This window comes from Curtobacterium sp. MCSS17_011 (assembly GCF_003224275.1).
GTDB lineage: Bacteria > Actinomycetota > Actinomycetes > Actinomycetales > Microbacteriaceae > Curtobacterium.
On record NZ_QKLE01000024.1, the window covers coordinates 1 to 50,420 of the forward strand.

Annotated in this window: 44 protein-coding genes and 1 pseudogene; 28 read left to right on the forward strand and 17 right to left on the reverse strand. The window is 71.3% G+C overall.

The genetic code is table 11. The features are described from left to right. The 4 genes and pseudogenes from DEJ17_RS13890 to DEJ17_RS13905 form a co-directional block, all read left to right on the forward strand. Positions 1-193 (forward strand): annotated as a pseudogene (locus tag DEJ17_RS13890) (pyridoxal-dependent decarboxylase); the annotation flags it as partial. Then, entirely contained in the window at positions 190-1,617 is a 1,428-nt protein-coding gene (locus DEJ17_RS13895) for a lysine N(6)-hydroxylase/L-ornithine N(5)-oxygenase family protein (protein ID WP_110894796.1), read from the forward strand. The pseudogene DEJ17_RS13890 and the gene DEJ17_RS13895, both read left to right, overlap by 4 nt. Beyond that, positions 1,614-3,977 (forward strand): GNAT family N-acetyltransferase, encoded by a 2,364-nt coding sequence (locus DEJ17_RS13900; RefSeq protein WP_110894797.1) that lies wholly within the window; start codon positions 1,614-1,616, stop codon positions 3,975-3,977. The genes DEJ17_RS13895 and DEJ17_RS13900 overlap by 4 nt, the downstream gene beginning before the upstream one ends. A 39-nt stretch (positions 3,978-4,016) precedes the next feature. After that, the gene (locus DEJ17_RS13905) at positions 4,017-4,535 is read left to right on the forward strand and encodes a hypothetical protein (RefSeq protein WP_110894798.1); all 519 of its coding nucleotides are present in this window, start codon (positions 4,017-4,019) and stop codon (positions 4,533-4,535) included. Between the two features lie 16 nt (positions 4,536-4,551). Here the strand turns inward: DEJ17_RS13905 and DEJ17_RS13910 are convergent, their stop codons facing one another. From DEJ17_RS13910 to DEJ17_RS13940, 7 genes are all read right to left on the reverse strand, one after another. Further along, complete coding sequence (locus tag DEJ17_RS13910; protein WP_110894799.1) at positions 4,552-5,190, reverse strand: pyridoxal 5'-phosphate synthase; 639 nt, start codon at positions 5,188-5,190, stop codon at positions 4,552-4,554. A gap of 68 nt (positions 5,191-5,258) precedes the next feature. Next, positions 5,259-5,669: a hypothetical protein gene (locus tag DEJ17_RS13915; protein WP_146239726.1), complete on the reverse strand. Its 411-nt coding sequence runs from the start codon at positions 5,667-5,669 to the stop codon at positions 5,259-5,261. Between the two features lie 123 nt (positions 5,670-5,792). After that, the gene (locus tag DEJ17_RS13920) at positions 5,793-6,377 is read right to left on the reverse strand and encodes a hypothetical protein (protein ID WP_110894801.1); all 585 of its coding nucleotides are present in this window, start codon (positions 6,375-6,377) and stop codon (positions 5,793-5,795) included. 2 nt (positions 6,378-6,379) lie between these two features. After that, complete coding sequence (locus DEJ17_RS13925) at positions 6,380-7,075, reverse strand: enhanced serine sensitivity protein SseB (protein ID WP_110894802.1); 696 nt, start codon at positions 7,073-7,075, stop codon at positions 6,380-6,382. A 13-nt stretch (positions 7,076-7,088) separates the two neighbouring features. Next, entirely contained in the window at positions 7,089-8,843 is a 1,755-nt protein-coding gene (locus DEJ17_RS13930; protein WP_375342578.1) for a putative T7SS-secreted protein, read from the reverse strand. Between the two features lie 2 nt (positions 8,844-8,845). Then, complete coding sequence (locus DEJ17_RS13935; RefSeq protein ID WP_146239728.1) at positions 8,846-9,175, reverse strand: DUF6507 family protein; 330 nt, start codon at positions 9,173-9,175, stop codon at positions 8,846-8,848. Positions 9,176-9,282: 107 nt separating this feature from the next. Beyond that, positions 9,283-9,579 (reverse strand): WXG100 family type VII secretion target, encoded by a 297-nt coding sequence (locus tag DEJ17_RS13940; protein ID WP_071404660.1) that lies wholly within the window; start codon positions 9,577-9,579, stop codon positions 9,283-9,285. Positions 9,580-9,686: 107 nt separating this feature from the next. Here DEJ17_RS13940 and DEJ17_RS13945 point away from each other — a divergent pair, with 107 nt between their 5' ends. Beyond that, positions 9,687-14,102, forward strand: a complete 4,416-nt coding sequence (locus DEJ17_RS13945) for an FtsK/SpoIIIE domain-containing protein (protein ID WP_110894805.1) — start codon at positions 9,687-9,689, stop codon at positions 14,100-14,102. 65 nt (positions 14,103-14,167) lie between these two features. Here the strand turns inward: DEJ17_RS13945 and DEJ17_RS13950 are convergent, their stop codons facing one another. The 6 genes from DEJ17_RS13950 to DEJ17_RS13975 all read right to left on the reverse strand — a co-directional run bounded on the left by DEJ17_RS13950 (position 14,168) and on the right by DEJ17_RS13975 (position 18,798). Further along, positions 14,168-14,779 (reverse strand): FHA domain-containing protein, encoded by a 612-nt coding sequence (locus tag DEJ17_RS13950; protein ID WP_110894806.1) that lies wholly within the window; start codon positions 14,777-14,779, stop codon positions 14,168-14,170. After that, positions 14,779-15,387 carry a hypothetical protein gene (locus tag DEJ17_RS13955; protein ID WP_071404663.1) on the reverse strand — a complete coding sequence of 203 codons (609 nt, stop codon included), beginning with the start codon at positions 15,385-15,387 and terminating at the stop codon, positions 14,779-14,781. The genes DEJ17_RS13950 and DEJ17_RS13955 overlap by 1 nt, the downstream gene beginning before the upstream one ends. Positions 15,388-15,392: 5 nt before the next feature. Beyond that, positions 15,393-16,163, reverse strand: coding sequence for an oxygenase MpaB family protein (locus DEJ17_RS13960; RefSeq protein ID WP_181421211.1), 771 nt, complete (start codon positions 16,161-16,163; stop codon positions 15,393-15,395). 65 nt (positions 16,164-16,228) lie between these two features. Continuing rightward, a complete protein-coding gene (locus tag DEJ17_RS13965) occupies positions 16,229-16,594 on the reverse strand; it encodes a hypothetical protein (protein WP_146239729.1) in 366 nt (121 codons plus the stop codon). 43 nt (positions 16,595-16,637) lie between these two features. After that, positions 16,638-16,937, reverse strand: a complete 300-nt coding sequence (locus DEJ17_RS13970) for a hypothetical protein (protein ID WP_110894809.1) — start codon at positions 16,935-16,937, stop codon at positions 16,638-16,640. A 229-nt stretch (positions 16,938-17,166) separates the two neighbouring features. Then, positions 17,167-18,798: a RecQ family ATP-dependent DNA helicase gene (locus DEJ17_RS13975; protein WP_110894810.1), complete on the reverse strand. Its 1,632-nt coding sequence runs from the start codon at positions 18,796-18,798 to the stop codon at positions 17,167-17,169. 241 nt (positions 18,799-19,039) lie between these two features. Between DEJ17_RS13975 and sucC the strand changes: the two genes are divergently transcribed. The 8 genes from sucC to DEJ17_RS14015 all read left to right on the forward strand — a co-directional run bounded on the left by sucC (position 19,040) and on the right by DEJ17_RS14015 (position 30,313). Continuing rightward, on the forward strand, positions 19,040-20,209 hold the full coding sequence (gene sucC / locus DEJ17_RS13980; RefSeq protein WP_110894811.1) for an ADP-forming succinate--CoA ligase subunit beta: 1,170 nt from the start codon (positions 19,040-19,042) through the stop codon (positions 20,207-20,209). Positions 20,210-20,220: 11 nt separating this feature from the next. Continuing rightward, complete coding sequence (gene sucD, locus DEJ17_RS13985) at positions 20,221-21,108, forward strand: succinate--CoA ligase subunit alpha (protein ID WP_110894812.1); 888 nt, start codon at positions 20,221-20,223, stop codon at positions 21,106-21,108. A gap of 138 nt (positions 21,109-21,246) precedes the next feature. Further along, positions 21,247-23,331, forward strand: a complete 2,085-nt coding sequence (locus DEJ17_RS13990) for a DUF6350 family protein (protein WP_110894813.1) — start codon at positions 21,247-21,249, stop codon at positions 23,329-23,331. Between the two features lie 41 nt (positions 23,332-23,372). Next, positions 23,373-23,966: a phosphoribosylglycinamide formyltransferase gene (purN, locus tag DEJ17_RS13995; protein ID WP_110894814.1), complete on the forward strand. Its 594-nt coding sequence runs from the start codon at positions 23,373-23,375 to the stop codon at positions 23,964-23,966. Beyond that, positions 23,963-25,597 carry a bifunctional phosphoribosylaminoimidazolecarboxamide formyltransferase/IMP cyclohydrolase gene (purH, locus tag DEJ17_RS14000; protein ID WP_110894815.1) on the forward strand — a complete coding sequence of 545 codons (1,635 nt, stop codon included), beginning with the start codon at positions 23,963-23,965 and terminating at the stop codon, positions 25,595-25,597. Before purN ends, purH begins: the two co-directional genes overlap by 4 nt. 522 nt (positions 25,598-26,119) lie before the next feature. Then, positions 26,120-27,928, forward strand: a complete 1,809-nt coding sequence (locus DEJ17_RS14005) for an ABC transporter ATP-binding protein (RefSeq protein ID WP_110894816.1) — start codon at positions 26,120-26,122, stop codon at positions 27,926-27,928. Between the two features lie 119 nt (positions 27,929-28,047). Beyond that, complete coding sequence (locus tag DEJ17_RS14010; RefSeq protein ID WP_110894834.1) at positions 28,048-29,847, forward strand: ABC transporter ATP-binding protein; 1,800 nt, start codon at positions 28,048-28,050, stop codon at positions 29,845-29,847. A 37-nt stretch (positions 29,848-29,884) separates the two neighbouring features. Beyond that, entirely contained in the window at positions 29,885-30,313 is a 429-nt protein-coding gene (locus DEJ17_RS14015; RefSeq protein WP_110894817.1) for a DUF805 domain-containing protein, read from the forward strand. Positions 30,314-30,361: 48 nt separating this feature from the next. On the opposite strand, the gene DEJ17_RS14020 is transcribed toward DEJ17_RS14015, so the two are convergent. Beyond that, the gene (locus tag DEJ17_RS14020) at positions 30,362-30,766 is read right to left on the reverse strand and encodes an MGMT family protein (protein ID WP_258366821.1); all 405 of its coding nucleotides are present in this window, start codon (positions 30,764-30,766) and stop codon (positions 30,362-30,364) included. Positions 30,767-30,780: 14 nt separating this feature from the next. Continuing rightward, positions 30,781-31,236 (reverse strand): GNAT family N-acetyltransferase, encoded by a 456-nt coding sequence (locus DEJ17_RS14025; protein ID WP_027466669.1) that lies wholly within the window; start codon positions 31,234-31,236, stop codon positions 30,781-30,783. 85 nt (positions 31,237-31,321) lie between these two features. Between DEJ17_RS14025 and DEJ17_RS14030 the strand changes: the two genes are divergently transcribed. After that, positions 31,322-32,608: an ROK family transcriptional regulator gene (locus DEJ17_RS14030; RefSeq protein ID WP_110894818.1), complete on the forward strand. Its 1,287-nt coding sequence runs from the start codon at positions 31,322-31,324 to the stop codon at positions 32,606-32,608. An 85-nt stretch (positions 32,609-32,693) separates the two neighbouring features. Then, the gene (locus DEJ17_RS14035) at positions 32,694-33,653 is read left to right on the forward strand and encodes a hypothetical protein (protein WP_110894819.1); all 960 of its coding nucleotides are present in this window, start codon (positions 32,694-32,696) and stop codon (positions 33,651-33,653) included. A gap of 155 nt (positions 33,654-33,808) precedes the next feature. Here DEJ17_RS14035 and DEJ17_RS14040 read toward each other — a convergent pair whose 3' ends face one another. Next, a complete protein-coding gene (locus tag DEJ17_RS14040; RefSeq protein ID WP_110894820.1) occupies positions 33,809-34,321 on the reverse strand; it encodes a hypothetical protein in 513 nt (170 codons plus the stop codon). A gap of 108 nt (positions 34,322-34,429) precedes the next feature. Here DEJ17_RS14040 and DEJ17_RS14045 point away from each other — a divergent pair, with 108 nt between their 5' ends. The 9 genes from DEJ17_RS14045 to DEJ17_RS14085 all read left to right on the forward strand — a co-directional run bounded on the left by DEJ17_RS14045 (position 34,430) and on the right by DEJ17_RS14085 (position 45,419). Continuing rightward, positions 34,430-34,984 (forward strand): DUF805 domain-containing protein, encoded by a 555-nt coding sequence (locus DEJ17_RS14045; RefSeq protein WP_110894821.1) that lies wholly within the window; start codon positions 34,430-34,432, stop codon positions 34,982-34,984. A 9-nt stretch (positions 34,985-34,993) separates the two neighbouring features. Further along, positions 34,994-35,836 (forward strand): PhzF family phenazine biosynthesis protein, encoded by an 843-nt coding sequence (locus tag DEJ17_RS14050; RefSeq protein ID WP_110894822.1) that lies wholly within the window; start codon positions 34,994-34,996, stop codon positions 35,834-35,836. Positions 35,837-36,049: 213 nt separating this feature from the next. After that, on the forward strand, positions 36,050-37,408 hold the full coding sequence (locus tag DEJ17_RS14055) for an extracellular solute-binding protein (RefSeq protein WP_110894823.1): 1,359 nt from the start codon (positions 36,050-36,052) through the stop codon (positions 37,406-37,408). A gap of 107 nt (positions 37,409-37,515) precedes the next feature. Then, positions 37,516-38,466, forward strand: coding sequence for a carbohydrate ABC transporter permease (locus DEJ17_RS14060; RefSeq protein ID WP_110894824.1), 951 nt, complete (start codon positions 37,516-37,518; stop codon positions 38,464-38,466). Between the two features lie 5 nt (positions 38,467-38,471). Further along, positions 38,472-39,365, forward strand: a complete 894-nt coding sequence (locus DEJ17_RS14065; protein ID WP_371830315.1) for a carbohydrate ABC transporter permease — start codon at positions 38,472-38,474, stop codon at positions 39,363-39,365. A 107-nt stretch (positions 39,366-39,472) separates the two neighbouring features. Further along, a complete protein-coding gene (locus DEJ17_RS14070) occupies positions 39,473-42,505 on the forward strand; it encodes a glycoside hydrolase family 38 C-terminal domain-containing protein (RefSeq protein ID WP_110894825.1) in 3,033 nt (1,010 codons plus the stop codon). A gap of 313 nt (positions 42,506-42,818) precedes the next feature. Next, positions 42,819-43,778: a hypothetical protein gene (locus tag DEJ17_RS14075; RefSeq protein ID WP_110894826.1), complete on the forward strand. Its 960-nt coding sequence runs from the start codon at positions 42,819-42,821 to the stop codon at positions 43,776-43,778. A 50-nt stretch (positions 43,779-43,828) separates the two neighbouring features. Further along, positions 43,829-44,566 carry a histidine phosphatase family protein gene (locus DEJ17_RS14080; protein ID WP_110894827.1) on the forward strand — a complete coding sequence of 246 codons (738 nt, stop codon included), beginning with the start codon at positions 43,829-43,831 and terminating at the stop codon, positions 44,564-44,566. Beyond that, positions 44,556-45,419, forward strand: coding sequence for an NAD(P)H-hydrate dehydratase (locus DEJ17_RS14085; RefSeq protein ID WP_110894828.1), 864 nt, complete (start codon positions 44,556-44,558; stop codon positions 45,417-45,419). The genes DEJ17_RS14080 and DEJ17_RS14085 overlap by 11 nt, the downstream gene beginning before the upstream one ends. Positions 45,420-45,556: 137 nt before the next feature. Here the strand turns inward: DEJ17_RS14085 and DEJ17_RS14090 are convergent, their stop codons facing one another. Continuing rightward, on the reverse strand, positions 45,557-45,994 hold the full coding sequence (locus DEJ17_RS14090) for a YdeI/OmpD-associated family protein (protein ID WP_110894829.1): 438 nt from the start codon (positions 45,992-45,994) through the stop codon (positions 45,557-45,559). Between the two features lie 184 nt (positions 45,995-46,178). Between DEJ17_RS14090 and DEJ17_RS14095 the strand changes: the two genes are divergently transcribed. The 4 genes from DEJ17_RS14095 to DEJ17_RS14110 are packed head-to-tail and all read left to right on the forward strand — an operon-like array spanning position 46,179 to position 50,252. After that, positions 46,179-47,324 (forward strand): ABC transporter substrate-binding protein, encoded by a 1,146-nt coding sequence (locus DEJ17_RS14095; protein ID WP_110894830.1) that lies wholly within the window; start codon positions 46,179-46,181, stop codon positions 47,322-47,324. 5 nt (positions 47,325-47,329) lie between these two features. After that, on the forward strand, positions 47,330-48,283 hold the full coding sequence (locus DEJ17_RS14100; RefSeq protein WP_258366822.1) for an ABC transporter permease subunit: 954 nt from the start codon (positions 47,330-47,332) through the stop codon (positions 48,281-48,283). Then, complete coding sequence (locus DEJ17_RS14105; protein ID WP_181421213.1) at positions 48,280-49,185, forward strand: ABC transporter permease; 906 nt, start codon at positions 48,280-48,282, stop codon at positions 49,183-49,185. The genes DEJ17_RS14100 and DEJ17_RS14105 overlap by 4 nt, the downstream gene beginning before the upstream one ends. Then, positions 49,182-50,252 carry an ABC transporter ATP-binding protein gene (locus tag DEJ17_RS14110; protein WP_110894833.1) on the forward strand — a complete coding sequence of 357 codons (1,071 nt, stop codon included), beginning with the start codon at positions 49,182-49,184 and terminating at the stop codon, positions 50,250-50,252. Before DEJ17_RS14105 ends, DEJ17_RS14110 begins: the two co-directional genes overlap by 4 nt. The last annotated feature ends 168 nt before the right edge of the window (positions 50,253-50,420 follow it).

The window sequence follows — 50,420 nt, forward strand, 5'->3', positions numbered from 1 at the left end:
CCGCTCGGCCCTGCTCGCCGAGGGCCGGGTGCTCATCGCCAAGACGGTCATCGACGGCCGGCCGTGCAACAAGCTCACGCTGCTCAACCCCGAGACCACCGCGGACCAGATGCGCGCGTCGCTGGAGCACGTCGTCGCGACGGCCGCGCGCGTCCGAGCAACGACCACCGCCCCGGAAGGAGCGACCCGATGACCGCCGACCGCACCGCCGACCGCACCGCCGCCGGCGCCACCGCCGACCCCGCCGTGCGCGACGTCGTCGGCATCGGCATCGGCCCGTTCAACCTCGGCCTCGCCTGCCTGACCGACCCGATCGCCGACGTCGACGCGGTGTTCCTCGACGCCGCCGACGGCTTCGCCTGGCACCACGGCATGATGCTCGACGACGCCACGATCCAGGTGCCGTTCCTCGCCGACCTGGTGACGATGGCTGACCCGACCTCGCCCTTCTCGTTCCTCGCGTGGCTCAAGGAGACCGGGCGCCTCTACCCGTTCTACATCCGCGAGGACTTCCACCCCCTGCGCAGCGAGTACGACGCCTACTGCCGCTGGGCCGCCGACCGGCTCGACACCCTGCGGTGGGGCCGCCGGGTGACCGCCGTCGAGCACGACCCGGTCGCCGACACGTTCACGGTGCACGCCGAGACCGATCAGGGTCCCGAGACGTACCGCGCACACCACGTCGTCGTGGGCATCGGCACCGAGCCGTCCGTCCCCGCCCCGCTGCGCGGGATCGGCGGACCGGCCGTCCACTCCGCCGAGTTCCTGCCGAACCGCGACGCCCTCCGCGACGCCGGATCGATCGCCGTCGTCGGCAGCGGGCAGTCCGCCGCCGAGGTCTACCGCGAACTGCTCGAGGACATCCGGCAGGACGGCTACCGCCTCGACTGGATCACACGCTCGCCCCGGTTCTTCCCGATGGAGGACACCAAGCTCACCCTCGAGATGACGAGCCCGGAGTACACGGACCACTTCCACGGGCTGCCCGAGACCGTCCGTGACCGCCTGGGGCGGGAACAGCGCGGCCTGTACAAGGGCATCAGCGCCGACCTGGTCGACGACCTGTACGACCAGCTCTACCGGATCAGTGCGCGCGGCCCCGTCCCGACGACGCTCCGGACCGAGACGAGCGTCGTCGACGCCGCCTGGCTCGCCGAACGCGGCACGTACCGGCTGACGCTCCGCCACGAGCAGCTCGACCAGACGTACGAGCACGAGGTCGAGCAGCTGGTGCTGGCCACCGGGTACACCCCGAGGGTCCCGCGGTTCCTCGACCCGGTCGAGCACCTCGTCGCCCGCGACTCCCGTGGTCGCCTGGCGGTCGCCCGCGACCACCACGTCGACACCCTGGGCGGACGCATCTGGGTGCAGAACGCCGAGGAGCACACGCACGGCCTGACCGCGCCCGACCTCGGCATGGGTGCGTGGCGGAACGCGTCGATCATCCGGTCCGTCACGGGTCGCCCCGTGTACGGCCTGGAGGCCCGGATCGCCTTCCAGGAGTTCGGCCTGCCCGCCTCGGGGCAGTCAAGAGCAGAGCCGTCCACCGCCCACCCCGGCGCCGCGGAGCGCGCGCCGGCCCGGCCCGCGACCGAGCGTGCGGAGGTCTCCGCATGAGCACGACCGTGACCACCACGGCGCCGGACGCGACCGCGCCTGTGGGAGCCGGGCCGGGCCTCCTGACCGTCGAACCCGTGGACCCGGAACGCGACGCCGCCGTCGTGCAGTCGTGGCTCGCCCACCCGGCGTCGTCGTGGTGGGAGATGGGTGACCTCGACGTGGACGGCGTCCGCACCTACCTGGCCGGCGTGCAGGCGGACCCCGCGCAGGCAGCGTGGCTCGGTCGGCGGAACGGCGAACCGTGCTTCCGGGCGGAGACCTACGACCCCTCCGCCGTCCTGCTCACCGACGTGTGGGCGGCCGAACCCGGCGACGTCGGCATGCACCTGCTCGTCGCGCCGGCACCCGCTGGCCCTCGTGTGCACGGCCTGACCAGCGCGGTGATGCGTACCGTCGTCGAGCACTGCCGGGACGCCCTCGGCGCGCGCCGGGTCGTCGTCGAACCGGACGTGCGGAACACCGCTGTGCAGGCGAAGAACGCCGAGGTCGGGTTCCGCGCGCTGCGACAGGTGGACGTCGACGGCAAGCGGGCCGTGCTGTCGGTGCTCGACACCGATCGCATCGGCGTCCCCGATGACGACGGGCCGGCCGCGCACCTGTGGCCCGCGCACCTGGAGCCCGCAGAACGGCACCTCGTCGCGAAGGCGATCGCGGAGTTCACCCACGAACGGCTGATCGCTCCCGTGCCGGACGGGGGCGGGTGGCGGCTCGACACGGGGGAGTCGACCTACCGGTTCCGGGCGCGGCAGCACCTGCTCGAGCACTGGTCGATGGACGAGGCCTCGCTGACGCGGACCTGGGCGGGGGTGTCGGCGCCGCTCAGCGCGCAGGAGCTCGTGCTCGAACTGCACGAGGTACTCGGGATCCCCGACGAGCTGCTCGGCACGTACCTGGAGGAGATCGCGTCGACGCTGGCGAGTGCCGCGGCCAAGCACCGGCGGGGTGGGCCGTCGGCGGCGCAGCTGGTGCGGGGGCGAGCGGGGGCTGCCGTCGAGGCTGCCGTCGCATCGTTCCAGGACGTCGAGTCCGCGATGACCGAGGGGCACCCGGCCTTCGTCGCCGCCAACGGGCGGATCGGGTTCGGGCTCGACGAGTACCGGGCGTTCGCGCCCGAGTCCGGCGGCCGGTTCCGGTACCGGTGGCTCGCCGCCCGACGCGAGCACACGCACCTGGCGCTCGCCGCCGACCGGACCGAGCATGCGCACTGGGAGTCGGAGCTGTCGGCGGCGGTCGTGGCCGGGTTCCGCGCCACCCTGGAGCGTCGCGGACTCGAGCCCGACGACTACGTGTGGCTGCCCGTGCACCCCTGGCAGTGGCAGCACCGGATCGCCGTGACCTTCGCACCTGACCTGGGCCGGCAGGACCTGGTCGACCTGGGCGAGGGGCCCGACGAGTACCAGCCGCAGCAGTCCATCCGCACCGCGTTCAACCGGACCGAGCCGTCACGCTCGTACGTGAAGACGGCGCTCGCCGTGCAGAACATGGGGTTCCTGCGGGGGATGTCGCCCGCCTACATGCGGAACACCCCGGCCGTGAACGACTGGGTCGAGTCGATCGTCGCCGCCGACCCCACGCTCGCCGCTGCCGGGTTCTCGGTGCTCCGGGAGCACGCCGCCATCGGCTACACGGGGGACGCTTACCACCGAGTCGACGTGTCGTCGCCGCAGCGCAAGATGCTCGCGGCCCTGTGGCGGGAGAGTCCCATCCCGCAGCTGGCCGAAGGCGAACGCCTGCTCACCATGGCGGCGCTGCTGCACCGGGACGCCTCGGGGAGCGCCGTGGTCTCAGCGCTGATCGAGGCCTCTGGTCTGCCCGCCGACGTCTGGGTCCGACGCTGGCTCGACGCATACCTGCTGCCGGTCGTGCACTGCCTGACCGTGCACGACCTGGTGTTCATGCCGCACGGCGAGAACCTGGTGCTCGTCGTGCGCGACGGCGTCGTGGTCCGTGCCGTGATGAAGGACATCGGTGAAGAGGCCGCGGTGCTCGGCCGGCACGATGACCGCCCGGTGCCCGCCGACATCGACCGGATCGTGCACCCGGTGTCCGACGACGAAGCCGCGCTCGCCGTGTTCACCGACGTGTTCGACGGGGTGCTGCGGTTCGTCGCCGCGATCCTCGACGACGACGGGGTGCTGCCGGAGGCCCGCTTCTGGCAGGTCGTGGGGGAGTGCATCGACGCCCACGCCGCCGCGCACCCGGGCCGCCGTCGTCCGCTGGACCTGCGGGTGCCGACGTTCGAGCACTCGTGCCTGAACCGCTTGCAGCTGCGGAACACCCTGTCGATGGTCGACCTGGCGGACCAGTCGGCGTCGCTCATCCGGGCGGGGGCGATGGCGAACCCGATCGGGCGGTAGGGGCGGGGGCCGTGAGCGAGACTGGTCCGATGGAGACCGGTGCTGGCGGCACGCTGCGTCCTCGCTCGAGCGTCGCAACGCGCCGAACGCGTCGCGGGCATCGGATGGGTGCTCGGCGTCCTGGGGTTCATCGTCGGGGTCTCCGGCATCGATCGCATCCCCACGGTCGATCCCGACGTTGGACCGTGGGTCGTGACCCTTGCGGTGATCGGCCTCGTGGTGATCGGGTACCTCGCCGCCTACTGGATCACCCGGAACCCACGGGCGGAACGGTCCGCCGCCGTCGACGCCGCAGCAGAGCGCATGCTCCTGGCGACACGCGCCGGAGGGTTCCCGGAGCTCGATCCGAAGAGCGTCCGGCGCGCGTTGCGCGAGGACGACAACGGGCCCGCGCCGTGGTTCGATCCCAAACTCGGGCCGCACTCGTGGCCGGTGTGGCGGATCGGTACCGTGGACCCAGCGGAGAGCCACTTCGTGATCGCGGAGCGATCGAACGATGCTCGAACGCTCACGGTCCGAGTCGAACCCGCTCAGCCGGCGTGGTGGTCCAGGGACTGAACGCCGACCGTCGGCCTCAGGGCTGGAGGCGTGTGGCCGTCCAGGCGCCCTCGGCGAGTGCGTACTGCAGTCGTCGGTGCATCCGGTCACGGCTACCGTGCCAGAACTCCACGATGTCGGGCTCGAGCCGCCAGGCAACCCATCGTGCAGGTCGCGGGACGTCGTCGCCGGAGTCGTCGAGCAGGTCGTTCGCGTCGTCGATCAGGTCCTGCAGGGTGCGGGGCTCGAGCACGGCGGACTGGTCGGCGATGGCCGTCGCGGCGCGTGACTTCGGGGAGCGGTCCGCGAACAGGGCGTCCGACTCGGCATCCGACAGCCGGACGACGTGACCCTCGAACCGGAGCTGCTGCATCGTCTCGCGCCAGTACGCCTGCAGCGCTGCGTGCGGGTTCTCGGCGAGCTGCCGGCCCTTCGGGCTGTCCTCCGACGTCCCGAAGACCAGTCCGTTGGTCTCAATCCGCTTCACGTCGACGGTGCGAGCAGACACGCGGCCGTCGGCACCGGCCGTGGCGAGGGTCATCGAGAGCGGCTCGGAGACCTCCCGGTCCTTCGCTGCGGACAGCCACTCGCGAGCGAGGTCGAGCGGAGACGCTGGCGGGCTGTCGAACTCGGGCAGGTGCAGGGAGTCGTCACCGGAGAGCGGGGCAGAGGACATGTACCCACCCAACCGTGCGCGGGGGCTCGGTGTTCAGGGAGTCACGGCCGGTCGTCGCCGGCACCCGGTCAGGCGTCGGGGAACTTCGCTTCGACGAACGCGCGTTGCGCCTGCACGGTGCCGAGGTGTTCGTCGGCCGGGGCGAACACGTCGACGAGGTCCTTGAACCGAGGCCGACGACCGCGGCGGAGTCGGTACGCCCGCCTGCCACCGCCCTGGTCTCGCGCCATCCCACTCGGCCACACGTCGACGCGGGCCCCCTGCACACCCAGGAGCCAGCCCTCGTCGTCGAGCGCTTCGCGCACCAGGCTCAGCGCCTCGAAGGCGTCGTACGCCGTGGCCGTGTGCTCTGCGCCCAGCAGCAACACGGTCACGGTGTAGCGCACATGATGATCGGGGTTCGTCAGGTCCATCTCGACGATCACGGTCGCCGGCGCGCTCGTGCCGTTCCTGTGAGCGGTTCGTTCGTAGGTCGTCATGTCACGCACCGAGCCGCAGCGAGGCCACGGCGCGCACACCGTCTTCCGTCCCGAGCACCCACAAACCGAGATCGACAACTTGTCTCCAGCCTGCGCGTCGTCGGCGCTCGAATGTGGAGGGCGTCAAGCGCTCACCTCGGCGGCCAGGAGATGACGGGCGGCATTGCGCCAGATTCGCGGAACTTCGTCGAGGTCCTCGACGACCGTTATCTCCGGGTGTGGCCTCCGCCCCAGCGCCGTGGTCGCCCGCACCCGCCACTCGGCAGGATCGCGGTCGATCACCAGGTTCAGCGTTGGACGGGAAGCAGACTCGAACAACCGCCAGGCAGACTGCGGTCGTGCCGTGTCGCGGACGATCTCGGCCCAGATCCCCTGGATCGCCGTGATCGGCAGTGCATGAACTGCGCGGGTCGGGATCGGCAGGAGCCCGTGATGACGAATGGGTTTGTCCACGACTGGGAGCCCCTCGAAGCGATCAGTTGCTGCGTCGACTTGGACGATGTACCGACCCCTGGTCTCATCGTCGATGAGCGATTGACGGCTCACCTGCCGAGTGGACGTGCCCCGCCCAGCGGGCCGATCGCCTGCGATCGAGTAGGCGAACTCCACCATGACGCCCCGGTCGTACGGTTCGGTGACGCGCTCGCCGCTTGAGTCCACTGCGAGGTGGAGCGTGTCGGGGACAGCTACCGCGGGGATACGTTCCAAGATCAGTGATCCGTGTAGAACGGGCTTGTATCGCTTTGCATCCACTCCGTGAAACTGTCGCGATCGTTCGTGAAGACGGCATCGACCGTGAAGGGGGTTCCGAGAGACCGGGCTGTTCGCCCGATGGCATCGACGACCGAGGTGCGGGTGTCGGGACTGTCGGGATCGACGTCGACACCGATGACGAGACCGGGGGCCTGGTCGTCGACAGCAGCCCATGCGCGACGCGCGGATCGCACCGGCCCAAGTCGTCGGAACTCAGCCGCGACCGCTTCCAGGAACGCCGTTGGCTCCTCTGCGGGGTGGCCGATCCGGATGCGCGTCCCCGCGGTGAGTCTCGTGGAACCGTGCGCTGCCTGTCGGAGCGTCTCCGCGTACACGGGCAGTCCCAGGTCGCCGCCGGGATTCACCGCGAAACCGACGTGTTCCGGAATCATCTCGAGGAGGCTCGACGCTGGTACCTCGGCAAGCTCACCGGTGGCCGACGCCGAGTCAGCCTGATCGGGTGATGTGAACACCGTGACGTAGGCGCGGTTGTCGATCGACGTGATGTACAGTGCGCGCCCACCGTCTGGCGCGACATTCGACGGCACGAACACGGCCGACGCGAGCAGCTGATCGAGGAACGAATCGATACCGGTCTCGTTGCGGCTCGCGGCGAGCAGTACCTGCTCCAGCTCGTTCGAGGGGAAGGTCACGGTGTTCCTTTGTTCAGTCGCGGACCACGGGCAGGGTCGCCGGACGGTTCAGCGCATCATTCCACGGCAGACCGAGCCGTTGTGCTGCCGCCGCCTGGTCGCCGAACGCGTTGCGTGGCAGGTAGACCTGCTCCTTGCCGCCCGGAGTCTGCTGGAACGCGTTCCCGTACAGGGTCTTGTCGGTGTCCGGGCTCCACGACATCGATGACTGGGGCGCCGCGGGGCCCTCGTAGACACGGGTCCCCACTGGCATGTCGGCCTGCAGGTACTGGTCGGCTTGCGGGAGCGGAGTGTTGACGCCGGGCGTCGTGGGGTCGGCGTGCCATTCGGGCCGCAGAGCGAACTCCTGCTGCGTCGCGAACGGTCCGCTCGGCTCCGTCTTCCCCCAGAACTCTCCGATCGGGTACTTGGAGTCGCCGTTCACACTTCGGTAGAGCGTGCTCTCACGATTGGTGACGAGCACCTCGTTGTACGTGCCCGACCGGAAGGTGTGTGCAGTGTCCGCGACTTCACCACTCAGTGGGCCACGTTCGACGGGGGTCCACCGGTGGATGATGATGTTCCCCTGATCGGTGAACTGCCCTCCGCGGAGCCGGTGAATGGTGGAGCGGGCTGCGATGTACGCGTCCTGAACCCGATCGGATCGTTTCGCTGCGAGAGCGACGCCGTCGATCTTCTGCCCGAAGCGGTACGCGGCACGGCTTGCTGCCGAAGTGGTCGCGCGGGCCGCGCCTCCGGCGAGTGAACGCACCACGCGGACGGCGCCGAGCGAACCGATCGCGTTCGTCGACTTCGCGATCGCGGTCGCGGCTCGCGTTCCCTTGAGCGCCGCGGCGACTGCCCCGCCTGCGGGGACGCAGTCGAGCAGGGAGAACGCGAGGTCCCACCCGTCGGCTTCGCCCTTGCTCATCTTGTACAACGTGTCCGCCAACACCACGAGCGCGATCGCCGCGATGACCAACGTCCACGGCCCCGGGATGATCATCGCGATGATCCCACCCACCGCGACGACGACCTTCGCCACCGACACGATGGTCTCCCACGCCTCGGACCCGAAGATCTTGTCCCACGTGGACTGCTTCCCGAGGCCCGCGTCCGCAGCTTCACCGATCTTCGTCGCGGTCCGCTGCTCCGCGTCCTGCCAGTCACCCTTCGCATCCGCCACGAGCCGCTTCGCCGCATCGATCCGCGACTGCGCCGCCGAGATGTCCCCCTGCGCCGACGACACGGAGCCCTGCGCGACGGAAGCGTTGTCGGACGCTGCCCGCAACTGCGCCGGCGAGGGAACATCCACCCCGTCCGGCACGTCGGAACCCGCCGGGTACTCGTCCGCGACCTTCGACAGGTCCTTCGACGCCGACTCGTAGTGCGACAACGTCGACTGCGCATCCGCCAACCGGTCCTGCGCCGCGGCGAGGTCCCCGGTGGCGTCCTTCGCATCCGCCAACGCACCATCAGCCCGGTACTGGGTGTCATCGACCGAGTCAGCCCACCCCGACAACGCCGTCGCCGCGAGCTCGTACGAATCGACGAGCTTGGTCAGGTCCGACGGTGTGTCCTCGATCGCGTCGACGAACACATCAGCGGCTTCACCCTCCCAGTCGGTCAGCCACCCGGAGCCCTTCACCGACTTCAGCCGGGTCGAGGCGTCATCGGCCGCGTCGGAGATGCGCTGGTACTCCCGCGCCATCATCCGCAACGTCGACGGATCACCCTTGACCGGATCATCACTCTGATCGACAACATCCCACCCCGACGGCCGCCCCATGACTACTGCGCCCTCGAGGCAGCGGGGCCGCCGCCGCCGTTCTCGTCGTTGACCTGCAGGGCCTGTGCCAGCTGCTCGTCGGTCTCGGTGTAGGTCTCGATGGACGAGCTCAGCATGTCCGCCAACGCCTTCGTCGACTCGCTGATCTTGTCCCGCTTGTCGCCCCAGCGGTCGTCGAAGTCGTGCAGAGCGTTCTGCACCGTCCCCGAACCGATCTCGTCGTCGGACGCGTCGACACGCTTGTGCGCCTGCTCGAGCGTGCTGTGCACGGTCGTCAGGTCGTTCTGGAGCTCCCCGAGCCCCATTAGGTCAACCAGCAGTTTGCCTGCCACGGAACAATCCCTCCCCGATCACGAACCGGCGCCGTCAGGACGGCGCCACAGGAACCGCGACGACCCCGTGCCCCACGCGATCGCGGGGCACGGGGTCGACGACGGTGTCAGCCCTTGAGGCCGGATGCCAGCGACTCGTCCGTCTCGGACAGGGTCTGCGAGGCCTTGGAGAGGAACGTGGAGAGGCCTTCGAGCCCCTGGACCGTCTGGGTCACGCCACGGTTGAACTCGTCGTAGGACTCGCCGAACGCGACCGACGACTTGTCGGTGACGTAGCCGTCCGAGATGAGCTGCTGGATCTTGCGCTGCAGCGCCGACAGACGGTCTTCGATGTCTGCCTGGCCCGCCTTGAGGTCGGAGGCTGCTGCCTCGAGGTCTGCGTACGAGACGTTGATGTTCGCCACGGTGTGACTCCCTTTCCCCGGAGTTTCGTTTGTCCCCCCAACGGGGCGTGTTGCAGGGGACACTACCATCGTCCTGCGACACGAAGTCAACGCTACGGGGGAATGCCATGACCTTCACGTTCACGATGGTCGACCGCGAGAGCGGCCAGACCGCGAACGTCTACGTGGACGGCGACGACTCCCGGGCGGTGCGCGAGCTGGTGGCCGAGGCCGAGCGCCTCATCGCCACGGACGTCGTCGCCTCCGGCCGGACCCCGGTGTACTTCGTCGGGGAGCAGCCGCTCGACCTCTCGGCATCGGTCGCCGCGTCGGGCGTCCGCGAGGGCGTGGTGGTGCGCCGGAGCCTCGAGCAGGTGCCGCCGCCGCCGCTCCGTCCCCTGACCGACGCCGAGGTCCGGATCGTCTCCGGGCTGCACGCGGGGACGATCGTGCGGGTGAGCACCGGCACGGTGACGATCGGCACGGCACCGTCCGCGCACGTGCGGGTGCCGGTGAGCACCACGGACGAGGTCGAGGCAGAGGCGTCGGGGTCCGACACGGTGCCGGAGATCGCCCTGCTCGTCACGGTGACCGCCGACGGCGCGAAGGTGCGCCCGGCGAACGGCTTCTCCGGCGCGCTGCTGGACGGCGAGCCGGTCACCGAGGAGACCGACTGGCCCGAGACGGCACAGCTCGCGGTCGGCGGGGTCCTGCTCGGCTTCGGCCGTGCCGCGAACCGCGGTGCCCACCTGTCCCTGGCGGACGACGGCATGTCGCTCGAGTACAACCGGCCGCCGCGCATCCTGCCGCCGGACGAGCACACCCGCTACCAGCTGCCCCCGCCGCCGACCGAGCCGCCGGCCCGTGCACTGCCCATCCTGATGGCGCTGGCGCCGATGGGCATGGCGGTCATGTTCGTGTCGACCACCGGGCGCTGGATCTACCTGCTCATCGCCCTGCTGTCGCCGATCCTGATGATCATCACGGGCCTCCAGGGCCGCCGGCAGGGCAAGAAGACGTACCGGCAACGCGTCGTGGAGTACGAGGACACCAAGGCGCGGATCGAGGCGGACGCGACCGAGAGCCTCCAGTCCGAACGTGCACGCTGGATCGCGAGCGCGCCGGACCCCGCCGCCGTCTACGAGACGGCGGTCACGCCGCTGCCGCGCCTGTGGGAGCGACGCCGGACGGATCCGGACCACCTGCTGGTCCGCGTCGGCACGGCGACGCAGCGCTCCGAGGTCACCATCGAGGACCCGGAGCAGCTGTCCCACAAGCGGACCGTGGCGTGGGACGCGACGGACGTGCCGGTGCGCATCCGCCTGGCCGAGCGCGGCGTGATCGGCATCGCCGGTCCGGACGACGACGCCCGACGACTCGCGAACTGGGTGGTCGCGCAGCTCGCGACGCTGCAGAGCCCGAAGGACGTCACCTTCACGCTGCTCACCGACACCACACGCACGTCGCTGTGGGAGTGGATGTCCTGGCTGCCGCACGTCCGCCGTGACGGTGCGGACCAGCCGATGACCAGCATCGCCTCGAACGCCGCGTCGACCGCGCGGGCGATCGCCGAGCTCGCGGCGATCATCGACGCCCGCAAGGAAGCCGGGATCGGCAAGAAGACCCCGCCGGCCGACGAGATCGTCGTCGTGATGGACGGCGCGCGCCGGCTCCGCGCGATGCCCTCGCTCGTGCAGGTGCTCAAGGAGGGGCCGTCGGTCGGGGTGTTCAGCATCTGCCTCGACCTGGACGAGCGGCTCCTGCCCGAGGAGTGCGACGCCGTGGTGGTCGTCCGCGACGACCGGGTGCGGGTCACCCAGCAGCGCAGTGAGCGCATCGACGACGCACGCCCCGACCTGGTCGACCAGGACTGGCTCGAGTGGGTCGCCCGGTCACTGTCGCCGATCGTCGACGCCAGCCCGGACGTGCAGGACGGCGCCATCCCGTCGTCCGCCCGGCTGCTCGACGTGCTCCAGCTCGAACCGCCGACGTCCGAGGCCGTGCAGGCACGCTGGCTGCTCGGCGGCCGCAGCACCACCGCCGTGCTGGGGGCGTCGATCGACGGGCCGTTCGCGATCGACCTGCGGAACGACGGCCCGCACGGCCTGGTCGCCGGGACCACCGGTTCCGGCAAGTCGGAGCTGCTGCAGACGATCGTGGCGTCCCTCGCCGTGGCGAACCGGCCGGACGAGATGAACTTCGTGCTCGTCGACTACAAGGGCGGCGCGGCCTTCAAGGACTGCGTCGACCTGCCGCACACGGTCGGCATGGTCACCGACCTCGACACGCACCAGGTCGAGCGCGCGCTCGAGTCGCTCGGCGCCGAGCTGCGCACCCGCGAGCACGCCCTCGCCGAGGTCGGTGCGAAGGACCTGGAGGACTACCAAGACCTGCAGGCCAAGCGCGCGGCGAACGGGGACACGATCCCGAGCCTGCCGCGGCTGCTCATCGTCATCGACGAGTTCGCCTCGCTCGCCCGCGAGCTGCCCGACTTCGTCAAGGGCCTGGTGAACATCGCCCAGCGCGGTCGGTCGCTCGGCATCCACCTGATCCTCGCAACGCAGCGACCGGGCGGTGTCGTGTCGCCCGAGATCCGCGCGAACACGAACCTCCGGATCGCGCTGCGCGTCACCGACCAGTCGGAGAGCCAGGACGTCATCGGCGCGAACGACGCCGCGCGGATCGCGAAGTCGACCCCGGGGCGCGCCTACGTGCGGCTCGGCGCTGCCTCGCTGCTGCCGTTCCAGTCCGGTCGTGTGGGTGGGCGCCGGCCCGGCTCGGACGACCAGGAGGCCCGGCCCGCCCTGGTCCGCGAGCTCACGTTCGCCTCGTACAGCGATCCAGCCCCCCGCCCGGCCGCCGTCGAGGCCGCGGCCAGCGACGTGGAGGTCACCGACCTGAGCGTCCTCGTCGCGTCGATCGACGACGCCACCCGCGCCCTCGGCACCCCCGAGCAGCGGAAGCCCTGGTTGCCGCCGCTCGGCGAGGTCGTCGGGCTCGACGACGTCGAGGCGACCGGCACCGGCGACCTGGCACCCCTGGCGGTCGCCTGGGGCGTCGAGGACCACCCGGGTGACCAGCGGCAGCGCCCGGCGGTGTTCGACCTCGACGCGGACGGCCACCTGTTCGTGATCGGCTCGCCGCGCTCGGGTCGCAGCCAGACGCTGCGCACGCTGGCCGGCGCAATGGCCCTCCGGCTCGGCGTCGGCGACGTCCACATGTACGGGATCGACTGCGGCAACGGTGCCCTGCTGGCCCTCGGTGCGCTGCCGCACTGCGGTGCCGTGGTGCAGCGGCACGAACCCGACCGGGTCTCGCGGCTGCTCGGCATCCTGCTCCGCACGGTGCAGGAGCGCCAGGCCGCCTTCGCCGCCGGTGGGTACTCGTCGATCGCCGAACAGCGGACCGACGCGGACACCGTGCCGATGCCGCACATCGTCGTGTTCCTCGACCAGTGGGAGAGCTTCATGGCGACCCTGGCGGACGCCGAGAACGGTGCGCTGCACGACGCCGTCCAGACCCTGCTGCGCGAGGGCGTCGGCGTCGGCGTGCACCTGGTCGTCTCCGGCGACCGCACCCTGACGTCCGGCCGGATGTCGAGCCAGGTGGAGCGGAAGCTGCTGCTCGCCCTGGCCGACCGCGGCGACTACAACTACGAGGGCATCAACGGCAAGAAGCTGCCGGAGTCGATCCCACCGGGGCGCGGGTTCCGCAACGCCACGGCGACGGAGACCCAGGTCGCCGTGCTGCCCGGCGGCCTCGGGGGCCGCGACCAGGCCGCCGCGCTGCGGGGCATCGGTGACGAGGTCAGTGCTCACGTGCCGGCCGACGCCCCGAAGCCGTTCCGCATCGACGTGCTCCCGCGCTCCATCACCTTCACGGACGCCGTGCGGTACCTGCCGTCCGCCGAGGCGTCGGTCGGCCGGGTCGCACTCGGTGTCGGCGGCGACGAGCTCCGGCTGTTCACGCACGACTTCGTGCAGGACACCCCGGTCTTCATCGTCGGTGGCAGCCCGCGCTCCGGCAAGAGCACCGCGCTCGTCGCCATGGCCCGTCACGTGCTGTCGGCGGGTGGGTCGGTCGTCGCGGTGACGCCGCGGGAGTCCCCGCTCCGAGCACTCGTCGGAGCACCGCGCGTCACGGTCGTGACCGACGGTGGCATCGGCGCCGAGGGGCTGTCCGCCGCGATCGACACCGGATCGGACGGCTTCACGCTCGTGCTGGTCGACGACGCCGAGGCCCTGAAGGAGTCGCCGGCCGAACCGGTGTTCCGGGCGATCATGGACTCCGACCGGGGTCGTTCGGTCGGGCTCGTCCTGGCCGGTGACGTCGAGGGTGTGGCGAGCGGGTTCCGCGGCTGGCAGGTCGACGCGAAGAAGGCCCGTCGGGGCATGTTGCTCGCGCCGCTCAGCACCGTCGACGGCGACCTGATCGGCACGAAGCTGTCGAAGAGCCTGGTCACCCAGGACCGCGTCGCGGGCCGGGCGCTGCTGAACGACGCCGACCAGGCGCTCCGACTCGTGCAGGTACCGGCGGGCGACTAGCGCCGGCCGCGGGGGGTGCAGCCCGGAGCCTGTGCACCCCGGAGCCGGCCCGGTCCGGGGCCTGCTCAGCCCAGCGGCGTCTCGCTGACGAGCCCGACGGCGGGTTCGGCGCGGAGTGTGTGCCCGCCGAACACCACGGTGTCGCCGGGCTGCACGGTCGTGCGCTGCGACGGCACGAGCATCGCCGCGGGGAACCCCGGACGCTGCAGCTCGACGCCGTTCGCCGACGCGGTGTCGAGCACCCAGAGCGAGCCCTCGGCGCCGAACCCGAACTCCAGGTGGGTGCGGCTGAGCAGCCGCGCCGGGTCCTCCAGGGCGATCATGTGGGCGAAGCCGCCGTCCGGGTGGGCGCTCGCGGGGTCACGGCCGATCAGTCCGCCACCCGACACGGTCACCCGCTGGCCGCCGTCGAGGACGAGCACGGCAGCCGCCGCCTGGCGGGCCGGCGCGGCGTCACGACGGGCGGTGGTGCCGCCGGACGACCCGAGCGGCCGGCCGGGCATCTGCGCCACGGTCGCCCGGACCCGGTCGGCACTCGCGCGCGGCGCCGGGGGCGGGGTGACGACGGAACGGGCGAGCTCGCCGCGCTGCGCCATCTGTGCGAGGTCACGCTCGCCGACCCGTTCGACGACGGGCTCGACGACCTTGCGCTTCTTCCGGAACGGCCAGAGGCGCATCAGGACGCCTCGCTGCCGACCGCGGCGGAGTCGATGAGCTCGAAGGTGTCGGTCACGGTCTCGAACAGTTCGTACAGGGGCTCGGCCAGGTCGGTCGCGGGCGAGGAGACGCTGACCAGGGCGACCTGGTCGCCGGCGGGCACGAACGTCTGCATGAGCACGACGTCGAACGACCCGCGGCCGTCCGGTGCCTGCACCGTCGAGACGCCCCAGACGCGCGGCACCCGGCCGACGCGGGGGACCTCGTGCACGTCGACGTGCATGCCGTCGTCGTCGCCGCCGAGTGCGGCGACGTGGTCGGTGAGCGCGGCGAGCGGGTCGCCGCCGGCCTCCGGCGCGGGCAGGACCGTCACGGTGAGGGCACCGGAGACGATGCCGTCCTCGCTCGGCTCGGCGAACGCGGCGCAGTACCGCGCACCGCTGTCCCACGCCGAGCGGGCGAACCGGCGGAGCACCCGGACGATCTCGGTGCGGTGGTCCCACAGTTCCCGGTGGTCCTCGATGCGTTCCTGCACGAGGGCGCTGATCCGGTCGTCGCGGCGTTCCGGTTCGACCGGGAGCTCGAACCAGGAGCGCGGGACCGTGATGGCGAAGTGGTCGACCGACATGCCCGCTACCGTACCGTGGCGTGTCGCCCAGCGGTCCGCCGCATCGCCCGCAGCAACAGCGGACCCGGCAGTCGCAGCAGGGCCCCCGGCACGAGCGCCCGCACCCCGGCCACCACCCGGACGGTGCGCCGGAAGCGCCGTTCCTCCCGCGGCCCCCACGCGAAGCCGTACGCGGCCCGCAGCCGCTCCGGCAGCATCCCCACGGTCACGATGCGGACGAGGGGCATCGCCGCCCGCACCCACAGCGGCGCGAACCGTGGGTGCAGCAGGTCACGGACGACCCCGCGGGCGTCGTCGGTGACCTCGAGCCCCTCCAGCGTCCGCTGCCAGTACCGGTCGAACGCCGCCACCGAGGTCGGCCAATGCTCCGGGGGCACCCGCAGCGCGGTCGCGATCGGGGCGTAGGCGGCGAGGACCTGCTCGGCGCGGGCCGCGGAGACGTGTGTGCCGAACAGGTCGTGCGCCCGGCGGGCGGAGTCGAACAGGGTCGCGGCCACCCAGAGCTGCCGGTCGACGTCGTCGGCGCCGGCGACGGGCCGGTGCGCACGGTTGACGAAGCCCGCTGCGGTCGCCGAGTCGGTCTCGGTGCCGATGACGACGGCGTAGACGAACATCAGGGTGTGGGCGAGCCGCTGCTGGGGTCGCCGGGCGAAGTCGGAGTGCCGCCGGACACCGGCCGCGACGACCGGGTCGGCGATCTGCAGCAGGATGGCGCGGCCGCCCGCGGCCACGGGCGTGCTGTCGGCGAGGAACCGACGCAGGTGACGGTCGTGCACGCGACCAGCAGGCGGACGGGAGGCACGGTGCGGGTCGTGTGTCGCGCCTCCAGGCCGTGGGGTGGTCACGCTGCACCCCGTCGACGTCGCGCCCGCAGGACGGGTCGCAGGTCCACGGCGATCGCGGCCAGGAGCGCGACCGCGCCGACGACCAGGGCGACCAGTGCGTACGAGGCGTCGACGGGCGCGTCACCGGTCAGGGCGAGGAGCGTCGCGACGAGCCAGATCGCGGGGAGCGGCCAGAGGCGGGTCGGTGATCCGGTGACGACCGCACCGGCGACGCCGACGACGAGGAGCGGGACCCAGCGACCACCGGGCTCCGAGCGGGCGGCGAGGTGGGCCGAGGCGGCGACCAGGAGCATCGCCGCCACCGCCAGCAGCCGCGCCGCCGAGGGCATGCTGCGGACGCCGGAGCGGATTCGTCGGAACACGGCCCGATGGTACCGAGCCGTGTTCCGGGGGAGCCTGATCAGCTCAGAGCGGCTTCGTGCCGAGGTCGTTGCCGAGGTCGGCGCGGTCCTCGTCCTGCTCGTTCTCGTGCTCCCACAGGTCGGGCGAGCCCTCGCGCGGGGATCCGCCGGTCGGACCGTCGTCCGAGCCGTCACCGGGCTGCGGCTCCACCGTCTCTCCGGCGACCGCGTCGTTCGTCACCGTCTCGAGGGACTCCTCGGCCTCGTCCACCTCGTACGGGCCGACGTGCTCGCGGTCGATGTCGTCGTCGCGGCGCTGCTGCGCGTCGAAGCCGTCGACGGGGCTGATGCCGGGGTCGCTCATGGTGGTTCCTTTCCGTTGCGGGCTTCCTGCCTACCCGTCGGCGCTTGGCGGCTGTCCGGTTTCGCGTCGTGTTCACCCGGGCGTCACCTGCCGGTCACACCGTCACGGCAGCATCGCCGATGCTCGGGGGAGTGGAGCGCGGTCGCCGACGGGTGGTCGAGCGACCGCGCCTTCCCCGCCCGGGTCGTCCGGACCGGTGCGCTTCGTCCGCGCTCCGTCCCTGATTCGTTCAGACGCGTTCGAGCAGGTCGCGTTGCTCGACATCGGCGAGTGCGAGGGTGCGGTAGCCGGCGGACTCGAAGAACACCGTGATGCGGTCCTCTTCCGTGCTCATCACCACGCCCGTGCCCCACTCGGCGTGCTCGACGCGCGCATCCGGCGGCCACGCTTCGTCGTTCGCACCGTCGGCGACGTGGGCGGAGGCCTCGCGGGCCGTGCCGGACGAGCAGGTGTCGCAGTTGCCGCAGGGCTCGGGCAGTTCGTCGCCGAAGTAGCCGAGCAGGAACTGCCGGCGGCACCCGGTCGTCTCGGCGAGCTGTCGCATCATGGCGATGCGGGACTCCTCGACCCGTTCCCGTTCGGCAGCACGGTCTGCGGTGGCACGTGCCGCACGGTCGGCGTCCTGCGGGCCGTCCGGCACCCGGGAGACACCGTCGACGTCGTCGCGAAGGGCGCCGGCGTCGAGCAGGGCGTTCAGTGCTCGACCGGCGGTGCGGGCCGACAGGCCAGAGGCCTCCACCAGTGCGGAGCGGGCGATCGAGCCGGTCGCCGGGACGGCGTCGAACACGGCCCGGACCGAGGCGGGCCGCGGCGAGCCGGACGCGAAGAACGTGCGCAGGCCGAAGTCCTCGGCGCGGTAGTGCAGGGTGGCGCCGGCCGGTTCGGCATCCCGCCCGGCCCGTCCGATCTCCTGGTAGTAGGCGTCGATCGACTCCGGGACGTCGGCGTGCACGACGTACCGGACGTCGGGCTTGTCGATGCCCATGCCGAACGCGCTCGTGGCCACCACCACGTCGACGTCGCCGTCCAGGAACCCGGTGTGGACGGCCTCGCGCTCCGCCACCCGCATGCCGGCGTGGTACGGCTGCGCGCGACGACCGCGGGCGGCGAGGGCGTCGGCGTACTCCGTGGTCGCCGCTCGGGTTGCGACGTAGACGACCGTGGGCCCGTCGAGCTCGGCGACCTGGTCGACCACGGCCTGTCGCTTCTCGGCGTCCTCGGCGTGCCGGACCACCTCGAGCCGGATGCCGGGACGGTCGAACCCCGAGGCGAGCACGAACGGGTCGCGCATGCCGAGCCGCTCGACGATGTCGTCCCGCACCGGAGCGGAGCCCGTCGCGGTCAGGGCGAGCACCGGCGGGCGGCCCAGGCGCTCCGCGACCTCGCCGAGCGCCAGGTAGTCCGGTCGGAAGTCGTGGCCCCAGGACGAGATGCAGTGCGCCTCGTCGACGGCGACCAGCGCGACCCCGGCGTCGCGGAGGCGCTCGAGCACGTCGTCCTTCACCAGCTGTTCGGGGGCCAGGAACACGTACCCGACCTCGCCCGCGGCGACGGCGTCCCACGCGTCGGCGACGTCCCGGGCCTTCTTGGTCGCGTTCAGGGCGACGGCGCGGGGGGCGTCGGGATGGTGCTCGAGCCCGACGACCTGGTCCTCCTGCAGCGCCACGAGTGGGGAGACGACCACGACGAGGCCGTCCAGCCCGAGGCCGGCGACCTGGTAGATCGCGGACTTCCCCGATCCGGTGGGCATGACCGCCAGGGCGTCGCGGCGCTCGAGCACGGCGTCGATGACGGACTCCTGGTCGGGGCGGAGCTTCCAGCCGAAGACCTCGGCGGCGCGGGTACGGAGTTCGGGGTGCACCGATCCACATTGCCGAGCGCGAGCTCGGGTCGGACCCAGCGGTGCGCGCAGCGGCTCATGCGGTTCCGGTGCCCGGTCCCGATCGGCCGGTACTCGGCTGTGCTCGACGTGCACCGGCCGTCCACCGAGCGGCGCTAGGCTGCGTGGCGGCCGTTGTCTCGACACCGAGCGACCCTCGATGTGGAGTGCGCGACCGGGAAACCGATGCCGATCGCACGAACCGTGCGGGAAGAAGAACAGCGTGGATCTTTTCGAGTATCAGGCCAGGGACCTCTTCGAGTCCTACGGCGTCCCCGTGTTGCAGGGGATCATCGCCGACACCCCCGAGCAGGCGAAGGCGGCGGCCGAGAAGATCGGCGGCGTCGTGGTCGTCAAGGCGCAGGTGAAGGTCGGCGGTCGCGGCAAGGCCGGCGGCGTGAAGGTCGCGAAGACCCCGGACGAGGCGTTCGAGCACGCGCAGGCCATCCTCGGCCTCGACATCAAGGGCCACACCGTCCAGCGCGTCATGGTCGCCCAGGGTGCCGACATCGCCGAGGAGTTCTACTTCTCCGTGCTGCTCGACCGGGCCAACCGCTCCTACCTCTCGCTCACCAGCGTCGAGGGCGGCATGGAGATCGAGCAGCTCGCCGTCGAGAAGCCCGAGGCGCTCGCCCGGGTCGAGGTCGACCCGCTGACGGGCATCGACAAGGCCGCCGCGCTCGAGATCGCCGGGCAGGCGAACTTCCCGGAGGCGCTCCGCGACCAGGTCGCCGACGTCTTCGTGAAGCTCTACGACGTCTACAAGGGCGAGGACGCGACCCTCGTCGAGGTGAACCCCCTCGTCCGCACCGGCGACGGCCAGATCCTGGCACTCGACGGCAAGGTCTCGCTCGACGAGAACGCCGACTTCCGGCACGAGGGCCACAAGGACCTCGAGGACACCGCCAGCGAGGACCCGCTCGAGGCCAAGGCGAAGGCCCACGGGCTGAACTACGTCAAGCTCGACGGCCAGGTCGGCGTCATCGGCAACGGCGCGGGGCTCGTCATGTCGACGCTCGACGTCGTCGCCTACGCCGGTGAGCGCCACGGCGGCGTGAAGCCCGCCAACTTCCTCGACATCGGTGGCGGCGCCTCGGCCGAGGTGATGGCCAACGGCCTCGACGTCATCCTCGGCGACCCGCAGGTGAAGAGCGTGTTCGTGAACGTCTTCGGTGGCATCACCGCCTGCGACGCCGTCGCGAACGGCATCGTCGCCGCGCTCGGCATCCTCGGCGACGCGGCCACCAAGCCGCTCGTCGTGCGCCTCGACGGCAACAACGTGGAAGAGGGTCGCCGGATCCTGGCGGAGGCAGCGCACCCGCTCGTCACCGTCGCCGCGACCATGGACGATGCGGCCGAGAAGGCCGCCGAACTCGCCGCCGCAGCGGCCTGAAGGGACTGACCATGTCGATCTTCCTCAACAAGGACTCCAAGGTCATCGTCCAGGGCATCACCGGCGGCGAGGGCACGAAGCACACCGCACTCATGCTCAAGGCCGGCACGAACGTCGTCGGCGGTGTCAACGCCCGCAAGGCCGGCACAACCGTCACCCACGGCGATGTGTCGCTGCCGGTCTTCGGCTCGGTGCGCGAGGCCATCGACACCACCGGTGCCGACGTCTCGATCGTCTTCGTCCCGCCGGCGTTCGCGAAGGACGCCGTGATGGAGGCCATCGACGCCGAGATCCCGCTCGTCGTCGTCATCACCGAGGGCATCCCCGTGCAGGACTCGGCCGAGTTCTGGGCGCACGCCAAGGCGAAGGGCGGCACGACCCGGATCATCGGGCCGAACTGCCCCGGCATCATCACCCCGGGGGAGTCCCTCGTCGGCATCACCCCGGCGACGATCACCGGCAAGGGCCCGATCGGGCTCGTCTCGAAGTCCGGCACCCTGACCTACCAGATGATGTACGAGCTCCGTGACCTGGGCTTCTCGACCGCCATCGGCATCGGCGGCGACCCGGTCATCGGCACCACGCACATCGACGCGCTCGCCGCGTTCGAGGCCGACCCCAGCACCTCGGCCATCGTGATGATCGGCGAGATCGGTGGCGACGCGGAAGAGCGCGCCGCCGAGTTCATCAAGGCGCACGTCACCAAGCCGGTCGTCGGCTACGTCGCGGGCTTCACCGCTCCCGAGGGCAAGACGATGGGCCACGCCGGCGCGATCGTGTCCGGTTCGGCCGGCACCGCCGAGGCGAAGAAGCAGGCACTCGAGGCCGCCGGCGTCAAGGTCGGCAAGACGCCGTCCGAGACCGCCGCGCTGCTGCGCGAGGTCGTCGCCGCTCGCTAGCGTTCGTCTTCCGCAAAACACCGGTGTTCGCCCGTTGAACCGCGTCCTGCGCGTGTTCGTCCGGCGAACACCGGTGTTTTGCGTCAGTAGCCGCGCGGCTCAGGGGCGGTCGCGCGAGGGGCACGTATCCTCGCTGCGATGAACCGCCTGGGAACCGCTCTGCTCGCCGCGATCGAGGCGGTCGTGACGGTCGGCGTCGGCATCGGGATCGCCCTCGTGCCCCTGACGCTGCTCTGGGGGTTCGAGTACGGCCTGCAGGTCGACTGGGACGTGTTCTGGAAGGCCACCGGCAGCGTGTGGCTCGTCGGTCACGGCGTCGACGTCTCGTTCCTGCTCGGGTCCGCACTCGCGAAGAGCACAGGGGTCAGCGGCGCCGCCGACCCCATCCACGTGACCCTGGCGGCCCTCGGGTTCGCGGTCGTGACGGCCTGGCTCGGCGCTCGTGCCGGACGCCGGTTCGCCGAGACCGAGCACCGCACCACCGGCCTGCTGGTCGGGACCGCCGTCGTCGCGCTCCTCGGCCTGGCCGTCGCCTTGTCGTCGACCTCGGCTGCCACCCGCCCCACGCTCTGGCAGGCCGTGCTGCTGCCGGCGCTCTGGTTCGGGATCCCCGCACTCGCCGTCTCCGAGGTCTGCCGTCGTCGCCGTGACATGCCCGCCGACGCCGGCACCCAGCGCGTCATCGACCTGGTCGACCGCATCCCCGCCGTCTGGCGGACCGTCGCCGGGTTCGGCCTGCGCGCCGGGACCGCCGCGACCGCCGTGGTCGTCAGCGTGGCCGCGGTGCTGGTCGGCCTGCTCCTCTTCACGTCCTTCGCCGAGGTCATCACCCTGTACGAGCAGTCGCACGCCGGGGTCATCGGCGGCGTCGCGCTCACCGTCGGGCAGCTCGCGTTCCTGCCGGACTTCGTCGGGTGGGCGACCTCGTGGTTGATCGGCCCGGGGTTCGCCATCGGCACCGGGTCGGGCGTGTCCCCGATCGCCACGACCCTGGGCCCGATCCCCGGTCTGCCGGTCTTCGGCGCCCTGCCGACCTCTGGTCACACCTTCGGGCTCGTCTGGATCCTGGTGCCGGTCATCGCCGGGTTCGCGATCGGCGGCTCGATGCGTCCGCGCTTGGTGCGGGCCCTGGGCACCGCCGACTCCGCGTTGCACCGTGCGTTCGGCGGCGTCGCGGCAGGACTCGTGGCCGGGGTGCTCACGGGGCTCATCGCCTGGGTGTCGTCCGGTTCGTTCGGCCCCGGGCGCCTGGCCGACGTCGGCCCGGACGCCCTGGCGGTCGGTGGGTTCGCCGCACTCGAGGTCGGCCTGCCGGCGATCATCGCCCTCGCCGCGGGCAGTGACCTCGTCCGGCTGCCGGAGGGCGGCTGGACGCGGGAGCGCTGGACCGAGGCCGACGAAGCCGACGAGGACGACGACACGGCGCGCGCCGGGGTCGGCGTCAGCGAGGGGTCCCTGCTCGCCGCACTCGACCAGGCCGGGGCCGGGCGCACCACCGACGTGCACCGTTTCGTGGTCGAGGAGTCCCACGACGGGTCGACCGCTGCACGACCCCGCGCGACGACCGAGCAGGTGACCGGGCCGATCGGGCCGATCGGCAGCGAGGTCGTCGGGGACGAGCCAGCCGGTGCGACGGCGGCGCAGCCCGCTCGCGCACTCGCCTCCGCGCCGACGCCCCCGCCCGTCGCCCCGCGCGACCACGACACCGACCGCGACGTCGAGCTCCCCGACTGGGCGAAGACCGATGCGGTGGCCGCCGACCGCCTGGCCGCCGAGCCCGAACCGGAGCGCCGCAGCACCGGACGAGCGGCCCTGGGCGGCCTCCGCGACCGCCTGGCCGGCGCGGCCGAGGGCGTCCGGGGACGAGCCGGTGCACTCCGCGACCGCGTGACCGGCTCCGACGCCGAGCCGGAGCGGCCCGCCCAGCAGCGGCCAGGCTCCGAGCGGCCCGCAGCCCCCGCACCCGCGTCCACACCCGCACCCGCACCCACCCCGGTGCCGACCGACGCCCAGCCCGCGTTCCCGTGGAGCACCGAGGAGTTCGTCGCCGGTCGCGACGACGTGGACGAGACGTCCGAGGCGGACCGCGTGGACGTCGCGCCGGACACCCGGGCGCCTGCTGCGAGGCCGGCGGAGCAGTCCCGCCCGGCGAAGTGGGACGTCACCGACCAGATCCCCGAGGACGAGCTGCCCTGGTGGCGGCAGCCCAAGGACGACCGGTAACAGCGCCCGTCGAGTGCGTGCCTGCCGGTAGGGTTGGTGCCGTGCTCGAACTGGTCGTCCTGATCTCCGGTACCGGGTCGAACCTCCGAGCCCTGCTCGAAGCGACCTTCGACGCCGAGTACCCCGCCCGTGTCGTCGCCATCGGTGCCGACCGTGACGCCGAGGGCCTCGGTCTCGGCGAGGAGTTCTCGATCCCGACCTTCACGGTGCCCTTCACCCGCTACGACTCCCGCGCCGAGTGGGGCCAGGCCCTGGCGGAGCAGATCCGCCCGTGGTCGCCCGACCTGCTCGTGCTCTCCGGCCTGATGCGCCTGCTGCCCCCGGCCGTGGTGTCCGAGTTCGCCCCGGGGATCATCAACACCCACCCGGCCCACCTGCCCGAGTTCCCCGGCGCCCACGGCGTGCGGGACGCCCTGGCCGCCGGGGTCACCGAGACCGGCGCGAGCGTCATCGCGGTCGACGACGGCGTCGACACGGGGCCGATCCTCGCGCAGGAGCGCATCCCGGTGCTGCCGGGCGACACCGAGTCGACGCTGCACGACCGCATCAAGCCGGTCGAGCGCCGCCTGCTCATCCAGACCATCCTCGACATCGCCAACGGCACCACCGACCTGAAGGGCACCCCGAGCGCATGAGCGTGCACGCAGCCGACCCCAGCCTCTACCGCGACCGTGACGTGGTCCCGGTCCGCCGTGCCCTCGTCTCGGTGAGCGACAAGTCCGGCCTGCTCGAGCTCGCCGGCGCCCTGGCCGACTCCGGGGTCGAGATCGTGTCGACCGGCTCCACCGCGCAGGCCATCCGTGACGCGGGCTACGCCGTCACCGACGTCGCGAGCGTCACCGGGTTCCCCGAGTCGCTCGACGGCCGGGTGAAGACCCTGCACCCGTCGGTGCACGCCGGCCTGCTCGCCGACCTGCGGCTCGAGTCGCACGAGCAGCAGCTCGCCGACCTCGACATCGCGCCGTTCGAGCTCGTCGTCGTGAACCTCTACCCGTTCGTCGAGACCGTGGCGTCGGGTGCCGACACCGCGACCGTGGTCGAGAACGTCGACATCGGCGGCCCCGCGATGGTCCGCGCCTCGGCGAAGAACCACCCGAACGTGGCGATCGTCGTGTCCCCGGCGTCCTACCCCGAGGTCGTCGAGGCCGTGCGGGCCGGCGGCACCACGCTCGAGCTCCGGAAGCGCCTCGCCGCCCAGGCCTTCGCCCACACCGCCGCCTACGACACCGCGGTGGCGTCCTACTTCGCGAGCGACGTCGTCACCGCCGCAGCAGCCCCGACCACGAGCGGCGACATCCGGACCCCGGGTGCGTTCGACGAGCACCTGTCGTTCGAGGCCGAGCTGTCCGCGACCCTGCGCTACGGCGAGAACGCCCACCAGGCCGCGGCGCTCTACACGACGTCGGACGGCACCGGCATCGCACAGGCGACGCAGCTGCACGGCAAGGAGATGTCGTACAACAACTACGTCGACGCCGACGCAGCGGTCCGTGCGGCCTTCGACTTCGACGAGCCCGCCGTCGCGATCATCAAGCATGCCAACCCGTGCGGCATCGCGATCGCCCCGGCCGAGTCCGCCGACCCGATCGCCTCGGCCCACGCCGCCGCGCACGCCTGCGACCCGCTCTCGGCGTTCGGCGGGGTCATCGCCGCGAACCGCCCGGTCACCGTGGCCATGGCCGAGACCGTGAAGGACATCTTCACCGAGGTCGTCGTCGCCCCGGGCTTCGACCCGGAGGCCCTCGAGATCCTGTCGCGCAAGAAGAACATCCGCCTGCTCACGCTGCCGGCCGACTTCGCGCTGGCCGACCGCGAGGTCAAGCAGATCTCCGGCGGGTTCCTGGTGCAGGACGCCGACCGCTTCACGGGCTTCGACCAGGCCACGTGGACCCTCGTCGCCGGCGAACCCGCCGACGAGCAGACCCTCACCGACCTGGCCTTCGCGTGGAAGGCGAGCCGCTCGGTGAAGTCGAACGCCATCCTGCTGGCGAACCGGGGCGCGAGCGTCGGCGTCGGCATGGGTCAGGTGAACCGGGTCGACTCCTGCCACCTCGCGGTGAACCGGGCGGGTGACCGGGCGACCGGCAGCGTCGCGGCGTCCGATGCCTTCTTCCCGTTCGCCGACGGCCTGCAGGTCCTGCTCGACGCCGGTGTCCGTGCGGTGGCGCAGCCCGGCGGCAGCGTCCGCGACGACGAGGTCATCGCCGCGGCGAAGGCGGCCGGCGTCACGATGTACTTCACGAGCGAGCGCCATTTCTTCCACTGATCTGAACAATCGGTGGCGAACCATTGCGCGCCGAGAGTCACTGTGAATAGTCTGTAAGGCTCCGCGGCAGGCAGCCGACGATCCCTCGGGACCGGCGGCACCGCGGACACAACGGTGACGAAGACGACGACTGGAGTGACGATGGACAACATGACCGGAACCGTGGCGACGGCCGCCCGTGCAGGTCTCGTGTCCGTCGTGGGGACCACTCCCGCACGGCGATCCCTGATCGCACCGCGGCCCCGCGCTGCGGCCGCCGTCTAGTCGGGCCGTTCCCACGGCCCCGCGGCGCAGCACCACTCGCGTCCGCGAACCACCCGCCTGAACCCGGGGGACGACTGTCCCTCGGTGCCTCCGGCCCGCCCGACGTCACGCGAGTGACGGCGGAGGCGCGACCATGCGCCCGGCCGATGATCACCACGCAACGCCACACCGAGCCTCCAGGCCGAAGCCGCCCACGCACGCACGCAAGCGAGCAGTAGCGCGACCCGGGGACCCGGCAGACGCATGAGGACGCAACGCATGTCCAAGTCGCCCACCACGGCGCGCCCGTCCACCTTCCGCGCGATCGCGCGGATCTACCCCTACGTGAAGCCCTACCAGGGGCGCCTCATCGGCGGCATGGCCGCAGCGATGGGGGCCTCCCTGGTGGCGCTCGCAATCCCCTACGTGCTGCAGTGGCTCGTCGACGGTCCGCTGTCGTCGCGCGACTCGGCACAGATCTGGCCCGCCGGGCTCGGGGTGCTCGCCCTCGGTGTGCTCGAGGCGTTCTTCATCGCCTCGCGCCGCCGGCTGGTGATGCGCCCCTCGACCCGCATCGAGACCAGCATGCGCAACTCGCTCTACGCGAAGCTGCAGGACCTGCCGGTCGCGTTCCACGACCGCTGGGAGTCCGGGCAGCTGCTGTCCCGTTCCGTGTCGGACCTGTCCTTGATCCGGCGCTGGCTGGCCTTCGGCGTGGTCCTGCTCGTCGTGAACATCGTGACGATCGTCGTCGGCTTCGTCGTGCTGTTCACCTTCGGCTGGATCCTCGGGCTGATCTTCCTGATCGCGTCGATCCCGCTGTGGATCAACGGCCTGCTGTTCGAGCGCCGGTACTCCGCCGTCGCCCGCCGCAGCCAGGACCAGGTCGGTGACCTCGCCACGAGCGTCGAGCAGTCGGTGCACGGCATCCGCGTGCTCAAGGCGTTCGGTCGCGGCGGCGCGAAGCTCGAGGAGTTCAGCGAGCAGGCCGAGGCTCTGCGCGGCACCGAGATCAAGAAGGCGAAGGCCATCGCGGGCATCTGGCTGTGGCTGCTGCTCGTGCCGGACGTCGCGTTCGCGCTGTGCCTGCTCGCCGGCATCTGGTTGGCGTCGCAGGGGCAGCTCAGCGTCGGCCAGCTGTTCGCGTTCTTCGCGACGGCGACGGTGCTGCGGTTCCCGATCGAGTCGATCGGCTTCCTGCTCTCGATGACGTTCGACACCCGCACGGCGGTCGACCGCTTCTTCGAGGTCATGGACTCCGAGAACACCATCACGGACCCGGAGCACCCGAAGACGATCGCCCAGCCGCACGGTGCCCTGTCGTTCAACGGCGTGCACTTCCGGTACCAGGACTCCGCACCGCAGTACCCGGACCTGATCAACGGCGTCGAACTGCAGCTGCAGCCGGGCGAGACCATGGCGCTCGTCGGGCTCACCGGCTGCGGCAAGACGACGCTGCTCTCGCTCGTGCCGCGTCTGTACGACGTGACCGGCGGTTCGGTGACGATCGACGGGGTCGACATCCGCGACCTCACCCGCGAGGAACTGCGTCGGCACGTCGGCGTCGCCTTCGAGGACGCCACCCTGTTCTCGTCGACCGTGCGTGAGAACGTGCTGCTCGGTCGTCCGGACGTGCAGGGTGCCGAGGCCGAGGCGCTCATGCGCGAGGCGCTCGACATCGCGCAGGCGTCCTTCGTGGACGACCTGCCCGACGGCGTCGACACCCGGGTCGGTGAAGAGGGGCTGTCGCTGTCCGGCGGCCAGCGCCAGCGCCTGGCACTCGCCCGCGCGATCGCCGCGCGGCCGTCGGTGCTCGTGCTCGACGACCCGCTGTCGGCGCTCGACGTCGACACCGAGGCGCGGGTCGAGGCGGGCCTGCGGCGCGTGCTCGCCGACACCACGTCGCTCATCGTGGCGCACCGTCCGTCGACGGTGACGCTGGCCGACCGGGTCGCCCTGATGGAGAACGGCGTCGTCACGGCCGTCGGGACCCACCACGACCTGATGGCCACCAACGAGCACTACCGCTACGTCATCTCGTCGCTCGACGACGACGACGCGACCGCACGACAGGAGGCGATGGCATGAGCCAGCAAGAGAAGAACCTGCCGCTCGACACGTCGGCCGGGCCGGGAGGCGCGGATCCCGTCGTCGACGACATCGCCGACACGCAGTCTGCCGCCCCCGTCACCGCCTCGATCACCACCATGGGCGTGCGCGGCGAGGAGCGTGAGGACTTCACGAAGGCCGAGAGCAAGCGCCTGCGGCGCCGGTCCCTCGCCCTGCTCGGGTCCCTCGCCGCACCGCTGAAGCTCCGGCTCGTGCTGCTCGGCATCGTGGTCGTGGTCTCGACCGCCGGCACCGTCGCGGGGCCGGCGCTCATCGCGTGGGGCATCGACAACGCCTTGCCCGCGGTGATGAACCAGAACGACTGGGTGCCGGCGTTCGGGGTCGTCGCGACGTACATCGTCGTGGCCGTCCTCGGTGCGGTGCTCACTGCCTGGTACACCGTGCTCGCGGCGCGGATCAGCCAGGCGATCCTGTTCGACCTGCGCAAGCGGGTGTTCCTGCACACGCAGCGGCTCTCGCTCGAGTTCCACGAGACCTACACGTCGGGCCGGATCATCTCGCGTCAGACGAGTGACCTCGACTCGATCCGCGAGCTGCTCGACTCCGGGCTGAACCAGCTGATCCAGGGCGTGCTGTACATGGTGTTCACCGCCGTGGCCCTGGTGCTGCTCGACCCGACGTCCGGGCTCGTGCTCGCGGTGTCGCTCGTGCCGCTCTGGTTCCTGATCCGCTGGTTCCAGACGAACTCGCAGACGCTGTTCCGCGCTACCCGCGTCACCTCGGCGCGCGTGATCGTGCACTTCGTCGAGACGATGACCGGCATCCGCGCGGTGCAGGCGTTCCGCAAGGAGTCCCGCAACCGTGATGAGTACGGCGGCTTCGTCGAGGACTACCGGGTGGCGAACACGAAGGTGTTCAACCTGTTCGGCACGTTCGACCCGGTGCTCGTGCTCATCGGCAACGCGACGCTCGCCGCGGTCGTCATCGTCGGTGGCTTCCGGATCGTCGGCGGGACGCTGGAGGTCGGTGCGCTGCTCGCGGTCGCGCTGTACGCCAAGCGCTTCTTCGACCCGGCGCAGGAACTCGCGATGTTCTACAACGGGTACCAGTCGGCCTCGGCGGCGATGGAGAAGATCTCGGGTGTCCTCGAGGAACGGCCGAGCGTGCCGGACCCCGTGAAGCCCACCCGTCTGGCGGACGCCACCGGGAAGATGGACTTCGACGACGTCGTCTTCGCCTACAACAAGGGCAAGGTCGTGCTGCCGGAGTTCGACCTGCACATCCCGGCGGGGCAGACCATCGCGCTCGTCGGGTCCACCGGTGCCGGCAAGTCGACGCTCGCCAAGCTCATGGCGCGCTTCTACGACCCGACCCAGGGCTCGGTGAAGCTCGACGGCGTGGACCTGCGCGACCTCGACACGAAGGACATGCGCCGCGCGATCGTCATGGTCACCCAAGAGGCGTACCTGTTCTCCGGGACCGTCGCGGACAACATCGCGCTCGGCAAGCCCGGTGCGTCGCGTGCGGAGATCGAGGCGAGCGCCAAGGCCGTCGGCGCGCACGAGTTCATCATGGCGCTGCCCGACGGGTACGACACCGACGTGAACAAGCGCGGTGGTCGTGTCTCGGCGGGCCAGCGGCAGCTGCTCTCGTTCGCGCGGGCGTTCATCGCGGACCCGAAGGTGCTCATCCTCGACGAGGCCACGGCGTCGCTCGACATCCCCTCGGAACGACTCGTGCAGGAGGGCCTGGAGACCCTGCTCGCCGACCGTACCGCGGTGATCATCGCGCACCGGCTGTCCACCGTCGCGATCGCCCACCGGGTGCTCGTGATGGAGCACGGCAAGATCGTCGAGGACGGCACCCCCGCCGACCTCATCGCCGGCACCGGGCGGTTCGCCCAGCTGCACGCGGCCTGGCGCGACTCGCTCGTCTAGGCCCCGGTCGGGCTGCGCCACGTGGTTGGCTTGCTCCATGAGCAACGACAGCGTGGTGCAGCCCGGCGGCGTCGCCCTGCACGACCCCTTCTACGGTGCCCCCTTCACCGAGGCCGTCCGACGGTTCTGGCGGAAGTACACCGTGTTCACCGGACGGGCATCGCGCGCCGAGTTCTGGTGGTGGTGGCTGACGTCGTTCGCGATCGGGCTCGTGCTGCAGCTCGTGCCGCAGGTGTTCACGCCGGACACCCCGGTGCTCGAGAACCCCGTCGGCTCGTACCTGTTCATGCTGTGGGTGCTCGCGACGCTCATCGGGTCGCTCGCCCTCGGCGCCCGACGGCTGCACGACGCGAACCTGTCCGGCTTCTGGCAGTTCCTGCACGTGCTGCCGGGCATCGGCGCGCTCATCGTGTACGTGCTGTGCCTGCTGCCCGCGAACCCGAAGGGTGCGCGCTTCGACCGCTGACGGCCGACCCGCGGCGGACCCTGGCGGGCCGACCTGCGCGGACCGGGATCAGAACGGGTCGTCCGCGTCCGTTGCCGGTGACCAGCGCGCACGACGCATGTCGAGCCTCCAGGCCGACGTCCCCTGCACGAGCGGCGTCCCCTCGGCCCGGTAGTGCTCGAGCGCCCGGGCCTCGTGGTGGAGTGGCGGGTGCCCACCCGCGCGCACCACACGCCACCACGGCAGGTCGGCGCCCTCGTGCGCCATCACCTTGCCGACGGCACGCGGCGCCCGCGACCCGAGGGCGGCGGCGACGTCGCCGTACGTCATGACGTGACCGGGCGGGATCATCCGCACCACCTCGGCGACGGCGGCGCCGAAGTCGACGGCGGCGCCGAAGTCGACGGCGGCGCCGAAGCCGACCGCGGCATCGTCGGACGGCACGGCGTCGGATGCCACGTCGTCGGAGGGCACGGCGTCGGAGCGTGCTAGAGCGTCAGGACCGCGAAGTGGTCGCCGTACTGGGTCTCGCGCACGACCTCGAAGCCCACGGCGCGGAAGAACGCCTCGGGGCTGTCGTCGCCGCCCGGCTCGTACACGACCGTCAGCCGCTCGAACCCGCGGCTGCGTGCCTCGTCCGCCAGGCCGTGCACGGCGAAGCGACCGACGCCCCGGCCCTGCGCGCTCGCCGCCACGTTGACGCGCCAGATGCAGCTGCGCAGCTCTTCCTGCGCGTTGTCGGCGTCGAACGAACCGATGATCAGACCGAGGACCTCGTCGTCGTCGAGGACGACGCGGGTCCACGCGGAGCTCGGCTTGACGTCGGACTCGGCGACCCCGTAGGTGGTCGGCTGCACGAACTGTTCCTGGCCCGGCTTGAGCGTCAGGGAGTTGGCCGCGGCAGCGGTCTTCGCGGAGAGTTCTTCCAGGCGCAGGTCGGACATGCGGCCAGGGTAACGGTGCGGACCCTGCGGGGGCCAGTGACGACGGCAGACCGAGACCGCACCGTTGCCACGGTATGGTCGCGGCATGGCAGAGCATCGACGCGGAGCGAACCTCCCGTCGATCGGCGGGTTCAACCGCACCGTGGTCCTCGACGCCGTCCGCCGCTCGCCCGACGGCCTGAGCCGCGTCGAACTCGCCGCCCGCACGGGGCTGAGCGCGCAGACCGTCTCGAACGTCACCCGGTTCCTGATCGAGGCCGGCATGATCGTCGAGTCCGGCACCGTCGTCTCCGGCCGCGGCAAGCCCCGCACCATCCTGCGGCTCGAACCGGGCAGTCGGTACGCGGTCGGTGTGCACATCGACCCGGCCGTCGTCACCTACGTGCTGCTCGACCTCGCCGGCACTGTCGTCGCCGCTTCCACCACCTCGACCCCCACGGCCGACGACCCGTCCGAGGTGGTGCGCACCATCGCCTCGGCCGTCGACGGGCTCGTCGCCGACGCCGGGGTCGCCGTCGACAGCGTGCTCGGCGTCGGGATCGCGAGCCCCGGACCCATCGACGTCGAGGCCGGCATCGTGGTCGACCCGCCGTTCCTGCCCCGGTGGCGGGACGTGCCGCTGCGCGACGCGCTCGCCGAGGCCACCGGCTACCCGGTCCTGCTCGAGAAGGACGTCACTGCCGCCGCGGTCGGTGAGATGTTCCTGGCGGGGGAGTCCTCGGCCCGGAACTTCGCGTTCGTGTACTTCGGCACGGGGTTCGGCGTCGGGCTCGTCGTCGACCACGAACCCGTGCGCGGGGTGGGATCGAACGCGGGTGACGCCGGACACATCATGGTCGATCAGGGGTCCCTCGCCGGCACCCCGGACGGCTCGGGCACGCGCGGCGAGGTCGGTGCCGCCGTGGCGCCGGACCGGCTGGTGCGGATCGCCCGGTCGCGGGGGCTCGCGTTGTCGGGCAGCGGCGCGGTCGCCGAGGCCGGTGCCGACGCCGATGCCTCGGGTGCCGACTCGGTCGACGCAGTCAACGCCGCGTGGGACGAGCTCGCCCGGGCCATCGCCGACGGGGACGACACCGCCGTCACGCTCGCGGCCGACGCCGGCACCGTGATGGGCAACGCCGTCGTCCTCATCGTGAACCTGCTCGACATCGACCGCGTGGTGTTCGGCGGCCCGTTCTGGTCACGCATCGCGAGTGCTGCCCTGCCGGCTGCGCGGACCGCCATCGTCGGGTCGCCGTTGCTCGTGCCGAAGCACGCCGTGCAGGTGGTGGAGAGCGACCGCGGTGCCGACGTCGCCGCCGTGGGTGCCGCCTGCCTGGTGCTCGACGCGGCGTTGTCCCCGCGGGCGAGCGGACTGCTGATCCGACGCTGACAGGCGTCCGCCGCGTCGTACCCGCCTCGGCCCGCTACGCTGCGGATCGACGATCCGCCCCGAGGCGGGGAACGGTGGGGGACGCATGACGAACACGACGCAGGCGACGGACGCGGCGAACGCGACCGACGCGATGGACCCGCGGTGGGCCCGGGTGCGCCCGCTCGTCTTCCGGACCATCATCGGCGCGGTCGTCGCCGCGGGACTCATCGGGATCATCGCGGTACTGGTCGGCGACTTCGGACGGGTCGCGGTGCAGCTGCTCCTGACGATCGTCGTGGTGGTCGTCTTCGCGCTGCTGTCCTGGTACGACGCCGACGTCTCGTCCAGGCGGTCGGGGACCTTCGCCTTCGTGAGCATCGTCACGTCGATGTACCTGCTCGTCGCCGGGCTGGCCAAGGTGTGGATCGTGCCGAGCGGCCCGTTGGCCGATGACGACGGGATCTGGCTCGTCCTGGAGCGTTTCTGGCACTGGATGTGGCTCGTCGGCGTGGCCCGGGTGGCACTGCTGCACGTGCACCTGCTGCTCGTCATCCACCGCCGCTACCCGACCCCAGCGCTGCAGGTCGTGGCCAAGGCCACCGTCGGCGTGATCGCCCTGCTCGCACTGCTGCTCTCGATCCCGTTGCTCGCGCCGGACGTCGACTACGCGCGGGGCTACTGGCGGCTCGTCTGGGTGGTGGTGATCCTCGACCTGCTCGGGACCGTCGTGGTGCCGCTCAGCAACGCACTGTTCCGTCCGCGGGCCTCGGTGCCGTCGGCGACGTGGTCGGAGCCCGAGCTGCAGCCGGCACGGAGCGCGACGCCGACGCCCGACGCTCCCGTGCCCGCGGCTCCGCTGCTCGCCGCGCCCGTCCCGCCCGCGTCGCCACCGGCACCGACGTCGAAGCCGACCCCCGACACGGTCGTCGCGTCCGACGGTCGTCGCTACGCGGCCCGTCCCACAGCCTCCCGTGCGCTGGCGTGGCCCCGCTACGTCGACGGCACGCCCCTGCCCGCGCTGCCCGACGGGACGCCGGACTTCTCGGAGGTCACGGAGCGCTGACGCGGCCTTCCGCCCACTCCGTGAGCAGGAACGGTCGGGTCCGCGGTGCGGACCCGACCGTTCCTGCTCACCATCGGCGGTGGGGCCGGCCCCGGGGCGGACGGGAGGCGCGGTGCGGGGCCGCCCCGCGCCTCCAGGCCGACATCGGGGTGCGGTCAGTGCGCCGAACCGTGCATGGTCTGGGTGTCGTCCTGACCGGGGATGGCGTCCTTCGTGGTCCAGCCGTACCAGCGGCCGTCGATCTCGGTGACCGCGCGACCGTCGCCGCAGGTGACCAGGCCCTTCGTCGGGAGCTCCTCGGGCAGGAAGTCGGCGGTCATCGCAGTGCCGCCGTACGACTCATCGAGCGCGGTGCAGTCGTCCACGTCGACGCCGTCCTTCGACGCGAACCCGATGACGTACCCGGGCTGGGAGACGTGGAGGCGGACGTCGATGTCCTTCGCGTCCTCCGGCACCCACTTCGGCATGAAGAACGCCAGGTCCTCGGACTCCCCGGAGCGCGGGGCGTCGGAGTGCGCGTCGAAGTGCTTCTGCGGGGTCTTGTTCGGCACGATGTCCTGGATCGCGCTGCAGCCGGCGGTCAGCAGCAGGGCGGACACCGCGGCGGTGGAAGCGAGGGCGATCCGGAGGGTGCGGCGGGCGGTGGTGGGGCGCGTGTCGGTGCTCATGGATCCAGTCTCGCGACGGACGCGGCGCTGAAACATCACGTGCGCACCCGGAAGCGGTCGGGGGTTACCCCCACCCGCTTGCTCAGGTCGCGTCGGTAAGCAGGTTCGGTGCACCAGACGCAGCAGCCACCGGTCGGGGTCCCCTGGCACCAGGCCACCTTCACCGCCTCGTTCTCGCGGTTCTGGCGGGGGTACCTCGTGTTCCGCGGTCGTGCCGCTCGCGCCGAGTTCTGGTGGTGGGCGCTCTGGTGGGCGATCATCTCCGCTGCGATCAACATCGTGTACGGCGTCGGACTCTTCATCACGCCGCCGACCGTGCCGACCCCGGAGGAAGCGCGCGTCCTCGACCAGGCGATGCAGTCCTTCAACCCGTTCCCGGTCTGGTGGTTCCTGCTCACGTCGATGCCGGTCTTCGCCAAGGTCGCACTGGGGGTCTTCGTGGTCGTCGGGCTCGCGGCGTTGCTGCCCTGGATCGCCATCGCGGTGCGGCGGCTCCACGACACGAACCGATCCGGTTGGTGGGTCCTGCTGTACCTCGTGCCCGCCGGCAACATCGCGCTCGCCGTGTTCCTCGCGCTGCCCTCGGAGCCACCCGCGGCACCGCAGCAGTCCGGGCCACCCGTCGGTGATCGGCCCGCGCACCCGGTCGTGACACCGCAGTAGCGTCGGGGCATGCAGCAGGAGATCCTCCGGTACACCGCCTTCGCCGCCGAGCCGGGTGGTGGCAACCCCGCCGGGCTCGTGCTCGACGCGGCCGGACTGACCGACGACCAGATGCTCACGATCGCCCGGCAGGTCGGGTACCCCGAGACCGCCTTCGTCGTCGGTGCGACGGCGACCGGGCCGCTGGTCCGCTACTTCTCGCCGGGCGCCGAGGTTCCGTTCTGCGGGCACGCCACCGTCGCACTGGCCGTCGCCCTGGCGGAGCGCGAGGGGCCGGGGCGCCGGGTGTTCACGACCCGAGCCGGCGAGGTAGCCCTCGATGCCACCCTCGGTGTGGACGGCGCGGTGCAGGTCGCGATGACCAGTGTCGAGCCGGCGACGCGGGACATCGAGCCGGCCCTGCTGGCTCGACTGTTCGACCTGCTCGGACTCGAGGCCGCGGACATCGCTGCGGGGTTCCCCGTGCTGGAATCGTTCGCCGGCAACTGGAACCCGGTGCTCGTGCTGCACGACCGCGAGCTGTTCCACCAGTTCCGGTTCGCGCCGGGGCCCCTCGCCGAGCTCAAGCGCGAGGCCGGCTGGGCGGGGACCGTCACGGTGCTCCACCGCACCGGTGACCGGGAGTACGAGGCGCGGAACCTGTTCCCCGCCGGCCGCATCACCGAGGACCCGGCGACGGGATCGGCTGCGGCGTCGACCGGGGCCTACCTGCGGCAGATCGGGGCAGCGCATCCGGGCGACCGCATCACGATCCGGCAGGGGCGGCACGTCGGGCGTCCGAGTCTGCTGCTCGTGGACGTGCCCGAGGCCGGCGGGATCACGGTGACGGGGAGCGCGACGCCGATCTCCTGACGGGCGTTCCTTCCCAGAACGCACGCGATGGGAAGCGGAATCGGGCGTACCTGGTCGAAACTTCCGACCCGGTACGCCCGATTCGACCAGGTACGCCCGAATCCGCCGGCGGCCTCCGCCAGAAACTCCTTGACACGGTTAAGTCAATACGGTGGACTAATCCTGCGCGCGGGCGATGGTGCCCGCGGACATCACCCGTGCAAAGGAGCACCGATGAAACGCACCCGCATCATCGCCGGACTCGCAGCTGTGGCCGTGGCCGCAGTCGGTCTGGCTGGCTGCTCGAGCTCGGGGTCCGCCTCGAGCGACACGATCAAGATCGCGTACCAGAAGTTCGGTGCCTTCCAGCAGCTCGACGCCCAGATGAAGGTCGTCAAGAAGCAGTACGAGAAGGACAACCCCGGCAAGAAGGTCACCCTCGTGCCCATCCAGGCGCAGGGCAACGACTACTACACCAAGCTCGCGCTCATGAACAAGGCGCCGGCCACCGCCCCGGACGTCATGTACGAGGACACGTTCCTCGTCAAGGCCGATGCCGAGGCGGGCTACCTGCTGCCACTCGACAAGTACACGGACAAGTGGGACGAGTGGGACCAGTTCTTCGACAACGCCAAGCAGGCCGGGCAGGGTGACGACGGCAAGATCTACGGCGTCCCGATGGGCACCGACACCCGAGCCCTCTGGTACAACAAGGACATCTTCAAGAAGGCCGGGCTGGACGTCCCGTGGAAGCCGAAGACGTGGGACGACGTGCTCGCGGCGGCGAAGACCATCAAGGACAAGCAGCCCGACGTCATCCCGTTCAACATCTACTCGGGCAAGGCGCAGGGCGAGGCCTCGACCATGCAGGGCTTCGAGATGCTCCTGTACGGCGCCGACGGCTCCGGCAACACCCTGTACAAGAACAAGAAGTGGGTCACCGGCTCGAAGCAGTTCGAGGACTCGCTCAAGTTCGTGGAGGACGTCTACCAGGGCGGCCTCGGCCCGACACCGCAGCAGGCGCTCGACACGAACGTCGGTACGACCATCGCCCAGACGTGGCTGCCGAAGGGCAAGCTCGCGATCGACCTGGACGGTTCGTGGCAGTCCGGCACGTGGCTGAAGTCCGGCACCGCGCCGTGGCCCGAGTGGAACGACGTGATGGGCCAAGCACCCATGCCGACCCAGAACGGGCAGGCTCCCGGCTACAACTCCATGTCCGGCGGCTGGACCCTGGCGGTCGGCGCGAAGTCCAAGAACCCGCAGGCGGCGTTCGACTTCATCACGAGCTTCCTCGACAAGGACGGTTCGCTGAAGTACGACACCGAGAACAGCCAGATCGCCGTCCGCAAGGACGTCGCGGACGACCCGGCCTACACGGCGGCGAACCCGACGTTCAAGTTCTTCTCGGGGCTGGTGGAGAACACCAACTTCCGCCCGGCGACGAGTGACTACTCGCAGGTGTCCAACGCGATCCAGGTCGCGATGGAAGCGGTCATGACCGGTCAGCAGTCACCGAAGGACGCGGCTGCCGCCTACGACAAGGCCGTCACGCAGGTGGTCGGCAAGGAGAACACCGTCTCCGCTGGTTGACGGACGTCACCCACTGACGGACTGGAGGCGCGGGGCGGTCCCGCACCGCGCCTCCCGTCCGCTCTTCCCCACCTTCGGAACCCCTCCGCACCCGGAAGGCACCCATCGTGTCCAGCACCCCCCTCGCGCCGACGCTGTCGGCGCCCGGTGCGCCGAAGCGCACCGATCCACCCGTGCCGCGCAAGCGGCGACCACTGCGGAACGTCGGACGAGCGGTCCCGCTCCTGCCCGCCCTGGTCCTCCTCGTCATCTTCCTGCTCGGCCCCGTCATCTCGTCGTTCTACGGGTCGTTCACCAACTCGGCCCTGACCGGTGCCAGCGCGGCCGACCAGCAGTTCGTCGGCTTCCAGAACTACGTCGAGCTGTTCCAGGACCCGGACTTCCCGAAGTCCGTCATCCTGACCGTCGTCTTCCTGCTGGCCTCGGCCGTGGTGGGACAGAACGTGCTCGGCCTCGGACTGGCCCTGCTGATGCGCTCGGCGAACAAGGCCGTCCGGGCGATCGTCGGCACCTTCGTGGTCGCCGCGTGGGTCCTGCCGGAGATCGTGGCGTCCTTCGCGGCGTACGCGTTCTTCAACGACGAGGGGACGCTCAACACGTTCCTCGCGTCGATCGGGATCACCGGCGCGAACTGGCTCTACACGTACCCGATGCTCGCCGTGATCCTGGCGAACATCTGGCGCGGCACCGCGTTCTCGATGCTCGTCTACTCGGCCGCCGTGCAGGAGGTCCCCGAGGAGATCACCGAGTCCGCCGAGGTCGACGGAGCCACCGGCTGGCAGCGGCTCGTCTACATCACGCTCCCGGTGATCCGCCGGAGCATCTCGACGAACCTCATGCTCACGACGCTGCAGACCCTGTCGGTCTTCACGCTGATCTTCGTGATGACCGGCGGCGGCCCGGGCACGAACTCGTCGACCCTGCCGATCCTGGCGTACCAGGAGGCGTTCAAGTTCTCGCAGCTCGGCTTCGGGACGGCGATCGCGACCATCCTGCTCGTGGTGGGGGCGGTCTTCTCGATCATCTACATCCGGGCCCTCAAGCCGGAGGTGGACTGATGGCCATGACAGCCCCGTCCCTCGACCAGACCACGACCCGCTCGGTGACCGCACCGGGGTCGATGCACATGACGTCACCGCGCGGCCGCACCATGCGGTGGGTGTCGAACGTCGTGCTGCTCGTCATCGCGGTGTGCTTCGCGGTGCCGCTGCTCTGGCTCGTGCTCGCCTCGTTCGACACCCAGGCGTCGCTGTCGGTGAAGCTGCCCTCGCAGTTCACCCTCGACAACTTCGCGAAGGTGCTCACCCCCGAGCTGTCGTTCATCCCGCTCGCGAACAGCCTGCTGCTCTCCGGCGGCACCGCGGTCGTCACCGTGGTGTTCGCGCTGCTCGCCGCGTACCCGCTGTCCCGGTACAAGATGCGCGTCAACAAGCCGTTCCTGTACAGCATCCTGTTCGGCACCGGTCTGCCGATCACCGCGATGATGGTGCCCGTCTACGCGCTGTTCGTGTCGCTCAACCTGATCGACAACGTGTGGGGCTGCATCTTCTTCCTCGCTGCCACGTCGCTGCCGATGGCGATCTGGATGGCGAAGAACTTCATGGACTCGGTGCCGATCTCGCTCGAAGAAGCGGCGTGGACCGACGGCGCCTCGATGCTCACGACCCTGACCCGCATCGTGATCCCGCTCATGCGTCCGGGCATCGCCGTCGTGTTCATCTTCGTGTTCATCCAGGCGTGGGGGAACTTCTTCGTCCCGTTCGTCCTGCTGCTCTCGCCCGAGAAGGTGCCCGCCGCGGTGAGCATCTTCAACTTCTTCGGGCAGAACGGGGCGGTGGCGTACGGCCAGCTCGCCGCGTTCTCGATCGTCTACTCCGTGCCCGTCATCGCCCTCTACGTGATCGTGTCCCGAGGCCTCGGCGGCGGCAACGCCCTCGCCGGCGGCATCAAGGGCTGACGCCGGCCCCACCCCACCCGCAAGACACCGGTGTTCGCGCGTCGAACACCCGCGAACCGCGGTTCGATCCGCGAACACCGGTGTTCCGCGAACCAGAAAGGAAGCACATGCACCAGGACGAACCGCTCGTCGAGGCCCGGATCGCCCGCCTCGTGCGCGACCGCGTCGACCCCGCCGTCCTCCGTCGCTCGGCGCCGGTGACGATCGAGGCGTGGGAGGTGCCGGGTGAACCGGTGCCGTTCGACGCCGCCGTGGGCGAGACGTACACACCGTTCACGGTGGGGTCGCACTGGGGCGGACGACCGTGGGGCACGACCTGGTTCCGCGTGACCGGCACCGTGCCGGCGGACTTCGGCACCGCGCCGGGGACCACCGCCGAGCTCCTGGTCGACCTGGGCTTCACCAAGCGGCAGCCCGGGTTCCAGGCCGAGGGACTCGCGTTCCGCGCCGACGGCTCCACGATCAAGGCGATCGAGCCGCGGAACGACACCGTGCCGCTCGAGGTCGGCCCGGGGGAGTCCTTCGAGCTCTGGATCGAGGCGGGGGCGAACCCGGACATCGGCGGCGACTCGTTCCAGGGTGCGACGCCGCTCGGCTCGCGCTCCACCGCCGGCGACGACCCGATCTACCGCCTGAAGGCCCTGGAGGTCGTCGAGCGCGACGACACCGTGTGGGAACTGCAGCAGGACCTCTGGGTGCTGCGCGGACTGATGGCCGAGCTCCCCACCGACGGCACCCGCGGCGCCGACATCCTGCGGGCACTCGAACGCGCCGCCGACGCACTCGATCCGGACGACGTCGCCGGCACCGCCGCGGACGCCCGTCAGGTCCTGGCGCCGGTGCTCGCCGTCCCCGCCAGCCCCGCCGCCCACCGCGCGATCGCCGTCGGGCACGCCCACATCGACTCCGCCTGGCTGTGGCCCGTGCGCGAGACGAAGCGCAAGTGCGCGCGGACGTTCTCGAACGTGCTCGACCTGATGGACCGCGACCCCGACTTCACCTTCGCCTGCTCGTCCGCGCAGCAGTACGCCTGGATCCGCGACGAGTACCCCGAGGTGTTCGCCCGCATCAAGCAGCGGGTCGCCGAGGGCCGGTGGATCCCGGTCGGCGGGATGTGGGTCGAGTCGGACACCAACCTGCCCGGCGGAGAGGCCCTGGCCCGCCAGTTCGTCGCCGGCAAGCGCTTCTTCCTGGAGGAGTTCGGCATCGACACCCCCGAGGCCTGGCTCCCCGACTCGTTCGGCTACTCGGGCGCCCTGCCGCAGATCGTCCGCGCCGCCGGGTCGAGGTGGTTCGTCACCCAGAAGCCGTCGTGGAACGAGACGAACGTCATCCCGCACACCTCGTTCCACTGGGAGGGCATCGACGGCTCGCGCATCCTGACGCACCTGCCCCCGGCCGACACCTACAACTCCGACGTCTCACCGGCCGACCTGCGTCGCGGCGAACGGAACAACAAGGAGCGCGGCACCGCGAACACCTCGATGCTGCTCTACGGCTTCGGGGACGGTGGTGGTGGTCCCACCCGCGAGATGGTCGGCGCCGCACACCGTCAGCACGACCTCGACGGGTCGCCGCGCGTGACGCTCGGCACCCCGGCGCAGGTGTTCGAGCAGCTCGAAGCCGAGCTGCCGACGCCCGGGGTCTGGTCGGGGGAGATGTACCTCGAGTTCCACCGCGGCACCTACACGTCACAGATCCGCACGAAGCAGGGCAACCGCCGCTCCGAGCACCTGCTCCGCGAAGCCGAGCTCTGGGCAGCGACGGCGGCCGTCCGGCTCGGCAGCGAGTACCCGTACGCCGAACTCGAGGAGGCCTGGCACACCGTCCTGCTCCAGCAGTTCCACGACATCCTGCCGGGGTCCTCGATCGCGTGGGTGTACGAGAACGCCGAGGAGCAGTACGCCCGGGTCGCCGAGGTGCTCGAGGGGCTGATCGGCAGCGCGACGACGGCGCTCGCCGCTGGCGGGAGCGGAACCGGTGCCGGCGCCGACGACGCCGCGTCGGTCGTGCGCTTCAACGCCTCGCCGGTCGCGGCAGGGGACGCGACCGCCCTGGCAGGTTCGGTCGTCCACGCGCCGCGACCCGTGCCTCCCGTCCGGGACGGCGACCGCTTCGTCCTCGACACCGGCGTCGTCAGGGCGACCATCGACGCTGCCGGGCACGTCGTCTCGTTCGTCGACCACGCGACCGGACGCGACGCGATCGCGCCCGGCGCCGCGGCCGCGGAGTACACGGTGTTCCGTGACACCCCGAACCAGTGGGAAGCGTGGGACATCGACCGCGCGTACCAGCGCAACGGCACGGTGCTGTCGGCGTCGTCCGTCTCGGTCGACGGTGACGAGCTCGTGGTGGAACGGTCCTTCGGATCGTCGACGCTCACCACGCGCTACTCCGCGGTGCAGGGCGAACCGGAGCTGACCGTCGAGACCGAGGTCGACTGGCACGAGCACCAGAAGCTGCTGAAGCTCGCGTTCCCGATCGACGTGCTCGCGTCGTCGGCCTCGAGCGAGATCCAGTTCGGGCACATCGACCGGCCGACGCACCAGAACACCTCGTGGGACCACGCCCGCTTCGAGACCTCGGCACACCGCTGGGTGCACGTCGCGGAGCCCGGGTTCGGCGTCGCCGTGGCGAACGACTCGACCTACGGCCACGACATCACGCGCGAGACCCGGCCGGACGGCGGGATCACCACGCTCGTGCGGGAGTCGCTGCTGCGCGGGCCGACGTTCCCGGACCCGAACGCCGACCAGGGGCACCACGTGTTCCGGACGGTGCTGCGGATCGGGGACTCGGTGCTCGACGCCGCCGACTCCGGGTACCGGCTGAACCTGCCGGTGCGGAGCGTCCCCGGGTCGGCCGAGGTCGCGCCGCTCGTCACGGTGTCGTCGCCGCAGGTGTTCGTCGAGGCCGTCAAGCTCGCCGAGGACCGCTCCGGAGACGTCGTCGTGCGACTGTACGAGGGGCTCGGCGGCCGGGCCGCTGACGTCGGGGTCTCCTTCGGGTTCGACGCTGCGTCGGTGTCGCAGGTCGACCTGCTCGAGCGGCCGCTGGAGCGCTCGTGGTCGGCCGGTGAGCCGGTCGTGCTGACCCTGCGCCCGTTCGAGATCGTGACGCTGCGCGTGCGTCGGGCCTGAGGCAGCGGGCCCGGCGCTCGGCGGGGGAGAGACCGCGGCGCCGGACGGGACACGGGTGCGTTCCGCCCGGCGCCGTGTTGCGTGCGCGCGGGTGGGTGTGGGTGGGGGTGTGTGCCGGGTGGGATCGGGCGTACCTGGTCGAATCGGGCGTACCTGGTCGGAACTTCCGGCCAGATATGCCCGATTTCGCTTGGCATCGCGGCCGTTCTGGGAAGGAAAGTCTCCCCTCCACAACCGCCCAGGCCTGGAGGCCCGTCCACAGTTCCCGACATCGGCCCCAGGAGCGGGTGGCTGAGCGGGCATCGTCACGTGCATGAACGAGTCGCTGCCCATCCTCCGAGCCTCCGCCATGCACGAGGCCGGCCTCGACGCCACCACCCTGCGCCGCCGAACCCGGACGCAGGGGGCAGGACGCCTGGTCCGGGTCGGACCGAACGCCTTCGTCGACGGCGCCGCGTGGGACGCCGCCGGGCCTCGTCAGCGGTACGTCACCCGGGTGTTCGCGCGGCTCGGTCGGCTCGGCACGCGGGCGACGGCCTCGCACCTGTCCGCGGCGGCCCTGCACGGCCTCCCGGCGCTCGGCGGGTGGGACGTCCCGGTGCACGCGACGGTGCCGGAGTCGATGTACCGGGGCCGGAGCGCCGAGCTGGTCCTGCACACGAGACCCGTCGGCCGGGGCGAGCGGGCCACGGTCGGTGCGATCGCCGTCACCTCCGTCCCCCGGACCGTCGTCGACGTCGCCATGACCGGCGACCTGCGGGCGGGCGTCGTGATCGCGGACGCCGCGCTGCGCCGTGGCGTCGACGCCGACGACCTCCGACGAGCGGTTCCTCCGAAGGCCCGTGCGCGAGCCCTGGCGCAGCAGGTGCTCGACCTGGCGGATGGTCGCTCCGGATCGCCGGCCGAGTCAGTCGCACGGGTCGTGTTCCGGGAGCTCGGACTGCCGGAGCCGGTGCTGCAGCAGGAGTTCGTCGTCGACGGGCATCGTTCCGCGGTCGACTTCTGGTTCGCCGACCACGGGGTCATCGTCGAGATCGACGGACGGGCCAAGTACTCCCAGGAACGCTACCTGGGCGGCCGGAGCCCGACCGAGGTGTTCATCGATGAGAAGCGGCGGCACGGTCGGTTGCTCACCGTGCCGGGTGTCCGGACGATCATCCGCCTGGAGTGGCGTGATCTGTTCGACCTCGATGCGCTGGCCGTGCGACTCCGCGCCGCAGGGCTCCCGTGTACGGTCCGCCCGGTCCGGAGTGCTCGGCGCCGTACGGGGTGACCGTTCGGCGCCGGGGAACCGGCACAGCACGCTCTCGCTAGCGTGGCGGCATGGCAGTGCAGGAGATCTGGCTCGTCCGTCACGGCGAATCGGTCGCGAACGTCGCAGCGGCTCGGGCCGAAGCAGCGGGCGACGACGTGATCGATGTCGAGTTCCGGGACGCCGACGTCCCGCTCAGCCCGCTCGGCACCGATCAGTCTCGGGCCCTCGGGCAGGAGCTCGCCGACCGCGGGATCGACGACGTCCCGGTCGCGCTGTGGGTGTCGCCGTACCTCCGCGCACAGCAGACCATCGCGATCGCGCTCGAGGCAGCCGGCCTCGCCGAACCCGAGAAGCGGGTGGACGAGCGCCTGCGTGACCGCGAACTCGGCGTCCTCGACCTGCTGACCCTGCAGGGCGTCCGGAACCGGTACCCGGACGAGGAACGCCGCCGGCAGTGGCTCGGCAAGTACTACCACCGGCCGGCGGGCGGGGAGTCGTGGGCGGACGTGATGCTCCGGCTCCGGTCGCTCCTCGGCGAAGTCGAGCGGGTCGACGGTGCCGAGCGCCTGGTGATCGCCGCGCACGACGCCGTCGTGATGCTCGCCGTCGCGGTGTGCCTCGACCTCGACGAGCCGGCGCTCATGGAGTTCGCCCGGACCCACGCCGTCGCGAACGCCTCCCTCACCCGACTCCGTCGCGACGCCGGATCGCCGTGGGTGCTCGAGGAGTTCTCCTCCGTCGGACACCTGGACGACGACGAGGTCACCCAGCACACCGGCCGGAAGGACGACGAACATGTCCACTGAACCCGTCACCCCGAACTTCCTGCGGGACTGGCCACTGCCCGAAGCCGGTGCCGGCAAGTACGGCCGCGGGCAGGTGCTCATCGTCGGCGGCGCCGCTCGGACCCCCGGCGCAGCGATGCTCTCCGCGCTCGCCGCACTCCGGGTCGGCGCCGGTCGTCTCACGCTGGCGGTCGGCCGGAGCGTCGCGAACGAGGTGGCGGTCGCGGTGCCCGAGTCCGGGGTCGAACCCCTCGACGAGGACCAGGACGGGCACATCGCCGTCGGCGCGATCGAGGGCATCGCGGACAGCGCCTCGAGCGCCGATGCCGTGCTGGTCGGGCCGGGGCTCGACGAGCCGGACGGTTCGCGCGACCTCGTGGCCGGGCTCGCCGACGTCGTCGGCCCGCAGACGACCGTCGTGCTCGACGCCTTCGCCCTCGGCGTGGCCGCCGACGTGCGGGACCGCCTGGAACCGCTCCGTGGGCGGCTCGTGATGACGCCGAACTCCGGCGAGGCCGAACGCCTGCTCGGGCGGGAGTGCAGCGACGACGACGTGGCCGACGCCGTGGCGATCGCGAACCGCTTCGGTGCGGTCGTGGCCCTCGGCGACGCCATCGCCACGCCGCAGGGTCGGGCGTGGCTCAAGGGCACCGGCTCCGGCGGTCTCGGCACGAGCGGCAGTGGCGACGTGCTGTCCGGCGCGGTCGCCGGCCTGCTCGCCCGCGGCGCCGATCCGGCACAGGCCGTGGCGTGGGCGTCCTACGTGCACGCTGCCGCCGGGGACCGTCTCGCGGTGCAGGTCGGGCCGCTCGGGTACCTGGCGAGCGAACTCGTGACCGAGATCCCGCGGGTCCTGGTCGAACTCGGGGCCTGAGCGCGCCCGTTCTTTCCCAGAGCGCCCGCGATACCGGGTGCTTTCGGGCGTACCTGCCAAGAACTTCCGGCCAGGTACGCCCGAACCGACCGGGTACGCCCGAAACGACCAGGTCGCCCGCCGCCCGCCGAACAGCACTACCCCCGCAGGGACTCCACGGCCTTCTCGATCCGCCGGGCCCGGGTCTCCGGCGCCTTCGCCTGCGTGACCGGGTCGGCGAGCGCCCGCTGCCGTGAGTTCGACAGGGTGTCGAACGCCGCACGCACGCCGGCCTCCTGCAGCGCGGCGGCCAGGTCCTCCGGCAGGTCGACGGTCCGGGGCAGGGTGTCGACCTCGAGCGAGACCTCGACGGTGTCCCCGGCGGCGATCCCCGCGGCCTCACGGTGCGACGCCGACAGCGGCACCAGGAACTGCTCGTTCATGACCCCGACGGTGGACCGGTACGTGTAGCCCCGGTTGATCGTGACGACCACCGCGGGGCGCTTGCCGGATCCGAGCGCCTCGATGACGGACTCCGGGACGGGGAGTCCGGTCGCCGTCTTCCGTGCTTGCAGGACCGTCGTCGTGAACCGCATCCGTGCCTCCAGGCCTGATGTGGGCGCGACCATGCGCCCAGAACGAGCAAATCGTACAGCCGCACCCGCTGTTCCACCGCCGTTCACCACCGGAGCACGGGCCGGAAACCGGCCGCGTCCACGATCGACCAGAACCCGGACCCCCGGTCACCTCAGCACCTTCCCCCACCCGAAAGGCCCACCCGTGCAGCACAAGCGCACCCTGGCCGGCATCGCCCTGGCCGCCGCAGCGATCGTCACCCTCGCCGGATGCTCGGCGACGAGCTCCGCGACCGCCGGCTCCGACGGCGACGCCGACTGGAAGACCGCCACCAGCGCCGAGACCGCCGGCGGCATGGACGCCCTCGTCAAGGCAGCCAAGGCCGAGGGCCAGCTGAACGTCATCGCGCTGCCGCCGTCGTGGGCCAACTACGGCAAGATCATCGACGGCTTCACGAAGAAGTACGGCATCAAGATCAACTCCGCGAACCCGAACGGCTCGAGTGCCGACGAGGTCGCCGCCGTGCAGTCGCAGAAGGGCCAGTCCACCGCGCCCGACGTGCTCGACCTCGGCAACGCGGTGCTGCAGGAGAACCTCGACCTGCTCGCCGATTACAAGGTCGCGAACTGGGACGACATCCCCACCGACCTGAAGGAGAAGGACGGCGCGTGGACGCGTGACTACACCGGCCTGATGTCGATCGGGTACGACTCGTCGAAGATCTCCGACGCCCCGAAGGACCTGCAGGACCTGCTCGGCAGCGAGTACAAGGGCAAGGTCTCGATCGCGGGTGACCCGACGCAGGCCAACCAGGCCGCCTCGGCCGTCTACCTGGCGGCGCTCGAGAACGGTGGCTCGGCCGACGACATCACGAAGGGCGTCGACTACTTCGGCGACCTCAAGAAGGCCGGCAACTTCCAGAACGTGCTGCCGACGCAGGCCACGGTCGCCTCGGGTGAGACCCCCGTGGTCATCCAGTGGTCGTACAACAACCTGGCCTGGGGCCCGGCAGCGGGCGCGAGTGGCAACAAGGACTGGAAGACCGTCGTCCCGAAGGGGCAGGCCCTCGGCTCGTACTACTCGCAGGCCATCACCGAGGACGCCCCGCACCCCGCGGCCGCCCGCCTGTGGCAGGAGTACATCGCCAGCCCGGAGGCCCAGAACCTGTACCTGCAGGCCGGTGCCTTCCCCGCCACCCTGTCGGCGATGGAGAAGTCCGGCAAGGTCGACCAGGACGCCCTCGACGCCGCCGGTGGCGCGCCGAAGGACTACGTCGAGCTGACCGACGCGCAGGTCGCCGACGCCGCGACGGTGCTCAAGGCCAAGTGGTCCTCGACGATGGGGTCCTGAGCAGCATGACCACCGCATCGGCAGACGCGCCCGCGACGAGCGCTCCGAGCACCGTGCGCCCGGCGTCCGCGCCCGCCGATGCCGTCCGACGCGGCGCCGGACCCCGTGTCCGGCGCCGCGTCGGTCTCGCCTGGCTGGGGCTGACCCCCTTCGCCGCCTACGTCCTGCTGTTCCTCGCCGTCCCCGCCGTGATCGCGATCGGCAGCGGCTTCTTCGACGGCTCCGGAGCGTTCACGTTCGCGAACCTCGCGGCCTTCGCCGACCCGTCCGTGCTGCGGGCGTTCGGCGGGTCGTTCGGCCTGTCCGCCGCCTCCGCGGTCATCGGTGCCGTGCTCGGCGCGGTCGTCTGCTGGGCGCTCTCGGCACTGCGGCCGGACGGGCTGGTCCGGTCGATGATCGACTCGGCGGCGAGCGTCCTCGCCCAGTTCGGCGGCGTCATGCTCGCGTTCGCGTTCATCGCCACGATCGGTGTGCAGGGACTCGTCACGACGTGGTTGGTCACGGTCTTCCACGTCGACCTCAACGCGGACGGCGCCTTCCTGTACACCGTGCCCGGGCTCGTCATCCCCTACGTCTACTTCCAGGTGCCGCTCATGGTCCTCACGTTCATGCCCGCACTCGAGGGCGTCAAGGCCCAGTGGGGCGAGGCCGCCGCGACCCTCGGTGCCTCGCGCTCGACGTACTGGCGCCGGATCGCGTTGCCGGTCCTGGCGCCGGCGTTCTGGGGGTCGCTCCTGCTGCTCTTCGCGAACGGCTTCTCGTCGTTCGCCACCGCTGCGGCCCTCATCTCGCAGGGCGGCATCGTGCCGCTCACGATCCGCACGCAGCTCACCAGCGAGACGCTCGTCGGCCTGCAGAACGTCGCCGGGGTGCTCGCGTTCGGCATGGTCGTCGTGATGGCGGTCGTGATGGGCGCCTACTCGCTGCTGCAGCGCCGAGCCGCCAGGTGGCAGCGATGAGCGCGGCGGCACCGGTCCGCCCGGCGCAGCCGGTTCGGCTCGGAGGCCCGTCCCGCGTCCGCCGCTTCGGCACGGCCCCGTCCCGTGGTGCGGCGGTGACCGTGCTCACCGTGATCGGGCTGCTGTTCGCCGTCCCGCTGGTCGCCCTGCTGCAGTTCACGTTCCGGCAGGGCACCGACGGCGGCCTGACCTTCGCGCACTGGGCAGCGATCGGCGACCCGGCCAACGCGTTCACCTACCAGCCGGTGTTCGACGGGCTCGGGGCGTCGCTGCTCATCGCCGTGATCACCGTCGGGATCGTGCTGCTCGTGCTGCTGCCCGCCCAGATCATCACCGCGCTCCGTTACCCGAGGCTCCGACGCGTCCTGGAGTTCGTCTGCATCGTGCCGATCACCGTGCCGGTCGTGGTGCTCGTCGTCGGGTTCATCCCCGTGTACCAGGTCGTCTCGCAGGTCTTCGGCTCCGGCGCCTGGACGCTGGCGTTCGCGATCGGCATCGTCACGCTGCCGTTCGCGTTCCGCCCGATCGCCGCTGCCATCACCGCGATGGACCTGATCGTCCTGTCCGAGGCGGCCCGCTCGCTCGGTGCCCCGTGGTGGACCGTCACCTGGCGTGTGCTCCTGCCGAACCTGCGCCGGGGCATCACCGCCGCGTGCTTCCTCACGATCACCGTCGTCCTCGGCGAGTACACCCTCGCCGCGTTCCTCTCCCGCAGCACGTTCCAGACCGGGCTCGTGCTCGTGCAGGGGACCGACCCGTACGTCGCCGCGATCTTCTCGGTCGCCGCGCTCGTGTTCGGCTTCGTGCTGCTCGTCCTCATCGGCCGCATCGGGACCCGTCGCACGGGCCGAGTCCGCCGCACCCGCACCACCCGTCGTCCCCGCAACCAGGAGTCCGCATGACCGTCACCGCTCCGGCAGCCCCGGCGTCCCTCGCCACCACCGGTGCCGTCGTCGAACTCCACGCCGTCGAGAAGCACTACGGCGCACACCGGGCGCTCGCGGGGCTGTCCCTCCGTGTCGAGCCGGGGGAGTTCGTCTCGCTGCTCGGCCCGTCCGGCTGCGGCAAGACGACGGCGCTCCGGGCGCTCGCGGGCCTCGAGGCGATCGACGCCGGTTCGATCCGCATCGACGGACAGGACGTCGCCGACACCCCGGTCGACAAGCGCGACATCGGCATGGTGTTCCAGCAGTACTCGCTGTTCCCGCACATGACGGTCCGGCAGAACGTCGCCTTCGGCCTCGAGATGCGCCGGGTCCCCGCCGTCGAGCGCAGGAGCCGCGTGGTCGAGGCCCTCGACATGGTCCACCTCGGCGAGTTCGCCGAGCGCTACCCGCACCAGCTCTCCGGTGGGCAGCAGCAGCGCGTCGCCCTGGCCCGTGCCCTGGTCACGCGCCCCCGGGTGCTCCTGCTCGACGAGCCGCTGTCGGCCCTGGACGCGAAGGTCCGGGTCTCGCTGCGCGACGAGATCCGCCGCATCCAGAGTGACCTCGGCATCACCACGGTGTTCGTGACGCACGACCAGGAGGAAGCGCTCGCCGTCTCCGATCGGATCGCCGTGATGCACGCGGGCGACATCGAGCAGATCGGCACGCCCGAGGAGCTCTACCGCACCCCGTCGTCGGCCTTCACCGCGGACTTCGTCGGTCAGTCGAACCGGCTGCAGGGCGACCTGCGCGGGGCTGATGTGTTCGTCTACGGGTTCCGGGTGCCGGCGCTCGACGAGTCCATCGCGGACGGGCCGGTGCTCGCCTACGTCCGGCCGGAGGACATCGCCTTCGCCCCCGAGGGCATCACCGGCACCGTCGTCACCTCGAGCTTCCTCGGGTCGATCCGCCGCACCACCGTCCGCCTGGACGACGACACCGTCGTGACCGTCCAGCACGGGGTCGGCGACCGTCGGGCCACCGGCGAGCCCGTCGCCGTGCGCCTGCTCGGCGCGCCCGTGGCGGTCGCCCCGCTCGCGTAGTCGCGGCGACGTTTCGCGCTGAGCGACAGTCCACGCGCGACCAGACGCGTGGACTGTCGCTGCGCCCGAAACGTCGGGGGGGGGGGGGCGGACAGCGGGCCCGTGGCGGCCTGGCACCGCGCCTCCAGGCCGGTGGGGTCAGCGCTGGAAGCGCGCCTCGCGCCCGTC

Excerpts from the sequence above, each read along its gene's own strand:
- DEJ17_RS13895 (WP_110894796.1), top strand. The coding sequence starts at position 190 with ATGACCGCCGACCGCACCGCCGACCGCACCGCCGCCGGCGCCACCGCC.
- DEJ17_RS13900 (WP_110894797.1), top strand. The coding sequence starts at position 1,614 with ATGAGCACGACCGTGACCACCACGGCGCCGGACGCGACCGCGCCTGTG.
- DEJ17_RS13910 (WP_110894799.1), bottom strand. The coding sequence starts at position 5,190 with ATGTCCTCTGCCCCGCTCTCCGGTGACGACTCCCTGCACCTGCCCGAG.
- DEJ17_RS13915 (WP_146239726.1), bottom strand. The coding sequence starts at position 5,669 with ATGACGACCTACGAACGAACCGCTCACAGGAACGGCACGAGCGCGCCG.
- DEJ17_RS13930 (WP_375342578.1), bottom strand. The coding sequence starts at position 8,843 with ATGGGGCGGCCGTCGGGGTGGGATGTTGTCGATCAGAGTGATGATCCG.
- DEJ17_RS13945 (WP_110894805.1), top strand. The coding sequence starts at position 9,687 with ATGACCTTCACGTTCACGATGGTCGACCGCGAGAGCGGCCAGACCGCG.
- DEJ17_RS13950 (WP_110894806.1), bottom strand. The coding sequence starts at position 14,779 with ATGCGCCTCTGGCCGTTCCGGAAGAAGCGCAAGGTCGTCGAGCCCGTC.
- DEJ17_RS13955 (WP_071404663.1), bottom strand. The coding sequence starts at position 15,387 with ATGTCGGTCGACCACTTCGCCATCACGGTCCCGCGCTCCTGGTTCGAG.
- DEJ17_RS13970 (WP_110894809.1), bottom strand. The coding sequence starts at position 16,937 with ATGAGCGACCCCGGCATCAGCCCCGTCGACGGCTTCGACGCGCAGCAG.
- sucD (WP_110894812.1), top strand. The coding sequence starts at position 20,221 with ATGTCGATCTTCCTCAACAAGGACTCCAAGGTCATCGTCCAGGGCATC.
- DEJ17_RS13990 (WP_110894813.1), top strand. The coding sequence starts at position 21,247 with ATGAACCGCCTGGGAACCGCTCTGCTCGCCGCGATCGAGGCGGTCGTG.
- purH (WP_110894815.1), top strand. The coding sequence starts at position 23,963 with ATGAGCGTGCACGCAGCCGACCCCAGCCTCTACCGCGACCGTGACGTG.
- DEJ17_RS14005 (WP_110894816.1), top strand. The coding sequence starts at position 26,120 with ATGTCCAAGTCGCCCACCACGGCGCGCCCGTCCACCTTCCGCGCGATC.
- DEJ17_RS14010 (WP_110894834.1), top strand. The coding sequence starts at position 28,048 with ATGGGCGTGCGCGGCGAGGAGCGTGAGGACTTCACGAAGGCCGAGAGC.
- DEJ17_RS14015 (WP_110894817.1), top strand. The coding sequence starts at position 29,885 with ATGAGCAACGACAGCGTGGTGCAGCCCGGCGGCGTCGCCCTGCACGAC.
- DEJ17_RS14025 (WP_027466669.1), bottom strand. The coding sequence starts at position 31,236 with ATGTCCGACCTGCGCCTGGAAGAACTCTCCGCGAAGACCGCTGCCGCG.
- DEJ17_RS14030 (WP_110894818.1), top strand. The coding sequence starts at position 31,322 with ATGGCAGAGCATCGACGCGGAGCGAACCTCCCGTCGATCGGCGGGTTC.
- DEJ17_RS14035 (WP_110894819.1), top strand. The coding sequence starts at position 32,694 with ATGACGAACACGACGCAGGCGACGGACGCGGCGAACGCGACCGACGCG.
- DEJ17_RS14040 (WP_110894820.1), bottom strand. The coding sequence starts at position 34,321 with ATGAGCACCGACACGCGCCCCACCACCGCCCGCCGCACCCTCCGGATC.
- DEJ17_RS14050 (WP_110894822.1), top strand. The coding sequence starts at position 34,994 with ATGCAGCAGGAGATCCTCCGGTACACCGCCTTCGCCGCCGAGCCGGGT.
- DEJ17_RS14055 (WP_110894823.1), top strand. The coding sequence starts at position 36,050 with ATGAAACGCACCCGCATCATCGCCGGACTCGCAGCTGTGGCCGTGGCC.
- DEJ17_RS14065 (WP_371830315.1), top strand. The coding sequence starts at position 38,472 with ATGACAGCCCCGTCCCTCGACCAGACCACGACCCGCTCGGTGACCGCA.
- DEJ17_RS14070 (WP_110894825.1), top strand. The coding sequence starts at position 39,473 with ATGCACCAGGACGAACCGCTCGTCGAGGCCCGGATCGCCCGCCTCGTG.
- DEJ17_RS14075 (WP_110894826.1), top strand. The coding sequence starts at position 42,819 with ATGAACGAGTCGCTGCCCATCCTCCGAGCCTCCGCCATGCACGAGGCC.
- DEJ17_RS14080 (WP_110894827.1), top strand. The coding sequence starts at position 43,829 with ATGGCAGTGCAGGAGATCTGGCTCGTCCGTCACGGCGAATCGGTCGCG.
- DEJ17_RS14085 (WP_110894828.1), top strand. The coding sequence starts at position 44,556 with ATGTCCACTGAACCCGTCACCCCGAACTTCCTGCGGGACTGGCCACTG.
- DEJ17_RS14090 (WP_110894829.1), bottom strand. The coding sequence starts at position 45,994 with ATGCGGTTCACGACGACGGTCCTGCAAGCACGGAAGACGGCGACCGGA.
- DEJ17_RS14100 (WP_258366822.1), top strand. The coding sequence starts at position 47,330 with ATGACCACCGCATCGGCAGACGCGCCCGCGACGAGCGCTCCGAGCACC.
- DEJ17_RS14105 (WP_181421213.1), top strand. The coding sequence starts at position 48,280 with ATGAGCGCGGCGGCACCGGTCCGCCCGGCGCAGCCGGTTCGGCTCGGA.
- DEJ17_RS14110 (WP_110894833.1), top strand. The coding sequence starts at position 49,182 with ATGACCGTCACCGCTCCGGCAGCCCCGGCGTCCCTCGCCACCACCGGT.